At 70.7% G+C, this 55,719-nt stretch carries 54 protein-coding genes and 1 pseudogene (2 of these 55 cut by a window edge); 31 read left to right on the forward strand and 24 right to left on the reverse strand.

The features are described 5' to 3' along the window. From cobBC to JOF40_RS03360, 9 genes and pseudogenes are all read left to right on the forward strand, one after another. A protein-coding gene (gene cobBC / locus JOF40_RS03325; protein ID WP_129180084.1) for a bifunctional hydrogenobyrinic acid a,c-diamide synthase/histidinol phosphate aminotransferase CobBC crosses the window boundary here: on the forward strand, nt 1-2,290 show its 3' portion. It extends 254 nt beyond the left edge of the window; only the last 2,290 of its 2,544 coding nucleotides appear in the window; its start codon lies off the left edge, out of view; the stop codon is at nt 2,288-2,290. After that, a pseudogene (locus tag JOF40_RS19575) lies at nt 2,287-2,490 on the forward strand (NAD(P)-dependent oxidoreductase); the annotation flags it as partial. The gene cobBC and the pseudogene JOF40_RS19575, both read left to right, overlap by 4 nt. Nucleotides 2,491-2,535: 45 nt before the next feature. Further along, on the forward strand, nt 2,536-3,282 hold the full coding sequence (cobA, locus tag JOF40_RS03330) for a uroporphyrinogen-III C-methyltransferase (protein WP_246152804.1): 747 nt from the start codon (nt 2,536-2,538) through the stop codon (nt 3,280-3,282). Beyond that, nucleotides 3,279-3,755 (forward strand): histidine phosphatase family protein, encoded by a 477-nt coding sequence (locus JOF40_RS03335; RefSeq protein ID WP_129180088.1) that lies wholly within the window; start codon nt 3,279-3,281, stop codon nt 3,753-3,755. Before cobA ends, JOF40_RS03335 begins: the two co-directional genes overlap by 4 nt. Before the next feature lie 175 nt (nt 3,756-3,930). Further along, the gene (locus JOF40_RS03340) at nt 3,931-4,140 is read left to right on the forward strand and encodes a CbtB domain-containing protein (RefSeq protein ID WP_129180090.1); all 210 of its coding nucleotides are present in this window, start codon (nt 3,931-3,933) and stop codon (nt 4,138-4,140) included. Nucleotides 4,141-4,210: 70 nt separating this feature from the next. Continuing rightward, nucleotides 4,211-5,005: a CbtA family protein gene (locus JOF40_RS03345; RefSeq protein WP_129180092.1), complete on the forward strand. Its 795-nt coding sequence runs from the start codon at nt 4,211-4,213 to the stop codon at nt 5,003-5,005. Next, nucleotides 5,002-6,030, forward strand: coding sequence for a nicotinate-nucleotide--dimethylbenzimidazole phosphoribosyltransferase (gene cobT, locus JOF40_RS03350; protein WP_129180094.1), 1,029 nt, complete (start codon nt 5,002-5,004; stop codon nt 6,028-6,030). The genes JOF40_RS03345 and cobT overlap by 4 nt, the downstream gene beginning before the upstream one ends. Next, complete coding sequence (locus JOF40_RS03355) at nt 6,030-6,785, forward strand: adenosylcobinamide-GDP ribazoletransferase (RefSeq protein WP_129180096.1); 756 nt, start codon at nt 6,030-6,032, stop codon at nt 6,783-6,785. Before cobT ends, JOF40_RS03355 begins: the two co-directional genes overlap by 1 nt. Continuing rightward, complete coding sequence (locus tag JOF40_RS03360; protein ID WP_129180098.1) at nt 6,782-7,786, forward strand: enoyl-CoA hydratase/isomerase family protein; 1,005 nt, start codon at nt 6,782-6,784, stop codon at nt 7,784-7,786. Before JOF40_RS03355 ends, JOF40_RS03360 begins: the two co-directional genes overlap by 4 nt. Before the next feature lies 1 nt (nt 7,787). Here JOF40_RS03360 and JOF40_RS03365 read toward each other — a convergent pair whose 3' ends face one another. Then, nucleotides 7,788-8,318, reverse strand: coding sequence for a bifunctional adenosylcobinamide kinase/adenosylcobinamide-phosphate guanylyltransferase (locus tag JOF40_RS03365; protein WP_129180100.1), 531 nt, complete (start codon nt 8,316-8,318; stop codon nt 7,788-7,790). A 53-nt stretch (nt 8,319-8,371) separates the two neighbouring features. Between JOF40_RS03365 and JOF40_RS03370 the strand changes: the two genes are divergently transcribed. Beyond that, nucleotides 8,372-9,322: a cobalamin biosynthesis protein gene (locus JOF40_RS03370; protein WP_129180102.1), complete on the forward strand. Its 951-nt coding sequence runs from the start codon at nt 8,372-8,374 to the stop codon at nt 9,320-9,322. On the opposite strand, the gene JOF40_RS03375 is transcribed toward JOF40_RS03370, so the two are convergent. The 6 genes from JOF40_RS03375 to JOF40_RS03400 form a co-directional block, all read right to left on the reverse strand. Next, on the reverse strand, nt 9,270-10,007 hold the full coding sequence (locus tag JOF40_RS03375) for a cobalt-precorrin-6A reductase (RefSeq protein ID WP_129180104.1): 738 nt from the start codon (nt 10,005-10,007) through the stop codon (nt 9,270-9,272). The genes JOF40_RS03370 and JOF40_RS03375 overlap by 53 nt on opposite strands. Further along, complete coding sequence (locus JOF40_RS03380) at nt 10,004-11,500, reverse strand: cobyric acid synthase (protein ID WP_188111656.1); 1,497 nt, start codon at nt 11,498-11,500, stop codon at nt 10,004-10,006. Before JOF40_RS03380 ends, JOF40_RS03375 begins: the two co-directional genes overlap by 4 nt. Beyond that, nucleotides 11,497-12,060, reverse strand: coding sequence for an antibiotic biosynthesis monooxygenase (locus JOF40_RS03385; RefSeq protein WP_129180106.1), 564 nt, complete (start codon nt 12,058-12,060; stop codon nt 11,497-11,499). Before JOF40_RS03385 ends, JOF40_RS03380 begins: the two co-directional genes overlap by 4 nt. 99 nt (nt 12,061-12,159) lie before the next feature. Then, the gene (locus JOF40_RS03390) at nt 12,160-12,363 is read right to left on the reverse strand and encodes a cold-shock protein (protein WP_056208020.1); all 204 of its coding nucleotides are present in this window, start codon (nt 12,361-12,363) and stop codon (nt 12,160-12,162) included. Between the two features lie 207 nt (nt 12,364-12,570). Continuing rightward, nucleotides 12,571-13,050 carry a ribonuclease E activity regulator RraA gene (gene rraA, locus JOF40_RS03395; RefSeq protein ID WP_129180108.1) on the reverse strand — a complete coding sequence of 160 codons (480 nt, stop codon included), beginning with the start codon at nt 13,048-13,050 and terminating at the stop codon, nt 12,571-12,573. A gap of 29 nt (nt 13,051-13,079) precedes the next feature. After that, nucleotides 13,080-14,345, reverse strand: coding sequence for an ATP-binding protein (locus tag JOF40_RS03400; RefSeq protein WP_209674353.1), 1,266 nt, complete (start codon nt 14,343-14,345; stop codon nt 13,080-13,082). A 136-nt stretch (nt 14,346-14,481) separates the two neighbouring features. Here JOF40_RS03400 and JOF40_RS03405 point away from each other — a divergent pair, with 136 nt between their 5' ends. From JOF40_RS03405 to JOF40_RS03420, 4 genes are all read left to right on the forward strand, one after another. Next, on the forward strand, nt 14,482-16,386 hold the full coding sequence (locus tag JOF40_RS03405) for an acyl-CoA dehydrogenase family protein (protein WP_129180109.1): 1,905 nt from the start codon (nt 14,482-14,484) through the stop codon (nt 16,384-16,386). Nucleotides 16,387-16,456: 70 nt separating this feature from the next. Further along, nucleotides 16,457-16,897 carry a hypothetical protein gene (locus JOF40_RS03410; protein ID WP_129180111.1) on the forward strand — a complete coding sequence of 147 codons (441 nt, stop codon included), beginning with the start codon at nt 16,457-16,459 and terminating at the stop codon, nt 16,895-16,897. Nucleotides 16,898-17,076: 179 nt separating this feature from the next. Continuing rightward, entirely contained in the window at nt 17,077-17,784 is a 708-nt protein-coding gene (locus JOF40_RS03415; protein ID WP_129180113.1) for a hypothetical protein, read from the forward strand. Between the two features lie 150 nt (nt 17,785-17,934). Next, nucleotides 17,935-18,699 (forward strand): hypothetical protein, encoded by a 765-nt coding sequence (locus JOF40_RS03420; protein WP_129180115.1) that lies wholly within the window; start codon nt 17,935-17,937, stop codon nt 18,697-18,699. 68 nt (nt 18,700-18,767) lie between these two features. On the opposite strand, the gene JOF40_RS03425 is transcribed toward JOF40_RS03420, so the two are convergent. Further along, on the reverse strand, nt 18,768-19,271 hold the full coding sequence (locus JOF40_RS03425) for a MarR family winged helix-turn-helix transcriptional regulator (protein ID WP_129180117.1): 504 nt from the start codon (nt 19,269-19,271) through the stop codon (nt 18,768-18,770). Nucleotides 19,272-19,368: 97 nt separating this feature from the next. Here JOF40_RS03425 and icmF point away from each other — a divergent pair, with 97 nt between their 5' ends. Continuing rightward, on the forward strand, nt 19,369-22,605 hold the full coding sequence (gene icmF, locus JOF40_RS03430; protein WP_129180119.1) for a fused isobutyryl-CoA mutase/GTPase IcmF: 3,237 nt from the start codon (nt 19,369-19,371) through the stop codon (nt 22,603-22,605). Nucleotides 22,606-22,624: 19 nt separating this feature from the next. Here the strand turns inward: icmF and JOF40_RS03435 are convergent, their stop codons facing one another. After that, nucleotides 22,625-24,727, reverse strand: a complete 2,103-nt coding sequence (locus tag JOF40_RS03435) for a PhoX family protein (RefSeq protein WP_129180121.1) — start codon at nt 24,725-24,727, stop codon at nt 22,625-22,627. 79 nt (nt 24,728-24,806) lie between these two features. On the opposite strand from JOF40_RS03435, the gene JOF40_RS03440 reads away from it, so the two are divergent. Genes JOF40_RS03440 through JOF40_RS03455 form a run of 4 tightly spaced genes read left to right on the forward strand, consistent with a single transcriptional unit; the run spans nt 24,807 to nt 26,961 of the window. Next, nucleotides 24,807-25,283 (forward strand): NUDIX hydrolase, encoded by a 477-nt coding sequence (locus JOF40_RS03440; RefSeq protein WP_129180123.1) that lies wholly within the window; start codon nt 24,807-24,809, stop codon nt 25,281-25,283. Between the two features lie 27 nt (nt 25,284-25,310). Next, a complete protein-coding gene (locus tag JOF40_RS20155; protein ID WP_129180125.1) occupies nt 25,311-25,703 on the forward strand; it encodes a nuclear transport factor 2 family protein in 393 nt (130 codons plus the stop codon). Beyond that, nucleotides 25,700-26,200: a thioesterase family protein gene (locus tag JOF40_RS20160; RefSeq protein WP_209674355.1), complete on the forward strand. Its 501-nt coding sequence runs from the start codon at nt 25,700-25,702 to the stop codon at nt 26,198-26,200. Before JOF40_RS20155 ends, JOF40_RS20160 begins: the two co-directional genes overlap by 4 nt. Then, nucleotides 26,197-26,961 carry a helical backbone metal receptor gene (locus JOF40_RS03455; protein ID WP_129180127.1) on the forward strand — a complete coding sequence of 255 codons (765 nt, stop codon included), beginning with the start codon at nt 26,197-26,199 and terminating at the stop codon, nt 26,959-26,961. The genes JOF40_RS20160 and JOF40_RS03455 overlap by 4 nt, the downstream gene beginning before the upstream one ends. An 83-nt stretch (nt 26,962-27,044) precedes the next feature. On the opposite strand, the gene JOF40_RS03460 is transcribed toward JOF40_RS03455, so the two are convergent. The 10 genes from JOF40_RS03460 to JOF40_RS03505 all read right to left on the reverse strand — a co-directional run bounded on the left by JOF40_RS03460 (nt 27,045) and on the right by JOF40_RS03505 (nt 40,136). Then, the gene (locus JOF40_RS03460; protein WP_188111657.1) at nt 27,045-28,070 is read right to left on the reverse strand and encodes an iron-siderophore ABC transporter substrate-binding protein; all 1,026 of its coding nucleotides are present in this window, start codon (nt 28,068-28,070) and stop codon (nt 27,045-27,047) included. A gap of 55 nt (nt 28,071-28,125) precedes the next feature. Next, the gene (locus tag JOF40_RS03465; protein WP_129180131.1) at nt 28,126-28,878 is read right to left on the reverse strand and encodes an enoyl-CoA hydratase/isomerase family protein; all 753 of its coding nucleotides are present in this window, start codon (nt 28,876-28,878) and stop codon (nt 28,126-28,128) included. 69 nt (nt 28,879-28,947) lie between these two features. Then, entirely contained in the window at nt 28,948-30,336 is a 1,389-nt protein-coding gene (locus JOF40_RS03470) for an NAD(P)/FAD-dependent oxidoreductase (RefSeq protein ID WP_129180133.1), read from the reverse strand. Between the two features lie 74 nt (nt 30,337-30,410). Next, entirely contained in the window at nt 30,411-31,445 is a 1,035-nt protein-coding gene (locus JOF40_RS03475; protein WP_129180135.1) for a hypothetical protein, read from the reverse strand. A gap of 54 nt (nt 31,446-31,499) precedes the next feature. Next, nucleotides 31,500-34,094 carry an ATP-dependent chaperone ClpB gene (clpB, locus tag JOF40_RS03480; RefSeq protein WP_129180137.1) on the reverse strand — a complete coding sequence of 865 codons (2,595 nt, stop codon included), beginning with the start codon at nt 34,092-34,094 and terminating at the stop codon, nt 31,500-31,502. A gap of 139 nt (nt 34,095-34,233) precedes the next feature. Continuing rightward, entirely contained in the window at nt 34,234-35,358 is a 1,125-nt protein-coding gene (locus JOF40_RS03485; protein WP_129180139.1) for an ice-binding family protein, read from the reverse strand. 345 nt (nt 35,359-35,703) lie between these two features. Further along, nucleotides 35,704-37,278: an FAD-dependent oxidoreductase gene (locus tag JOF40_RS03490; protein WP_129180141.1), complete on the reverse strand. Its 1,575-nt coding sequence runs from the start codon at nt 37,276-37,278 to the stop codon at nt 35,704-35,706. Next, nucleotides 37,275-38,132 (reverse strand): FAD:protein FMN transferase, encoded by an 858-nt coding sequence (locus tag JOF40_RS03495; RefSeq protein WP_246152718.1) that lies wholly within the window; start codon nt 38,130-38,132, stop codon nt 37,275-37,277. The genes JOF40_RS03490 and JOF40_RS03495 overlap by 4 nt, the downstream gene beginning before the upstream one ends. 1 nt (nt 38,133) lies before the next feature. Then, the gene (locus JOF40_RS03500) at nt 38,134-38,628 is read right to left on the reverse strand and encodes an FMN-binding protein (protein WP_129180145.1); all 495 of its coding nucleotides are present in this window, start codon (nt 38,626-38,628) and stop codon (nt 38,134-38,136) included. A 107-nt stretch (nt 38,629-38,735) separates the two neighbouring features. Next, nucleotides 38,736-40,136 (reverse strand): phytoene desaturase family protein, encoded by a 1,401-nt coding sequence (locus JOF40_RS03505; protein ID WP_129180147.1) that lies wholly within the window; start codon nt 40,134-40,136, stop codon nt 38,736-38,738. Nucleotides 40,137-40,285: 149 nt separating this feature from the next. Between JOF40_RS03505 and JOF40_RS03510 the strand changes: the two genes are divergently transcribed. Both JOF40_RS03510 and JOF40_RS03515 read left to right on the forward strand, forming a co-directional pair. Further along, nucleotides 40,286-41,653: an FAD-dependent oxidoreductase gene (locus JOF40_RS03510; protein WP_129180149.1), complete on the forward strand. Its 1,368-nt coding sequence runs from the start codon at nt 40,286-40,288 to the stop codon at nt 41,651-41,653. A gap of 147 nt (nt 41,654-41,800) precedes the next feature. Continuing rightward, the gene (locus JOF40_RS03515) at nt 41,801-42,706 is read left to right on the forward strand and encodes a type IV toxin-antitoxin system AbiEi family antitoxin domain-containing protein (RefSeq protein ID WP_129180151.1); all 906 of its coding nucleotides are present in this window, start codon (nt 41,801-41,803) and stop codon (nt 42,704-42,706) included. A gap of 19 nt (nt 42,707-42,725) precedes the next feature. On the opposite strand, the gene JOF40_RS03520 is transcribed toward JOF40_RS03515, so the two are convergent. Next, nucleotides 42,726-43,385, reverse strand: a complete 660-nt coding sequence (locus JOF40_RS03520; protein WP_129180153.1) for a TetR/AcrR family transcriptional regulator — start codon at nt 43,383-43,385, stop codon at nt 42,726-42,728. A gap of 141 nt (nt 43,386-43,526) precedes the next feature. Here JOF40_RS03520 and JOF40_RS03525 point away from each other — a divergent pair, with 141 nt between their 5' ends. After that, on the forward strand, nt 43,527-44,288 hold the full coding sequence (locus JOF40_RS03525; protein WP_188111658.1) for a phosphatase PAP2 family protein: 762 nt from the start codon (nt 43,527-43,529) through the stop codon (nt 44,286-44,288). Next, nucleotides 44,285-44,893, forward strand: a complete 609-nt coding sequence (locus JOF40_RS03530; RefSeq protein WP_129180157.1) for a DedA family protein — start codon at nt 44,285-44,287, stop codon at nt 44,891-44,893. Before JOF40_RS03525 ends, JOF40_RS03530 begins: the two co-directional genes overlap by 4 nt. On the opposite strand, the gene JOF40_RS03535 is transcribed toward JOF40_RS03530, so the two are convergent. After that, nucleotides 44,840-45,499, reverse strand: coding sequence for a TetR family transcriptional regulator (locus JOF40_RS03535; protein ID WP_129180159.1), 660 nt, complete (start codon nt 45,497-45,499; stop codon nt 44,840-44,842). The two genes, JOF40_RS03530 and JOF40_RS03535, sit on opposite strands and share 54 nt — an antisense overlap. Nucleotides 45,500-45,620: 121 nt before the next feature. Here JOF40_RS03535 and JOF40_RS03540 point away from each other — a divergent pair, with 121 nt between their 5' ends. After that, nucleotides 45,621-46,478, forward strand: a complete 858-nt coding sequence (locus tag JOF40_RS03540; protein WP_281286505.1) for a 3-hydroxybutyryl-CoA dehydrogenase — start codon at nt 45,621-45,623, stop codon at nt 46,476-46,478. 7 nt (nt 46,479-46,485) lie between these two features. Then, entirely contained in the window at nt 46,486-47,652 is a 1,167-nt protein-coding gene (locus tag JOF40_RS03545) for an acyl-CoA dehydrogenase family protein (protein WP_129180162.1), read from the forward strand. Nucleotides 47,653-47,659: 7 nt separating this feature from the next. Here the strand turns inward: JOF40_RS03545 and JOF40_RS03550 are convergent, their stop codons facing one another. After that, nucleotides 47,660-48,298, reverse strand: a complete 639-nt coding sequence (locus JOF40_RS03550; RefSeq protein ID WP_209674357.1) for a metal ABC transporter ATP-binding protein — start codon at nt 48,296-48,298, stop codon at nt 47,660-47,662. Between the two features lie 56 nt (nt 48,299-48,354). On the opposite strand from JOF40_RS03550, the gene aztB reads away from it, so the two are divergent. The 4 genes from aztB to aztD are packed head-to-tail and all read left to right on the forward strand — an operon-like array spanning nt 48,355 to nt 52,546. Next, entirely contained in the window at nt 48,355-49,191 is an 837-nt protein-coding gene (gene aztB / locus JOF40_RS03555; protein WP_129180166.1) for a zinc ABC transporter permease AztB, read from the forward strand. Beyond that, complete coding sequence (locus tag JOF40_RS03560) at nt 49,188-50,417, forward strand: ABC transporter (protein WP_129180168.1); 1,230 nt, start codon at nt 49,188-49,190, stop codon at nt 50,415-50,417. Before aztB ends, JOF40_RS03560 begins: the two co-directional genes overlap by 4 nt. Next, complete coding sequence (gene aztC, locus JOF40_RS03565) at nt 50,414-51,319, forward strand: zinc ABC transporter substrate-binding protein AztC (protein WP_129180170.1); 906 nt, start codon at nt 50,414-50,416, stop codon at nt 51,317-51,319. The genes JOF40_RS03560 and aztC overlap by 4 nt, the downstream gene beginning before the upstream one ends. A 42-nt stretch (nt 51,320-51,361) precedes the next feature. After that, nucleotides 51,362-52,546 (forward strand): zinc metallochaperone AztD, encoded by a 1,185-nt coding sequence (gene aztD / locus JOF40_RS03570; protein WP_129180172.1) that lies wholly within the window; start codon nt 51,362-51,364, stop codon nt 52,544-52,546. Here aztD and JOF40_RS03575 read toward each other — a convergent pair. Further along, a complete protein-coding gene (locus JOF40_RS03575; RefSeq protein ID WP_188111659.1) occupies nt 52,530-53,525 on the reverse strand; it encodes an aldose epimerase family protein in 996 nt (331 codons plus the stop codon). The two genes, aztD and JOF40_RS03575, sit on opposite strands and share 17 nt — an antisense overlap. Before the next feature lie 46 nt (nt 53,526-53,571). Here JOF40_RS03575 and JOF40_RS03580 point away from each other — a divergent pair, with 46 nt between their 5' ends. Beyond that, a complete protein-coding gene (locus tag JOF40_RS03580) occupies nt 53,572-54,372 on the forward strand; it encodes a lipoyl protein ligase domain-containing protein (RefSeq protein WP_188111660.1) in 801 nt (266 codons plus the stop codon). Beyond that, entirely contained in the window at nt 54,345-54,833 is a 489-nt protein-coding gene (locus JOF40_RS03585) for a GNAT family N-acetyltransferase (RefSeq protein ID WP_129180178.1), read from the forward strand. The genes JOF40_RS03580 and JOF40_RS03585 overlap by 28 nt, the downstream gene beginning before the upstream one ends. On the opposite strand, the gene JOF40_RS03590 is transcribed toward JOF40_RS03585, so the two are convergent. After that, a protein-coding gene (locus JOF40_RS03590) for an NAD(P)-dependent alcohol dehydrogenase (RefSeq protein WP_129180180.1) crosses the window boundary here: on the reverse strand, nt 54,791-55,719 show its 3' portion. 118 nt of this gene lie beyond the right edge of the window; the window shows 929 of its 1,047 coding nt (coding positions 119-1,047); its start codon lies off the right edge, out of view; its stop codon occupies nt 54,791-54,793. The two genes, JOF40_RS03585 and JOF40_RS03590, sit on opposite strands and share 43 nt — an antisense overlap.

Here is a 55,719-nt window from a genome sequence, read left to right on the forward strand (position 1 = left end):
TGCCGGAGTCGGCAGTGACCGACCCGCCGACGTCGCGATCGTCGAGGGCGTCATGGGGCTGTACGACGGGCAGATCGGCGGCAACGGCTTCTCGTCCACGGCGCACGTCGCGACCGTCACGCAGACCCCCGTCGTCCTCGTCGTCGACATCTCGCACGCCTCTCGCTCGATCGCGGCCGTCGTGCAGGGCATGGTCGCGTTCGACCCGTCGGTGCGCATCGTCGGCGTCATCGTCAACAAGGCGGGCTCGGCGCGTCACGCGGGCGAGGTCGTCAGCGCGCTCGAGTCGACCGGCGTGCCGGTGCTCGGGGTGCTCCAGCGCGACGACGGCATCGTCGCGCCGTCGCGGCACCTGGGGCTCGTGCCCGCCGACGAGCGGGACGACGCGGCGCACGCCCTCGACCGGCTCGCCGACCAGATCGCCGAGCGCATCGACCTCGACCAGCTGCTGGCCCTGGCCCGCACCGCCCCCGACCTCGACGTCGAGCCCTGGGACCCGGCCACGGAGGTCCACCCGCCGGGCGGTGCACTGGCGTCCACTTCGTCCGGCGTTCTGGACGCTGACGCACCGCTCAGCGGGGGCGGTGCGGGAGCGTCCAAGCCCGTCGTCGCGATGGCGGGCGGACGGGCGTTCACGTTCCGCTACGCCGAGACCGAGGAGCTGCTGCGTGCAGCCGGCTGCGACGTCGTGACGTTCGACCCGCTGACCGACGAGACCCTGCCCGAGGGCACCGCGGGCCTCTACCTCGGCGGCGGCTTCCCCGAGGTGCACGCCGCGGGCCTCGCCGCCAATGCTCCCCTGCGCGACGCCCTGCGCGATGCCGTCGAGTCGGGGATGCCGACCGTCGCCGAGTGCGCCGGCCTGCTCTATCTGTGCCGCTCGGTCGACGGCGTCCCCATGGTCGGGGCCATCGACGCCGATGCCGTCATGAGCCCGCGACTCACGCTGTCGTACCGGTCCGTCGTCGTGCCGACCGACCAGCTGATGGGCGTCGCCGGCACCCGGGTGACAGGCCACGAGTTCCACCGCACCAAGCTCGTCGACGCGGTCGAGCAGTCGACGGCGGCGTGGCTGCTGGAGGGGGACGGGCACGGCATCGGCTCCGACACCCTGCACGCGTCGTACCTGCACACCCACTGGGCCGGCCACCCACGGATCGCCCAGCGCTTCGCCGACGCCGTCCACGCCCATAAGCCCACGGCGGCCGCGCCCCGACCCTCCCCCGTCCCCGCTGGGCCTGACGTTCTGACCGACACGCCGTCGGCGAGTCTGCAGAATCGTCAGGCCCAGCGCGAAGGGCTGGCGTTTCATGGGGATGCCGAGCTCGCGGAGGGGCTCCTCGACTTCGCGGTCAACATCCACGACGACCCCCGTCCCACGTGGCTCGACGAGGCCCTGCGCGTCGACGTCGGCTCGTACCCCGACGCCGCAGAGGCCGAGCGGGCGGTCGCCCGACGACACGGACGCGCCGATCACGAGGTGCTGGCCACGGCCGGTGCCGCCGAGGCGTTCATGCTGGTCGCCCGCATGCGGGCCTGGAAGCGCCCGGTCGTCGTGCACCCGCAGTTCACCGAGCCCGATGCGGCACTGCTGGCTGCAGGCCACCCGCCGCACCACGTGGTCTGCGACCCGGCCAACGGCTTCGCGCTCGATCCGACCCTGGTGCCGTCCGACGCCGACCTGGTCGTGATCGGCAATCCCACCAACCCGACCAGCGTCCTGCACCCCGCCCAGACGATCCGGATGCTGCTGCGGCCCGATCGCGTCGTCGTGGTCGACGAGGCGTTCATGGACTCCGTTCCCGGCGAGCAGCACTCCCTGGCCGGCACCCACCTGCCCGGTCTGCTGGTCGTGCGGAGCCTCACGAAGCTGTGGTCGATCCCCGGCGTCCGCGCGGGCTACGTGCTCGGTGCTGCCCACCTGCTCGACGAGCTGCGCACCCAGCAGTCGCCGTGGTCGGTGTCGGCCCAGGCGATCGCCGCGATGACCGCGACGACGTCGGAGCAGGCCCTGGCCGAGGCGGCCCGCCGCACGACCCGCATCGCCCAGCACAGGGCCGTCCTGACCGACGGCCTCGCCGAGCTCGGCATCCCGTTCGTGGCACCGTCGGCGCCGTTCGTGCTGGCACGACCGGGCCGCGGCAGCCACGAGAAGCTGCGGACGGCCGGATACGCCGTGCGGAGGGCCGACACGTTCCCGGGCCTGGACGACTCGTGGGTGCGCATCGCGGTGCGGCGTCCCGACACGACCCGCAAGCTGCTGGCCACGATGAGGGTGGAGCTGTCATGAACCTCGACGTCACCGGCATGCGGGCCGTCGTCGTGGGCGGCGACCTGCGGGCGGCCGGCCAGGTCTCGTCGCTGCTCGACGGCGGGGCGATCGTCACGGTCGTCGCCGGCGAGGTGACCGCCTCGATCGACGACCTCGCCGCCCGCGGTCTCGTGACCTGGATCGCCCGTGACGCAGAGCCGGACGACGTTGCGCAGTTCGACCTCGTGCTGCGGGGCCACGCCCACGCCCCGGCCCCCGAGCGCATCCTCGACATCGGATCGGTGACCCTCGTGGGCGGCGGGCCCGGCGACCCGGGCCTCGTGACGGTCGCCGGACGCGAGGCCATCGAGACCGCCGACGTCATCGTCACCGACCGACTGGCACCCCTCGCCGCACTGGCCTGGGCACGACCCGATGCCGAGATCATCGACGTCGCCAAGATCCCCGGCGGCCGGTCGACCAGCCAGGACGACATCAACCAGCTGCTCGTCGAGCACGCCAAGGCCGGCCGTCACGTCGTCCGGTTCAAGGGCGGCGACAACTTCGTGTTCGGTCGTGGCGGCGAGGAGCTGCTGGCCTGCCACGACGCCGGCATCCCGACCCGAGTCGTGCCGGGCGTGAGCTCGGCGATCGCCGCACCCGCGCTCGCCGGAGTCCCGGTCACGCACCGCGGCCTGACGCAGGGGTTCACGGTCGTCTCGGGCCACGTGCCGCCGGGCCACCCCGACAGCACGCTCGACTACGCCGCGCTCGCCCACTCCGGCACCTCGATCGTCGTGCTGATGGGCGTGCGGACGCTCGAGGCCATCTGCGCGGCCCTCGTCGAGGGCGGACTCGACCCGGCCACGCCCGCGGCGGTCGTCGCCGACGGCAGCCTGCCGAGCCAGCGCGTCGTCCGCGCCACGGTCGCCACGATCGCCGAGGCGGCCGCCGAGCTGCGACCACCTGCCGTCGCGGTCATCGGCGAGGTCGCCGACATCGACGGCCTCACGGAGGTGGCCGGCGCATGATCCTCTGGGTGCGCCACGGACAGTCGACCTGGAACGTCCTCGACCGCATGCAGGGCCACGAGCTCAGCCCGCCCCTGACCGAGCTGGGGCGGGAGCAGGCACAGCACGCCGCCGAGTCGCTCGCGGGCCGCGGCGTCGTGAGACTGCTCAGCTCGCCGGCCACGAGGGCGCTCGAAACCGCCGAGATCATCGGTGCCCACCTGGGCCTCGAGGTCGAGGTCGAGCCGCTGCTGCTCGAGAAGGGCCTCGACGAGAACTACACCAACGTCCTCGTGCGGGTGCAGCAGTTCTTGGATCGGCACAGCGTGGACCGCGACCTGCCCGACCACACCGTCGCCGTCAGCCACGGCGACACGATCGGCCTCGCGGTCGGTCTGCTGAGCGGTCAGCGCCCCGAGCCACCGGCCAACGGATCGATCACGAGCGTCGATCCGGCCACCCGCGAGGTCGACGTCACCGTGCCCCCTCGTTGACCATCGCAACGACTCGTCCCTAGGATGACAGCACCACCCCCGAGGAAGCCGGTGAGAATCCGGCGCAGTCGCGCTACTGTGACGCCTCCTGCAGACCCTGCACCAGGCGAAGCCAGACCCGACGGGGTGGCGACTCATCCATTCACGGGACGCACTCATCCCACAAGGAGATTCCATGTCACAGGCCATCGCCACCCCCGAGGTCGAGATCCCGACCATCCCGGTCGCACAGCTCGCCCCTTGGGCCGCCTTCGTCTTCCTCATCGCCGCCATCGTGCTGTTCTTCATCAGCGCCGACCAGGGCATCGTGTCGATCCCGTCGGGCAACGCCGTCCACGAGTGGGTCCACGACGGACGCCACCTGCTCGGCTTCCCCTGCCACTGACACCTCTCCCCTGACCCGGCGCGCCCCTGAGGCGGCCGGGAATTCGCGCTACCCAGAAACGGGCACCTTCATGACCCCACGCAACTTCCTCGTCCGCGGCCTGCTCGCGGGCTTCCTGGCGGGCATCTTCGCCTTCGCCGTCTCCTACACCGTCGGTGAGCCGCAGGTCGACGCCGCGATCGCCGTCGAGGAGGCCGGCACCGCCGCCGCTCCCGTCGAGGCCGCACCCGCCGACGACGGCCACACCCACTCGCACTCGCACGACGAGGGCGGCACCGTCGTCTCGCGCGACAACCAGTCGACGTGGGGCCTGGCGACCGGCATCTTCGCCGTCAGCACCGCATTCGGCGGCGTCGTCGGACTCATCTCGGCGTTCGCGGTCGGACGTCTCGGACGTCTGCGGCCCAGCCAGTCGACCGCGGTCATCGCGCTGCTGGGCTTCGTCGCGGCGTGGCTCGTGCCGTTCGTCAAGTACCCCGCGACCCCGCCGGCCGTCGGCAACGAGGACACGCTGGCCGACCGCACGCTCTACTACTTCACGATCCAGGCCGTCTCGATCCTCGCGATGATCGGCGTGGTCCTGCTGGCCCGCCGCCTGCTGTCCCAGATCGGGACGTACCGGACGCTCCTGGTCTCGGGCGCGACGTTCCTCGTCATCGTCGTCGTCACGGGGCTGCTGCTCCCGACCGTCAACGAGATCGGCACGTTCCCCGGCGACACGCTCTGGTACTTCCGGCGCGCCTCGCTGATGACCAACCTGACGCTGTGGGCCGCGCTCGGCATCATCCTGGCCGGACTCATCGGCAGGCTGTACGAGCAGGAGACCGCCCGGACGGCGCGTCGCGACCTGGCGGCGAGCCTGTGACCGCCGCCGTCACCGCCCCCTCCGCGACGCTGCGGGCAGAGGCCGAGGCCCGCCTGGCCGATCTCGCGACCCCTCCCGGTGCGCTCGGACGCCTCGGCGACCTGGCCGTCTGGGTCGCCGCGACCCAGGGCCAGGTGCCGCCCGCGCCGATCGACCGTGTCCGCGCGGTCATCTTCGCCGGCGACCACGGGGTGTCCGACCACGGCGTCTCGGCCTTCCCGAAGGCCATCACGCCCGCCATGGTGCGCACGTTCCTGGCCGGCCGGGCCGGCGTCTCGGTGCTCGCCGCCCAGCACGGCGTGTCGGTCCGCGTGCTCGACCTCGGGGTGGACGACGACCTCGACGGCGTCCCGGCCGAGGTCACGGCGTTCAAGGTGCGGCGCGGGTCCGGCGCGATCCACCTCGAGGACGCGCTGACGTCCGACGAGACCCGCCGGGCGATCCTGGCTGGCGAGACCGTCGCGGCCGAGGAGATCGCCGCGGGTGCTCAGCTGCTCGTCAGCGGCGACATGGGCATCGGCAACACCACCCCTGCCGCCGCCCTGATCGCCGCGTCCTTCGGCCTGCCCGCCTCCGAGGTCACCGGCCGCGGGACGGGCATCGACGAGGCCGCGCTGGCCGCCAAGACAGCGCTCGTGCAGCACGCCGTCGACCGTGCCGGCGAGCGCACCGCCGACCCCGTCGACACCCTCACCGCGCTCGGCAGCGCCGATCTCGCCGCCTCGGCCGGCTTCATGGCCGCTGCGGCGCGGGCCGGCGTGCCCGTGCTGCTCGACGGCGTCATCTCGGTCGCGGCGGCCGTCATGGCCGATCGCCTCGCCCCCGGTGCCGCCGCATGGTTCGTCGCGGGCCACCGGTCGACCGAGCCCGCCCAGTCGCTGGCGCTCGACAAGCTGGGGCTCGAGCCCGTGCTCGACCTCGGCATGCGGCTCGGCGAGGGCAGCGGCGCCGTCGCCGCCGTGCCGCTGCTCCGGTCCGCGGCGCTGTTGCTGTCGCAGGTCGCGCTGCTGTCCGACCTGCACTGATGCTCGACGCCTGGCGGCTCTCGGTCGGCACCCTGACGGCGCTGCGGGTCGGGCACCCGTCCCGGGTCGACCGGCGCACGGCCGGCGCGGCGATGCTGCTCGCACCGCTGGCAGTCATCCCCTTGGGGCTGCTGGTCGGTGTGATCGGCTGGGCGGGACGCGAGCTCGACCTGGCACCGGTCGCGGTCGCGGTCGTCGCCGTCGGGGCCCTCGCGACGGGCAGCCGTGCCCTGCACCTGGACGGGCTGTCGGACGTCGCCGACGCGCTCACGGCCTCGTACGACCGCGAGCGGTCGCTCGAGGTCATGAAGGGCGGCACCTCGGGCCCGGCCGGATCCGCGGCACTGGTGCTCGTGCTGGGCCTGCAGGTCGCGGCGCTGGCCTCGGTGCTGTCGACACCGCGCGGACCCGTCGTCGCTGCCGTGCTCGTGTGCGCCTCGCGGGCGATGCTGGTCGTGACCTGCGCGCGCGGCGTCCCGGCGGCGCGCGAGGGCGGCCTCGCGGCGTCCTACGTCGGCACCGTCACGCCGCTCGTCGCCGTGCTGAGCTGGGTCGTCGTCGGCGCGATCGCCGCCGGGGTGCTCGGCTGGGCCGGTTACGAGCCGTGGCGCGGCGTCGTCGTCGCGGCGGCCGGTCTCGTCGTCGGCGCAGCCCTCACCTACCGTTGCGTCCGGCGGTTCGGCGGTGTCACCGGCGACGTCTTCGGCGCGGCCATCGAGGTCTCGCTCGCCACGATGCTCCTGGGGGCCACATGACCACGACCGTCCTCGTCGAGCAGCGCGGACGCCTGGGCGTCCTGACCCTCAACCGTCCGCGCGCCATCAACGCGCTCGATCTCGAGATGGTGCGCCTCGCGCAGCAGGCACTCGACCGCTGGGCGACGGACGACTCGATCGGGGCGGTGCTCGTCACGGGCGCGGGCGACCGGGGCCTGTGCGCCGGGGGCGACCTGCAGGGCATGTACCGGTCGGCCCGCGACGGCACCGACGAGTCCGTCGACTTCTGGCGCGAGGAGTACGTGCTCGACCACACGATCGCGACGTACGCCAAGCCCGTCGTGGCCCTCATGGACGGCATCGTGCTGGGCGGCGGCGTGGGCGTCTCGGCGCACGCCTCCCACCGCGTCGTCACCGAGCGGACGTCGGTCGGCATGCCGGAGACCCGCATCGGCTTCGTGCCCGACGTGGGCGGCCCGTGGCTGCTGTCGCGCGCACCCGGCGAGCTGGGCACGCACCTCGCCCTCACGGCGTCCAACGCCGACGGGGCCGACACGATCGCCCTCGGCATGGCCGACGTGCTGGTGCCGAGCGACCGTCTGCCCGATCTCGAGCGGGCCCTCGAGACCGAGACGCCCGACGACGTCCTGGCCCGTCTCGCGGTCGAGCCTCCCGCATCGGCATTGCTGGGCCGGCAGGCGTGGATCGACGCTGCGTACGCGGGTCACGACGTGCAGGAGATCGTCGCCCGGCTCCGCGCCGCCGGCACCGAGGACGCCACGCAGGCCGCCGACGACATCGAGGCGCGATCACCCACGGCGGTCACGCTGACCCTCGCCGTCGTGCGCCGCGCGGCGACGCTGCCCGATCTGCGCGCCGCCCTCGACCAAGACCTCGCGGTGTCGACCTTCCTGCTGGGCGTGCCGGACATGGTCGAGGGCATCCGCGCGCAGGTCATCGACAAGGACCGGTCTCCCCAGTGGAGCCCAGCGTCCCTGGCCGAGGTCGACCCCGAGGCCTGGGCCCACGTCCTGAGCTGACTCAGAGCCGGAGGGCGCGACCGGCGACGACGAGCAGGACGTCGTCGCACTCCTGGGCGATCCGCTGGTTGACGACGCCGAGCAGGTCGCGGAACACCCGTCCCGACCGGTGCTCCGGCACGACGCTCATGCCGACCTCGTTGGTGACCGCGACGACCGTGCCGCGGTGCTCGGAGATGGCCGCGGCGGTGTCGGCGAGCCGGTCGTGCAGCACGGGCTCCCAGTCGTCGCGCAGCTGGTCCCAGCCGTCGAGCTCGTCGATGACGGACGTCAGCCAGGTGCCGAGACAGTCGATCAGCACCGCGCCGTCTGCACCGCGCACCGCGCCGGCCAGGTCGTGGGTCTCGATCGTGCCCCAGTGGTCGGGCCGGCGGGCCCGGTGGATCGCGACGCGCGCAGCCCACTCCGGATCGGCGTCGACGTCGGCCTCTGGCCCCGGTGCCACGTACGTGACGTGGGGCTCCGCGACCAGGAGCGACTCCGCGTGGAACGACTTGCCCGAGCGCACGCCGCCCGTGACCAGAACCTTCATGGCACCTCGCTAGTGTCGTGCTCACCTTACTCAGACGACCGGGAGCACAGCACATGTCAGCGCGCGCGACGGGGCTCGTCATCGGCTTCGCAGCAGACCGGCTGCTGGGTGACCCGGCCCGTCACCACCCCGTCGCCGGCTTCGGCCGCCTCGCCGGGGCCCTCGAGCAGCGGATGTGGGCGGACGACCGCCTGACCGGTGCGGCCTACACCGCGACCCTCGTCGGTGGGGCCGGCGCAGCGGGGTTGCTCGCCGACCGCATCACCCGGGGCCGTCCCATCGCCCGCAGCCTGCTGACCGCCGCGACCACGTGGGCCGTCCTCGGCGGACGCTCGCTGGGTCGCGAGGCCCAGCGGGTCCACGCCCACCTCGACCGCGACGACCTCCCGGCCGCCCGCGAGCAGCTGACCCACCTCGTGGGCCGCGACCCGTCGCAGCTGGACGCTGCCGAGATCTCGCGCGCGACCGTCGAGTCCGTCGCCGAGAACACCTCGGACGCCGTCGTGGCCCCGTTGCTGGCGGGCGCGGTCGGCGGCATCGGCGGGCTGATGGCCTATCGCGCCGCCAACACCTTGGACGCCATGGTCGGCCACCGCAGCGAACGCTTCGAGCGGTTCGGCTGGGCGTCCGCGCGCCTCGACGACGTCCTCAACCTGGCCCCGGCCCGCCTCTCAGCGCTGCTGGGGGCCGCGCTCGCCCCGCTCGTCGGTGGACGTCCGGCCGACGCGTTCGAGGCGTGGACCCGCGACGCCCGACGGCACCCCAGCCCCAACGCCGGACCCGTCGAGGCCTCGTTCGCGGGGGCCCTGGGCGTGCAGCTGGGAGGCACCAACCTGTACGGCACGCGGGTCGAGCACCGCGCGCTCCTGGGGTCGGGACGTCCCGTCAGCCCCGACGACGTCCCCCGTGCGGTGCGTCTGGCCGACGCCGTCGGCCTCGGTGCCGCCGTCGTCAGCGCGTCGGTCGCAGCGCGACCCACGCGGCGGCGGCCTCGACGTCGTTGACGGTCTCGACGTCCGAGATCGCCGACGACCGCCGCACGACGACGACCGGGATGCCTGTCTCGCCCGCGACCCGCATCTTGGCCCACGTGTGCGATCCGCCCGAGTCCTTGGTCACGAGCACGTCGAGCGTCGCCATGAGCGAGCGCTCGTCGTCGAGCCCGTAGGGCCCGCGACTCAGCAGCAGCGTCCACGGCTCGGGCAGCTCGATGTCGGGCGGGTCGACGACCCTGGCGACCGCCGACACCCCGGCCAGGGGCCCGACGAACCGGTCGAGCGACTGCCGGCCCACGGTCAGGAACGGACGCTCGCCGAGCGTCGCGGTCAGCGCGGCGGCCTCGTCGTGCGTGTCGACCCAGTGCCACCGGTCGGCACCGGGTTCGCCGGCCCAGCCCGGGCGCTCGAGCCGCAGCAGCGGCACGCCCTCGGCCGCGCACGCCTCGGCCGCGTTGGCGCTCATCCCGGCCGCGAACGGATGCGTCGCGTCGACGACCGCCGTGACCCGGTGCTCCCCGAGGTAGGCCCGCAGCCCACGCACGCCGCCGAACCCCCCGATCTGCACCGCGCCGACCGGCAGGCGAGGACGGGCGACCCGTCCGGCCAACGTCGACACGAACCGGACGCCCGCCGCATCGAGCAGCACGGCCAGCGCACGCGCCTCGGCGGTGCCGCCGAGCAGGAGGATCATCCGAGCCCCGGCGGCAGCACCCGGAGGTCGGCCGGCGCACCGTGCTCGGCCAGGGACAGCAGCGCCTCGACGTCGAGCTTCTGCTCGACGAGGTCGCCGAGCAGGTCGAGCCGGGCCTCGCGCCGCTCCGCGAAGCTGACCTCGGACGGCTCGTACCGACGCCCCAACGCGTCCGCGACCTCGGCGAGGAAGGCCCTCCGCAGGCCGTCGGACTCCAGGCTGCCGTGCCACATCGTGCCGAAGACGTGACCGGCCCGCGCCCCGCCGAGGAACTTCTCGTCGTCGCCGTGGCTGATGCGTCCGTGGTGGATCTCGTAGCCCGCCGCGTCGGTGCCCAGCGCCTCGCCGACCGGCAGTCGCAGCACCTTGTCGGCCGCGAACGTCGTCGCGACGTCGAGCAGACCCAGGCCCGTGACCTCGGCACCGGCGTCGCCCTCGACGCCCTCGGGATCGCTGATGACTCCCCCGAGCATCTGGAAGCCACCGCAGATGCCGAGCACGGGACGTCCCGCGGCCGCGTGGTCGAGGATGACCCGGTCGAGCCCACGGGAGCGGAGCCAGCCCAGGTCGGAGATCGTGGCGCGCGTACCAGGCAGGACGACGAGGTCGGCATCGGTCACGTCGCGCGGGTCGCTGGCGAAGACGACGTCGACCCCCGGCTCGAGGCCGAGCGCGTCGACGTCGGTGAAGTTGCTGATGCGCGGCAGCCGGATCACCGCGACCCGCAGCGCCGCGCCCCGGTCGGCGGCCCGCCGGCCGGCGAGGTCGAGGGCGTCCTCGGAGTCGAGCCACAGATCGGAGCTCCAGGGAAGGACCCCGAACACCCGACGCCCGGTCAGCGCCTCGAGCCGTTCGAGGCCGGGGGCCAGCAGCCCCTCGTCGCCCCGGAACTTGTTGACCACGAACCCCGCCACGAGCCGCTGATCGGCCGGCTCCAGCAACGCGACGGTGCCGAACATCGCCGCGAACACCCCACCCCGGTCGATGTCGCCGACCACGAGGGTCGGGATGTCGGCGTGCCGGGCCAGGCCCATGTTGACGTAGTCGCCGGCCCGCAGGTTGATCTCGGCGGGGCTGCCCGCGCCCTCGCAGACCACGACGTCGTAGCGCGCCGAGAGGTCGTCGAAGGCCGCATGCGCCGCCGCCGCGAGGTGCGTTCGTCCGCCGATGAACTCCGCCGACGTGATCTCGCCCGCGGGCTGACCCATCACGACGACGTGGCTGGCCCGGTCGCCTCCGGGCTTGAGCAGCACGGGGTTCATGGCCGCCTCGGGCGTTGCGCGGGCCGCGAGCGCCTGGATCCACTGTGCCCGGCCGATCTCGGCCCCCGACCCGTCGGGTCCGAGGCACACCATCGAGTTGTTCGACATGTTCTGCGCCTTGTAGGGCGCGACCTTGAGGCCGCGGCGCGCGAACGCCCGGCACAGGCCCGTCGTGAGGATGCTCTTGCCGGCGTCGGACGTCGTGCCGGCGACGAGCAGCGCCCCGGTCACGCGCGGACCTTGTGCAGCCACGGACCCAGCAGCCGCGTGACCCACGGGAGCAGCACGTAGGTCATGAGCGGCGTCATGACGCACACCGTGAGCAGCACGCGGGCCGGCAGCCACCAGTCGCCCAGGTAGACGCGGCCCAGCTCGTTGGCCGCGAGGCTGAGCGGGAAGAACACGATGAAGATCGAGCACATCTGCTTCCAGCGGGGCGGAGGCGTCGGCGCCGGCCGCAGATCCTGCACATCGACCCTCGACGGCTCGTCGAACCAGCCCTCGATGCCGGTGCGGTGCTCGCGGGACGCCTCGGCCACGAATCCCTGGGCCGAGTCGAGCCACCAGCGACGCTGCGCCGACAGCTCCCACGCCTCGAGCGCCTGCGGCGACGCGAAGCGGTAGAGCATGTGCCACTCCGCCGAACCCTCCGTCGGGCGGATCCAGCCCGAGCCCAGGAAGCCGTCGAACCGCTCGGACAGCTCGGTGCCGGCCCGGAGCCAGGCCAGCATCTGGTCCTCCTGCGAGGGGTCGACGCGCCGGGTGATGGAGACGGTCACGGGTCCGGTCATGGGTCCACCCTAGGAGAACGACAGCACCCCCGGAGCCGAGGCTCCGGGGGTGCTGTGCTGATCTGAGGGCTGAGTCAGGCTCAGCTCATCACAGAGAGATCAGAGGGGACGAATGTTCGTCGCCTGCAGACCCTTCTGGCCCTGCTCGACGTCGAACTCGACCTTCTGGTTCTCGTCCAGCGAGCGGTAGCCGCTCGTGGCGATGGCGGAGAAGTGCGCGAACACGTCCTCGCTGCCGTCGTCCGGGGCGATGAATCCGAAGCCCTTGTCAGCGTTGAACCACTTGACAGTTCCTGTAGCCATGATGTTTCTCCTTCTTGCGAATTGCCGCTCACGCCTTTCGCGAGCGACCGTCGCGACACACATCCAACCGAGAAGAAATCAACACCAGTGAAGGAACATCATTCGTTCGTACAGCCCAACGTCGTGCAACTGGGATCAACCCTAGCGCGCGCCGGCTCACAAAGCGACCTCCGTCCCATCCGGACGTGTCGCCACTGCCGGAGGAGCTCAGTCGTGGATGGGCGTGGACGACACCACGACGCCCGTCGCGTCGGCGTAGACCCAGTCGCCGGGCTCGACCGTCACACCGGCGATCGTGACGGTCAGGCCGACGTCGCCGAGTCCCTTGCGGTCGGTCTTGAGCGGGATCGCTCCCAGCGCCTTCACGCCGAGGTCGATCGTCCGCAGGATCTCGACGTCGCGCACGGCACCGTGGATGACGAGTCCCGCCCACCCGTTGTCGGCCGCGGTCTGCGCGATGACGTCGCCGAGCAGCGCACGTCCGAGCGACCCCCCGCCGTCGACGACGATGACCCGGCCCTCACCGGGGGTGCCGGCCAGGTCCTTGACCCGCGAGTTGTCCTCGTGGCAGCGGACCGTGACGGCCTGGCCGAAGAAGGCCTCCCGCCCGCCGAACGTCGAGAACTCCGGCGCCAGCACGCGCACCTGCTCGGGATGGTCGTCGCACAGGTCAGGAGTCGTGAACATCGTGGTCCTCTCGGTCGGATTCCTCCACGCTATCGACCTCGCACCACAGCCTGCTCGACCTGGCACCACAGCGTGCTGATGGGCGCGGCGGTCACGCGGTCGCCCAGCGAGAAGGCCCGCGGGCCCGTGTGGAGGACGACTCCCGCGACGAACGCCTCCCCCAGCTCGTCACGCAGCCACTCGAGGTGACGTGCGTCGTGACGTGACGGGGATGCGGTCGCTTTCACCTCGATGCCCACGATCCGCCCGCCTCCCAGCTCGACCAACATGTCGACTTCGCGCCGCGCGTCCTGGTTGCGGAGGTGATACAGGCGAGGGGGCACGTCCATGACTCCGCACTCCGCCCGGATCTGTTGGTAGACGAAGTTGTCGAGCACCCGGCCCAAGATGTCGCCGTCTCGCATGACGTCCTCGGCCGTGAGACCGCCGACGCCCGCGATGAGGGCTGCATCGGAGAGGTATCGCTTGGGCATCTTCACGAGGCGCGAGATCCTGTTGCTGTGCCAGGACGGCACGAGGTCGAGGATGTGGAGGTCGACGAACAGCTGCTCGTAGGACTGAGCCGTCGCGCGATTCAGGCCAGATGCCTGCAGGATGGTGGTCTCGGTGACGACTCCGCCGGCGACGAGTGCCAGCGCCTCGAGGTATCGCCGGAGTCGCACGGTGGATCTGGCTCCTCCGACGTGCGGCGCGTCCCTCGACACGACCTGATCGACGTAGCCGGCCAACCACGTGCGTCGCTCGTCGTCGGAGAGCCGGAGCGCGGGGTAGGGGAATCCGCTGCGGAGTGCACGCTGGACGTACGACCGCAGGTCATCCTCGGACCCGGGCCCGAGAGCTGCAGGATCGTTGGCGGTCACCCTCTGCAGGAAGGGAGAAGAAGCGGACGCGCCTTCGAGCTCGGCGACGGTCAGGCCGCGCATCGCGAGCTGGATCACGCGACCCGTACCCGGCCAGGTCTGCGTGTCGAGCTCGGCCCGCACGCTCCCCGACAGGATGAACCGACCGGGGCGCCCTGAGTCGTCGACAGCTCGCTTGACAGCACCGAGCACTCCGGGCACTTCCTGCCACTCGTCGAGCAAGACGGGTTCGGCCAGGCCGATGAGTGCCGCGTCAGGATCAGCCTCGAAGGCCGCCGCCTCGGCCGCACGATCCAGACGCACCACCGATCCGGCCAACGACCGGGCCGTCGTGGTCTTGCCGACCGCTCGGGGCCCGAGCAGCGCCACAGCCGGGAAGGCAGACAACAGTCGCTGGAGGCGGGCATCGACCAGACGCTCCACGTAGTCGGACACCCACGTACGGTATCACTTCTACACACCGCGAACCATCACTTTCACACGGCCTGAACTATCACTTTCACACACCACGTCTGGGCGCGCGCTCGCCGATGCTCGTGCCGAGCACGGCTCCCGCCGGTACCGTGGCTGCATGACGCTCAGCGACGAACTCCGCATCTCCCTCGACGGCAAGTGGCGCCACGTGCGGGAGCAGTCCCGCAAGGAGCTGGCGACGTTCGACCTGTCGTACGACCACGACCTGACGCTCGACGAGGCCCGCGAGCGCGTGCTCGGGCAGATGAAGAAGCTCGTCGCGACGGGCATCCCCGCGGCCGGCTTCAAGGTCTCGAGCGGCGGCACGGGCGACCCGGGCGCATCCGTCACCGGCATCGAGATGCTGGCGCAGTTCGACCTCTCGCTGATGGTCAAGGCCGGCGTGCAGTGGGGCCTGTTCGGCGGGGCGATCGAGAACCTCGGCACCGAGAAGCACCACGAGCAGTACATCCCGGGCCTGATCAATCTCGACATCCTGGGCTGCTTCGCGATGTCCGAGACGGGCCACGGCAGCGACGTGCAGAGCCTCGAGACGACGGCGACGTACGACCCGGCCACCCAGGAGTTCGTCATCCACTCGCCGACGCCGTCGGCGCGCAAGGACTACATCGGCGGTGCCGCCGCGCACGCCCGCGTCGCGGCGGTGTTCGCCCAGCTGGTCACGAAGGGCGAGTCGTACGGCGTGCACTGCTTCGTCGTACCGATCCGCGATGAGGACGGCAACGACCTGCCGGGCGTCACGACGTCCGACGACAAGCACAAGGGCGGCCTCGGCGCGGTCGACAACGGACGCCTCGTCTTCGACAACGTGCGCGTCCCCCGCGAGAACCTGCTCAACAAGTACGGACAGGTCGACGAGGGCGGCACGTACTCCTCGCCGATCGAGAGCTCCAACGCCCGGTTCTTCACGATGCTCGGCACCCTCATCCGCGGACGCATCAGCGTCGGCGGATCGGCCAGCGCCGCCACCGAGGTGGCCCTCAGCATCGCCGGCCGCTACGCGCTCAAGCGTCGCCAGTTCGGCCCCGACCCCGACCACGAGATCCTGCTGATGGACTACCGGATGCACCAGCGCCGGCTGCTGCCGCTGATCGCGAAGTCGTACGCCATGCGGTTCGCGCAGAACCAGCTCGTGGCCCGCATGGACCGCGTGCAGAGCTCGGAGGAGCCGCCGCCGGCGCACCAGCAGCGAGAGCTCGAGAGCCGCGCCGCCGGACTCAAGGCCGCCCAGACGTGGCACGCCACGAAGGCCATCCAGGAGGCCCGCGAGGCCTGCGGCGGTGCCGGCTACCTGGCCGAGAACCGCCTCACGACGCTCAAGGGCGACACCGACGTCTTCACGACGTTCGAGGGCGACAACCACGTGCTGTTCCAGCTCGTCGCCAAGGAGCTGCTGACGTCGTACGCGCAGGAGGTCGGCGGCCTCGATCCCGTCGGCATGGTCAAGTTCGCCGCCGGCACGGTCGCCGACGTCGTCAAGGAGCGCACCGCCGCCTCGCAGCTGATCCAGCGCCTCATCGACGCGCGTCCGGGCGGAGGCGACGACGACCACGACCTGCTCGACCGCGGCACCCAGCTCAACCTGTTCGAGGACCGCGAGCAGCACGTGCTTGAGACGGCCGCGCGTCGCCTGCGCCGGGCAGGCAGCGACAAGGTCGAGGCGTTCAAGGTCTTCAATGCAGCCCAGGACCACGTCATCCGGGCCGGCCGCGTCCACATCGAGCGCATCGTCCTCGAGGCCTTCACCGCCGGCATCGCCCGCTGCGAGGACCCCGAGGCTCAGGACCTGCTGCGCGACGTCTGCTCGCTCTACGCGCTCACCGCGATCGAGGAGGACCTCGCGTGGTTCATGGGCCACAACCGGCTCTCCGACACGCGGGCCAAGACCGTGACGGCACTGATCAACGACCTGCTCGACAAGCTGCGGCCCCACACGCTGACGCTGATCGAGGGGTTCGGCGTCCCCGAGGAGACCCTCGGCGCGGCGATGCTCGTCGACTGAGCGGCTGTCTTGCGGCGTCGTCGAACTCTGGTTGACTACGGGGACCATCACCATTCTCCAGGGGGACACCATGAAGAACCTTTTCCGCGCGGCAGCCATCGGCATCGCCTCCACGGCTCTCGTCGCCGGAGGCGCCTCGGTCGCGACCGCCGCACCGTCCGCGCCTGCTGTCGCCTCGACCGCCGTCACGACGTCCGGCGACGTCTCGATCGCCGTCGCTCCGTACCCGATCGACTACAAGTCGAAGATCCGCATCCAGAAGCGCGGCTCCAAGCTCACGTTCCGGCTCACCGCCCGCTACCGCGACGACGCCGGCACGCCGGTCGGCATCCGCCGGGCGACGATCCAGGTGCTCAAGGGCAGCAAGTGGAAGACGCTCAAGAACGTCAAGCTGAACGGCAACGGCGGCGGAACCTACAAGACCCGCAGCAGCAAGAAGCGCAAGTACCGCATGCTCATCAAGCCGACGGCTCTGTACCAGGGCGGCAACACGCGCAGCGTCAAGATCTGATCTGCTGGCACGCCTCGGCGTGCCCCGTCCGAAGGCCCCCACCGAGCCGTGGGGGCCTTCGTGCATCCTGAGGGCATTCACAGAAGAACCTGACCGTTTCCTGAGACGAACTGTCTTGCCACCCCGGCGCGTCTGGTTGAATACGACCACCACATCAACCTTCCAGGGGGAACCACCAGATGAAGACCTTGCTCCGCGCAGCGGCCATCGCCGTCGCATCCACCGCTCTCGTCGCAGGCGCGACGACCTCGGCCACCGCTGCCGCCGGCGACGGCGCTGCCGCCAGCGTCGCGCCCCAGAACGCCTACACGAGCGGCTTCCGCGCGTCGACGACGTCGCTGGTCCCGACCGCCATCACGCCGACCGTGCCGGGCATCGAGATCTCGAGCCTGCGCGCCACGGTTCTCGTCAACGGCGCACCCGTCGCCAACGACGTGTTCGTGTCGCCCCAGTCGGGCTTCACCTACCAGCGCGCCTGGGGCATCGGCGTCGTGTCGCTGACGAACATCGTCGCGCAGGGCTACGACAGCCGCACCGGCACGCGCACCTTCTTCTCGGGCAAGCCGATCGCCCCGTCCGCCGGTGCCCAGATCCGCTACGGCATCGAGTTCCGCTCGGGCCTCGAGGTCAAGAAGCGCGGCAAGAAGCTGACCTTCAAGGTCAAGGCCCGCTACGTCGACAATGCGGGCCGCAACGTCGGCATCCGCAAGGCGACGATCCAGGTCAAGAAGGGCAGCAAGTGGCGCACGCTCAAGAAGCTGACCCTGAAGAAGAACGGCACCAAGACGTACACGCGTCGTGACGGCAAGAAGCGCAACTACCGTCTGGTGATCACGGAGACCTCGGTCTACCAGGGCGGTCAGACCAAGCCCCTCCGCAAGCTCTGACCCGCACGCTCTGACACATCCTCGTACGGCCCTCGCCCTCACCGGGCGGGGGCCGTTCGTCGTCCGTGACGCTCTCGTGCAGGCCGCCTGCGCTGTGCGAGACTGAGACCGATCGCGAACATCACCAACTCTCCGGGGGGACCTTTCTTCATGCGTACATCCACCATCACCCGCGCCGGGGCCGTGCTGACGGCGTCGGCTCTCGCCTTCAGCCTCGGGGCTGGCCCCGTCTCGGCAGCCGAGACCGACACCCAGTCGGCCGGCGTCGTCGGCGGCACCTCCGTGCCCGTCAGCCGTCTGGGCAGCTCGTCGGGCGTCAGCGCCGCGGGCACCATCACCGCCCTGCGCCTCGGCTCGGGCGTCATCACCTCGCGGCCCACGACCCAGTTCCTCGGCAACGTCGCGGGCAGCGCGCCCGACAACAACGTCCAGACCGACGTCCGCATCAACGGACGCCCCAAGGGCCGCGTCATGCTCTACCCCGGTGCCGGCAACGGCGGCGTCGAGATCCCTCGCCAGTGGGGCTCGGGCAAGGTCCAGCTGGGCCCGACGTACTTCTCCGACGGCACGGTCTCGCCGGTCGTCAGCAACACGTTCTACGCCCGCAAGCAGGTCACCACGACCCGCAGCAACGGCATCGCCCTGAAGATCAACCGCCGCAACAGCAAGGTGACGTTCCGGGCGCTGTCGATCAAGGTCATCAACCCGTCGTCGGGCCAGTTCCAGTCGGTCAAGCGGGTCAAGCTGCAGCGGCTCAAGGGCAGCAAGTGGAAGACCGTGAAGACGATCAAGCTCAACTCCAAGGGCAGCGGCAGCTACAAGGCCACGATCAAGTCCAAGTACCGCTACCGCCTCTACACGACGCGCACCGCGACGCAGGAGAAGTTCGAGACGATCAAGACCGGTCGCATCTGATCAGGTCCGCCTGAGCACCGGCAGTCACCACGAGGCCCCGTCCCACGAGGACGGGGCCTCGTGGCGTCTCAGGCGAAGTCGCCCGCAGCCGACCTGAGGTGGCGCAGGAGGTCGTAGGCCTGGTCCTGCTGCTCGGTCGTCATGCCCGGCACCGCGAAGTCGATCGCGGTGATCGCAGTGGTCGCCTTCGCCAGCACCTGCTGGCCCTCGTCGGTCAGCTCGGCGAACGTTCGGCGACGGTCCTTCTCGTCGGCGACCCGACGCACGAGCCCCTGCGACTCGAGCCGGTCCATCGCATTGGTCACCGAGGTCGGGTGCACCATGAGCCGCTCGCCGATCTTGCTGAGCGGCAGCCGTCCCGTCGCGCTGAACGACAGCAGCACCAGCACCTCGTAGCGGGCGAACGTGATGCCGAGCGGCTTGAGCACCGCGTCGAGCTCGGCGCTGATGAGCTGCTGCACGCGCATGATCGACGTCGCCAGCCGCATCGAGGTCGGGTCACCGATGTGCCGCGACCAGATCTCCCCGGCCCGTTCGATGGGATCGAAATCGAGCCTGTGCGCGTCTGACATGGGCCTATCGTAGGGCGCGAACGACGCCACTAGTAATTAGTTGGACATGCGACTATTTTAATTCCTAGTATTGCTGCCCGCCACGACCGAGGTGTCCATGAGCGCGAACGACCTGCACGTCCCCACCCACCCCGTGCGTCTCGTCACGGCCTCCGCGCTGTTCGACGGCCATGACGCCTCGATCAACATCATGCGGCGCATCTTCCAGTCTCAGGGCGCGGAGGTCATCCACCTCGGGCACAACCGCTCGGTCAAGGAGGTCGTCGACGCCGCGATCGAGGAGGACGTGCAGGGCATCGCCGTGTCGTCGTACCAGGGCGGTCACGTCGAGTACTTCGAGTACCTCGTGGAGTCGCTGCGGGAGCAGGGCGCAGGGCACATCCACGTCGTGGGCGGCGGTGGCGGTGTCATCGTGCCCGAGGAGATCGCGCGCCTGCGGCAGAGCGGGGTCACGATCTTCTCGCCCGAGGACGGGCAGCGTCTCGGCCTGGTCGGCATGATCAACTCCGTCGTCGCCGACTGCGACGTCGACCTCAAGGCCGTGGGCGAGCTCGACATCGAGGCGGTGATCGCCGGCGACCGCGCCGCGATCGCGCGCGCCATCACGTTCGCCGAGCAGGGCGCGCTCAGCGACGACCACCGCGAGCGCATCCGCGCGGCTGCCGCGGCCCACACCTCCCCCGTGCTCGGCATCACCGGCACCGGCGGCTCCGGCAAGTCGTCGCTGACCGACGAGCTCGTGCGCCGCTTCCGCGTCGACCAGCAGGACAAGCTGCGCGTCGCGGTCATCGCGGTCGACCCCACCCGACGCCGCGGTGGCGGTGCGCTGCTGGGCGACCGCATCCGCATGAACTCGCTCGACGGCGAGCGGGCGTACTTCCGCTCATTGGCCACGCGCGGCTCGCACGAGCTGCCCGAGTCGCTGTCCGACGTCATCGACGTCGTCAAGGCGGCGGGCTTCGACCTCGTGATCGTCGAGACCCCCGGCATCGGCCAGGGCGATGCCGCGATCGTGCCATATGTCGACATGTCGATGTACGTCATGACGCCGGAGTTCGGTGCTGCGTCGCAGCTCGAGAAGATCGACATGCTCGACTTCGCCGACACCGTCGCGATCAACAAGTTCGAACGCCGCGGGGCCAAGGACGCCCTGCGCGACGTCGGGCGCCAGATGGTCCGCAACCGCGAGGCGTTCGGCAAGAAGCCCGAGGACATGCCGATCTTCGGCACGTCGGCCGCGACATTCAACGACGACGGTGTCACCGCGCTTTACCAGCACCTGCGCGACAGCCTCGCGGAGCGCGGTCTGCCCGTCGGCGAGGGCGTCCTGCCGGCGGTCGACGTCCGCTTCTCCAGCGGCATCCGCCAGGTCGTCCCGTCCGACCGCGTGCGCTACCTCGCCGAGATCACCGAGACGATCCGTGGCTTCCACGCCGACACCGAGAAGCTGGCCGCGGCTGCGAGCCGAGCCCAGCGGCTGGAGGCCGTGGCGGACGAAGCGACCCTTTCGACAGGCTCAAGGGACGAGTTGGGCGAGCTCGTGGCCGAGGCGCGCAAGGCCGTCCCCGCCGAGATCACCGACCGCATCGACGCGTGGCCGTCGGTCGTGGAGTCGTACTCCGGCGACGAGATGGTCGTGACGGTGCGCGACAAGGAGATCCGCACGCAGCTGACCCGCGAGTCGCTGTCGGGCAACAAGGTGCCGCGCGTCTCGCTGCCCCGCTACACCGACCATGGCGACCTCGTGCGGTTCTGGCGCAAGGAGAACCTGCCCGGCTACTTCCCGTTCACGGCCGGCGTGTTCCCGTTCAAGCGCGACGGCGAGGACCCCGCCCGCATGTTCGCGGGCGAGGGTGACCCCTTCCGTACCAACCGCCGCTTCAAGCTGCTGTCGTCCGACGGCGACGCGACCCGCCTCTCGACGGCCTTCGACTCCGTGACGCTCTACGGTCGCGACCCCGACCCGCGCCCCGACGTGTACGGCAAGGTCGGCACGTCCGGCGTCTCGATCGCGACCTTGGACGACATGAAGGCGCTTTACGACGGCTTCGACCTGGTGGCACCCTCGACGTCGGTGTCGATGACGATCAACGGGCCGGCCCCGACCGTGCTGGCGTTCTTCCTCAACACCGTCATCGACCAGCAGGTCGACGTCTTCCGCGAGCGCGAGGGCCGCGAGCCCTCCGAGGCCGAGCACGCCGAGCTGCGGTCGTACGCGCTCAAGAACGTCCGCGGCACGGTGCAGGCCGACATCCTCAAGGAGGACCAGGGACAGAACACGTGCCTGTTCTCGACCGAGTTCAGCCTGCGCATGATGGGCGACATCCAGCAGTACTTCATCGACGAGGGCGTGCGGAACTTCTACTCCGTCAGCATCTCGGGCTATCACATCGCCGAGGCCGGGGCGAACCCCATCAGCCAGCTCGCCTTCACCCTGTCGAACGGCTTCACGTACGTCGAGTCGTACCTCGCGCGCGGCATGGACATCGACGACTTCGCGCCCAACCTGTCGTTCTTCTTCTCCAACGGCATGGACCCCGAGTACTCGGTGCTCGGTCGCGTGGCGCGCCGCATCTGGGCGATCGCCATGAAGGAGAAGTACGGCGCCAACGAGCGCTCGCAGAAGATGAAGTACCACGTGCAGACGTCCGGCCGGTCGCTGCACGCGCAGGAGATGGACTTCAACGACATCCGCACGACCCTGCAGGCGCTCATCGCGATCTACGACAACGCCAGCAGCCTGCACACCAACGCGTACGACGAGGCCGTCACCACCCCGTCGGAGGAGTCGGTGCGCCGCGCGCTCGCGATCCAGATGATCATCAACAAGGAGTGGGGCCTCGCGATGAACGAGAACCCCACCCAGGGGGCGTTCATCACCGACGAGCTGACCGATCTGGTCGAGAAGGCCGTGCTGGCCGAGTTCGACGCGATCAACGAGCGCGGCGGCGTGCTCGGCGCGATGGAGACCGGCTACCAGCGCGGACGCATCCAGGACGAGTCGATGCTCTACGAGCACCGCAAGCACGACGGCTCGCTGCCGATCATCGGCGTCAACACGTTCCGCAAGCCGCACGTCGAGGGCGAGGAGCCGCCGACCGTCGAGCTCGCGCGCGCGACGGAGGCCGAGAAGGAGTCGCAGCTCGCGCGCGTGCGTGGATGGCAGGATTCGCACAGCCAGGAGGCTGCCGAAGCGCTGGAGCGGCTGCGGCTCGCCGCGATCAACGACGAGAACGTCTTCGCCGTGCTGATGGACGCCGCCCGGGTGTGCTCGCTGCAGCAGGTCACCGAGGCATTCTTCGAGGTGGGCGGCCAGTACCGCCGCAACGTCTGAGCCGCCGACATCTCGGTCGTCACATGCCGATGCTGCGGCCGTTCCTCTGCCACACCGCGACGACCGAGGGCCTCGGCACACGGCCGGGGCCGTCGGGCCACGTCGACGCCGGGGCGGTCGCCGTGGCACCGTCCTTCTCGCCGGGGTGCTGGACCGCCACGAGCACCCGGTCGCGCTCGATGACCGGCCCGCACGTCTCGGCACCTGTCGGAACGGTCAGGAACTGTCGCGTGGCTCCTCGCTCCGGGCCCTCGAGCGCGAGGCCGAACAGGCCGTCGTGCGAGCCCAGCGCGTTGCCGTCCGTCGAGATCCACAGGTTGCCGTAGCGGTCGAACGCCAGGTTGTCGGGGCACGAGATCGGCGAGACGTCGCGCGACGGATAGCCGCCGAAGTACGTCTTGGGATCGGCCGGATCTCCGCACAGCAGGAGGATGTTCCAGGCGAAGCGGGTCGCGCCGGAGTCGGCCCGGTGCTCGACGAGCTCGATGACGTGGCCGTTCTTGTTGGACGTGCGGGGGTTGGCCTCGTCCGCCGGCGCGGCACCCGTTGCTCCGCGGTTGGAGTTGTTGGTCAGGGCGATGTAGACCGCGCCGGTGCGCGGGCTCGGCTCGACGTCCTCGGGCCGGTCCATCTTGGTCGCGCCCACGGCGTCGGCCGCGAGCCGCGTGAACAGCAGCACCTCCTCGGCCGTCATGCCGGGCACGAACGATCGGCGACCGCTGACGAGCTTGATCCACTCCCCGGCCCCGTCGAAACGGCCGTCGGCGGGCAACGTGCCGGCTCCGTCGATCTCGATCGCCGGGGAGTCGCCCGTGAACCTGGCGACGTAGAGCGTGCCCTCGTCGAGCAGGTCGGCGTTGTGCCGGCGCGCGGATGCCGACGTGCCCTTGCGGACCGTCCCCGCCGACACGAACTTGTAGAAGTAGTCGAACCGCTCGTCATCGCCCATGTAGACCGCGACGTGACCGTCGTCGGTGATGCGAGGCTGTGCGGCCTCGTGCTTGAAGCGGCCGAGAGCCGTGCGCTTGCGCGGCGTCGAGGTGGGGTCGTACGGATCGATCTCGACGATCCAGCCGAAGCGGTTCGCCTCGTTGGGCTCCTTGGCGATGTCGAAGCGGTCGTCGAACCGTTCCCACTTGCGCTCGGTCGCGGTGCCCGCGATGCCGTAGCGGGCCAGCCGCTTGGCCTGCACCGGATCGGTGACGGTCGCCGCGTTCGCGAAGTACTGGTTGATGTTCTCCTCGGCCGTCAGCCACGTGCCCCACGGCGTCAGACCGCCCGAGCAGTTGTTGAGCGTGCCGAGCGCCGTGCGCCCGCGCGGATCGGCCTTCGTGCGGACCAGCGGGTGGCCAGCGACGGGGCCGGTCAGCTCGAACTCGCTGGTCGTGTGGAATCGGCGGTTGAGCCGGTGTCCCACGACCGGACGCAGCGCGCCGGTGCGGCGGTCCTCCTTGACGGCGACGACGCTCAGACCGTGGGCCGCCCACGCCGTCTCGACCTGCTCGCGGGTGGGATTGGCGGCCGAGTAGCCGGGGAACATCAGCGTCTCGCTGGTGTACTCGTGATTGACGACCATGAGCCGCGTGCTGCCGGCCAGCGGCAGGAGTCCGACGAAGTCGTTGTTGAAGCCGAACTGGCGCCGCTGTCGGTCAGCCGATTGACGGTGGACGTCGAAGGCGGGGACGCCCTTGAAGAGCGGGTCACCCCAGCTGATGACGACCTGCTGGTCGTATCCGGTCGGCGTGACCACGGCGTCCTGGAGGTTGGGTGCCACGGGCGAGAAGCGCAGCCCCTTGGGCCGACGCGGGTCGTGACCGTGGTGGCCCCCCGGCGGACGTCGCCGTTCCCCGACAGCGGCGGCCGCGGGGCTGGCCGACAGCCCGGTCCCCACGACGGCCACGGCACCGACGACGGCACCCGCTCGCAGGACGCTGCGCCGTGACAGTGCGGACTCCATCACGTCGGCGAAGGTCTCGTTCGTTGTCGTGTTGGGTGCCTCGTGCGCGCAGGCGTCGCCGCAGCGGTAGCGGCACGTGAGCGCGGCGCGGCCGGTCGAGCACGGCGACGACGGTGCCCTCAGGTCGATGACGGGCAGCAGGTCTCGGTCAGGTGCGATGCTCATGCACGGGACGCTAGGTCGGCTCCACGAACGTCGGGTGTCTCGCAGGTGAACGACGCGGCTCGCCACTACCGTGAACCGCATGGCGACCCCACAGTTCATCCTCGACCTGCGCGAGAAGATCGGCACGGTGCCGCTCTGGCTGTGCGGGGTCACCGCCGTCGTGGTGCGCGGCGACGACGTGCTGCTGGTGCGGCGGGCCGACACCGGCGAGTGGTCGCCCGTGTGCGGCATCATCGACCCCGGCGAGGACCCGTCCGACGCGGCGACCCGCGAGGTGCTGGAGGAGGCCGACGTGGTCGCGACCGCCGAGCACCTCTCCTGGGTGCACGTCACCGACATGTACACGTACGACAACGGCGACCGCACGCAGTACGTCGACATCGTCTTCCGGCTGCAGTGGGTCTCCGGCGAGCCCTTCCCGGCCGACGGCGAGAACACCGAGGCCGGCTGGTTCGTCCGCACGGCCCTGCCGGAGATGTCGACCGACATGCGACGCCGGGTCGACACGGCGCTCGACGGCACGGTGGCGGCACGGTTCGGTCCTCTCGACGACTGACGTCCATGCCGTCGGTAGGGTCGGCTCGTGAACCCCACCGACCCCATCGCCCGGTGGCACGACATCGTCCGTGCCAAGGATCCCGACCTCCTCGACGACTGGCTCGACGAGCACGCAGTGTTCCGCTCGCCGGCCGTCCACACGCCCCAGGAGGGCCGCGCCGTCACCAAGACGTACCTCGCTGCCGCGCTCGTCGTCCTCGGCCCGGGGCTCGTCTACCACCACGAGTGGCGACGTGGCGGTTCGGCGGTGCTGGAGTTCACCACCACGATCGACGGCATCGACGTGCACGGGGTCGACATGATCGAGTGGAACGACGAGCTGCAGGTCACCGGGTTCACCGTCATGGTGCGGCCGGTCAAGGGCCTGCATGCGCTGATGGAGCGCATGGGTGCCGAGCTCATGAGAGAAGCATCGTGAACGTCCCCACGTACGAGCAGGTCGTCGACCTGCCGAGCCACCTCGACGTCACCGTGCCGGCTGACTTCATCGACGTGAACGGCCACATGAACATCGGCCGGTACATGGAGCTCGGCGGCACGGCCCTGTGGCAGCGCTGTCGCCATGAGCTCGGCATGTCGGACGACTACATCGAGCTGCGCGGGTTCTCGACGTTCACCGCCGAGCACCACCTGACGTATCACGCAGAGCTGCTCGAAGGGGACGACGTGTCGGTGCGCGTGCGCCTCGTGGCCCGCTCGGACAAGGTGATGCACGTGGTGTGCCTGATCGTCGACGAGACCCACCGCCGTCTCGCGTGCACGATGGAGACGACCGCCGTGCACGTCGACATGACCACACGCCGACCGACACCGTTCCCCGACGACGTCACGGCGTTGATCGACGCGGCCATCGCGGCCGACGACCGGCCCTGGCCAGCGCCCCTGAGCGGTGCGATGGGAGTTCGTCGCCGGTGAACGACGACCTCGGACATCTCGTCGAACGGGCCGGGCCCGCTCGCCGGATCGTCTCGCTGGTGCCGTCGCTCACCGAGGCCATCGCGGTGACGCGTCCTGAGGCGCTGGTCGGCGCGACCGACTGGTGCACGCACCCCGTCGATCTCGACGTCGCGCGCGTGCGGGGCACCAAGAACCCCGACCGCAGGGCCGTCGAGGCCCTGGCACCCGACGTCGTGATCGCCAACCGCGAGGAGAACCGCGAGCTCGACATCGCCCGCCTCCGGGCCGCCGGCATCACCGTGTGGGTCACGGTCATCGAGACCGTCGACCAGGCGTTCTCGTCGATGCGCCGGATGTTCGTCGACGGCCTGGGCTGGGACGTCCCGAACTGGCTCGTCGAGGCCGAGCGGGTGTGGGCGGTCGAGCCCGATCGGGACGGCCCGCGCGTGGCCATCCCGATCTGGCGCGATCCGTGGATGGTCGTCGGCTCACGGACGTTCACGGGTGACCTCGTGGCCCGACTGGGTGCGGTCAACGTGTTCGCCGACTCGCCCGACCGCTACCCGCACGTCGACGTCGCCAGCATCGACGCCGACTTGGTGCTGCTGCCGGACGAGCCCTACGTGTTCACCGCCGACGACGGCCCCGAGGCCTTCGGGACGACGCCGACCGCCCTCGTCTCAGGCCGAGCCCTCACCTGGTACGGCCCCTCCATGCTGAAAGCCAGGAAGGACCTAGAGGATCTCCTGGGCTCGCCCGACTCCTGGTCCCACCCATGAGCCGAGCGAGCGAAGGCAGTGACCCGGGCGAAGCCCGGCAGCGGCGACGAAGGAGCCGCTGGAGCGGCGAGGTACGAGCCGCGTCACCCCACCTTCTGCGGTGACTCACCCTTGACCGCACGCTCGAGCTGCGGCGTGAGCTTGTCGAGGGCGTACATCAGGCTGGCCGGCGTGATGAAGTAGAGCGCACCGGCGACGGTCCCCTCGGTGTAGACGGCGCGGTTCTGCTGGACCGCCTTGAGCGTGTCGAACGTCGGCATCGCCTTGAGGTTGTCGAGGTTCTTGGCCTCCTCGGTCGCGAAGACGATGACGTCGGCGTCGATGACGTCGAGCTTCTCCTCCGGGATCGCGGCCTGGATGCCCGGCCCCTCGCTGTACTTCTCGAGGCCGGGGGTGATCGTGAACCCGAGGTAGGTCAGGAACTCGGTGCTCAGCCCGTCCTGGTAGACGTACAGCAGACCGTCGTACGACAGGCCCTGCGAGAAGGTGGCGGTCTTGCCCTTGAACTCGGGGTGCTCGGCAGCCACCTTGGCGTACGCCGCCTTGGTGTCGGCGACGAGCTGGCGCCCCTCCTTCTCCTTGCCGAGGGCCTTGGCCGTCTGGATGGCCTGCTCGTCCCACGGTGAGAAGTACTGCGTGCCGCCCTTGGGCTGCGCGACGGTGGGCGCGATCTTGGCGAGCTTGTCGTACATCTGCTTGTCCAGTCCGGCGTTGACGGCGATGATCAGATCGGGTCGGAGGCTGGCGATCTTCTCGTACTCGGGACCGTCGGTCTGCTTCAGGACGGTCGGCTTGGCGTCGCCGAGCATGCCCTGGGCCCAGGGCCAGACGGCATAGGGCTGCTCTCCGTACCACTCGGTCGTCGCGATGGGCGTGAAGCCGAGCTGCAGGACGGTGTCCTGCTCGGTGAGGCCGGCGACCACGATCCGCTTGGGCTCCGCCTTGACGGTGGTGGAGCCGAACTCGTGATCGACCGTCACGGGGAACGCCCCGTCGGACGTCTTCGTCGTCGTCTCGGTCTCGTCGTCGGACGCGCCTCCGCACCCGGTCAGCGCGATCATCGCGGCGACCGCGGCCACACCGGCACGCCAGGTCAATCTCTTCGTCACAGCCATCTTGCCTTTCGCTAAGGGAAGCCTCACCTTAGCGCAAGCCGTGACCGGCTCACCGGCTCGTGAAGGCCTTCACGAGGCGCTGCGCCTCGTCACCCGTCACGGCTGCCGCGATGGTCGCCGACTCGTCGGCTCCTTGGTCGACCCCGCTGTTCTCCCACGAGCTGCGGAGCAGCCGACGCGCCTGGCCCAGCGCCGCCGGAGCAGTGTCGGCCCACGTGCGCGCGATCGTGGCGACAGTGGCCTCGACGTCTTCGTCGTCGACGACTGACGTGACCAGCCCCCAGTCGAGCGCCTCGTCGGCACTGAGCACCCGTCCCGTGAGTGCGAGGTCGAGAGCACGCTGCTGGCCGATCGCCCGCGGCAGGAGGTAGGAGACTCCGCAGTCGGGGGTGAGCCCGATGCCCGGGTAGGCCATCACGAACTTGGTCGACCGTGACGCCACGATGACGTCGGCGCTCAGCATCACGGCGAGCCCTGCACCGGCGACTGCGCCTCGGACGCCGGCGACGACGGGCGTCGCGAGGCCGGCCAGTGCACGCAGTGCACCCTCTAGGACGTTGGCGAGGTCGAGCAGGTAGGCCGCCGGATCGTCCGATGCCAGGAAGGACGTGACGTCGCCGCCAGCGCAGAACCGCTTGCCCTCCGCCGTCAGCGCGATGGCGCGGACCTCGTCGACGGACAGCGAGTCGACTGCCTGCGCCATGTCGCGGGCTGCCGGCAGGTCGAAGGAGTTCGACTGATCTGGACGGCGCAGCACCAGCTGCCCGATGCCGTCGACGATCTCGTGGGTCACTGCGGCCATCGTGCTGCCTCGCTCATGGTCTGGGGGTGGGACCAACCCACCCTAGGGCCCCGAGCCGGCGCTCTCGAGCTACTGGTCCACGGAGCTGGACGCGGGAGCCTTCTTGGCCGGCGCCTTCTTGGCCGGCACCTTCTTGGCCGGGGCCTTGACGGTCGAGCGGGCCTCGACCATGACGGGCTTGAGCGCCACGATCGGCGGGGTCTCGCCGACGATCGCGTTGTGCGTGCCGCCGAGCAGGTACTTGGCCGTCAGGTTGATCAGCGTCGCGAAGCGGTTGCGGTTGCCCAGCAGCGTCGCGATGTGCAGCGCGACCCAGATGATCCACGCCGGGAAGCCCTTGAGGCGGGGCAGGAACTTGATCTCGGCGATCGCCGAGTTGCGGCCGATCGTGGCCATCGTGCCCTTGTCCTTGTACTTGAAGGGCTTGGGCAGCGCCTTGCCCTTGACGCCCGCTGCGATGACCTTGGCCACGTGCTTGCCGCCCTGGATCGCGGGCTGCGCGAGCTGCGGCAGCGGCTCCTCGGGGCTGACCGAGACGTCACCGATCGCGTAGACGTCGTCGACGCCCTTGACGCGCAGGTGCTCGTCGGTCTCGATGCGTCCGCCGCGGCCCTGGGGCACGCCCCACTCCTGCACCGTGCCGTGCGCCGTGACACCCGAGGCCCACACGACCATCGACGACTCGAGGAACTCCTGCTCACCGTTGTGCTCGACGAGCACGCCGTCAGCACGGACCTCCTTGACAGCGGTCTCAAGGCGCAGCTCGACGTCGCGCTTCTCGAGCGACTTCTTGGCGTAGTCACGCAGCTTGGGGTGGAACGGCCCGAGCACGTGCGGCAGCATCTCGACGAGCGTGATGTGGATGCGCTTGGTGTCGAGCTCGGGGTAGGTCGTCGGCATGTCGTTGTTGCGCAGCTCGGCGAAGGCTCCGGCGGTCTCGACGCCCGTGGCACCGCCGCCCACCACGATGATGCGCAGGTCGCGGTCCTGGCCGTTGATCGCGGCGTCCTCGAGGTTGGCGAACATGCGGTCGCGGACGGCGAGGGCCTGCGAACGTCGGTAGAGCGGCATCGAGTGCTCGGGCGCACCGGGGATGCCGAAGAAGTTGGCCGTGACGCCCACGGCGATGACGAGGCTGTCGTACTTGACGTCGAGGCCGCCGTCGAGGTGCAGCGTCTTGCTCGCGTGGTCCATCGACTCGACGGTGCCCTTGAGGAAGCGGACGTTGCTCTGCTTGGCGCGGATCGCGCGCAGGAACCAGGTGATGTCGCCGGGGTTGAGGCTCGCGGTCGCGACCTGGTAGAGCAGCGGGTTGAAGGTGTTGTAGTTGTGCCGGTCGATCAGCGTGACGTCGACATCGGCGCGCTTGAGCTTGCGGACTGCGGCGATGCCGCCGAAGCCACCTCCGACGACGACGACGTGGGGGCGCTTCTGGACGGACGCGGTGGTCTCGGACATGTCTCCAGTCTAGTCCTCATGCCCAGGCCGATGCACATCGTGGATGCCACGATTGTCCTGACAAAGATGTGCCCCTATGTCTTGACAAACCAAGCGCGTGCAGCACGCGTGCGGAGCTGCACCAGCACCACGATCGTGGCGGCCGTCCAGGGCAGCCCGATGGGGAATCCGACGACCGTGACGATCAGCGCCGAGACCGTCATGACGAACAGCGGCACACTGCCAGACCGCCGCGTGACCAGCACCCGGATGGCCGCCAGGAGACCCCCGATGCCGATCACGACGGCGATCCCAGCGAGCACCGTGACGAATCGCATGGCGACGTCGAACTCCTCCTCGGAGCCGATCATGCCGGTGCCCGGGCCGCCCTGCTCCATGACGGCGTCGTAGTCGAAGCCGAGCGACACGACCAGCAGCCACAGGGCACTGGCCCCGATCGCGAGGGCGGACCCACCCAGGGCCGTCCACACCGCGATCGCGACCGGCTTGGGCAGCGGCTCGCGGCGGGACGGGTCATGGGGAGGCCACTGCTGCTGTACCGGCCACGCCTGCTGCGGGGGCCACGGCTGCTCCGCCGGGAGCCGCTCGGGAGCGGCCGCAGGGACGGGAGTCGCGACGTCGACCGGGGTGGCGACCTCGACCTTCGGCGGCGGGGGCGGGTGGCCCGCCAGCGTCCGGAAGTAGGTGCGGATCTCGCCGGTCCACAGCCTGATCGTGAAGACGACGGCCAGCGCGCCGAGCATCGCCAGGAAGAACGTGGCCCCGAGGGCACCGACGAACGTCGCGAACCCCGCGATGCCGACCGTCACGGTCATGCCGACGCGGCTCGCGCGGTCGCCCCTGGCCGTGAACACCGCGAAGACCGCTCCGGCGGCGGCCAGCACCGCTATCACCGTGACGAGCACCTTGTAGGCCGACTCGGCGGCATCGGCCCCCATGCCGGCGTCACGCAGCACCCGCAGGGCGCCCGAGACGTCGGCAGCACGATTCTCGGCGTTCCACGACGACACGACCGTGACGGCTCGGGTGGAGATCACCGCGGCGAGCAGACCGAGGTAGAGGCACGCACCCGTCAGGATCGGCGGTCGCTTCACGGCGGCGTCACTCATGGGCCCTATCGAACCATGGACCGACAACCGTCACCGCCGCCCGGCCGCCGGTCGTCAGGCCGGCCGCACCGTCAGCTCGTCGCCGTCGCGGTCGACCACGACGGTGTCGCCGTCACGCACCTCACCGGCCAGCAGCGACCGCGCGAGGCGGTCGCCGATGGCCTGCTGCACGAGCCGGCGCAGCGGACGGGCACCGTAGGCGGGGTCCCATCCCGTCAGCGCCAGCCACTCGCGAGCCGCTGCCGTGACGTCGAGGGTGATGCGCCGGACCTGGAGCCGCTTGGCGACGGCGTCGACCTGCAGGTCGACGATGTGCGCCAGCTCGTCGGTGCCGAGTGCGTCGAACGTGACGATCTCGTCGAGCCGGTTGAGGAACTCCGGCTTGAACGACGACCGCACGACATCCATGACGGCCGCCCGCTTGGCGTCCTCGTCGAGCAGCGGATCGATCAGAAACCTCGACCCGAGGTTCGACGTCAGGATCAGGATGACGTTGCGGAAGTCGACCGTGCGGCCCTGGCCGTCGGTCAGACGTCCGTCGTCGAGCACCTGCAGCAGGATGTCGAACACCTCGGGGTGGGCCTTCTCGACCTCGTCGAGCAGCACGACCGAGTAGGGACGCCGGCGCACCGCCTCGGTGAGCTGGCCGCCCTCGTCGTAGCCGACGTATCCGGGGGGCGCGCCGACGAGACGGCTGACCGAGTGCTTCTCGGAGTACTCGCTCATGTCGATGCGGATGATGGCCCGCTCGTCGTCGAACAGGAACTCCGCGAGGGTCTTGGCCAGCTCGGTCTTGCCGACGCCGGTCGGGCCGAGGAACAGGAACGATCCGGTCGGACGATCGGGGTCGGCGATGCCGGCGCGCGAGCGGCGCACGGCGTCGGAGACGGCCGCGACGGCGGCGCGCTGACCGATCAGGCGCTTGCCCAGCTCGTCCTCCATGCGCAGCAGCTTGCCGGTCTCGCCCTCGAGCAGGCGTCCGGTCGGGATGCCCGTCCAGGCCGCGACGACCTCGGCGATGTCGTCAGCGCCGACCTCCTCGTGCACCATCCGCCCCTCGCCGGTCGAGCTCGCCGAGGCTGCCTCGGCGGCCTGCGCCTCGGCGAGCTGACGCTCCAGGCCCGGGATCTCGCTGTAGAGCAGACGGCTGGACGTCTCGAGGTCGCCCTCGCGCTGAGCCTTCTCGGCCGCGCTGCGCACCTCGTCGATGCGCTTGGTGATCTCGCCGACGGCGTTGAGCGACTGCTTCTCGCGCTCCCACCGCTGCTCGAGACCGCGCAGGGCCTCCTGCTTGTCGGCGAGCTCGACGCGCAGCTTGTCGAGCCGCTCGCGACTGGCGTCGTCGGACTCCTTGTCGAGGTGCAGCTCCTCCATGCGCAGCCGGTCGACCGAACGGCGCAGCTCGTCGATCTCGATGGGGCTCGAGTCGATCTCCATGCGCAGCCGACTGCCGGCCTCGTCGATCAGGTCGATCGCCTTGTCGGGCAGCTGACGTCCGGGGATGTAGCGGTCGGACAGCGTCGCGGCCGCGACCAGGGCGGCGTCGGAGATGCGGACGCCGTGGTGCGCGGAGTAGCGCTCCTTGAGGCCGCGCAGGATCGCGATGGTGTCCTCGGGCGTGGGCTCGTCGACCAGCACCTGCTGGAAGCGGCGCTCCAGGGCCGGGTCCTTCTCGATGCGCTCGCGGTACTCGTCGAGCGTCGTCGCGCCGATCATCCGCAGCTCGCCGCGGGCCAGCATGGGCTTGAGCATGTTGCCGGCGTCCATCGCGCTGTCGCCGCCCGCACCAGCGCCGACGACGGTGTGCAGCTCGTCGATGAACGTGATGACCTGGCCCTCGGACTCCTTGATCTCGGTGAGGACGGCCTTGAGCCGCTCCTCGAACTCGCCGCGGTACTTCGCACCGGCGACCATCGCGGCGAGGTCGAGGGAGATGAGACGACGGCCACGCAGCGACTCCGGCACGTCGCCGGCCACGATGCGTTGCGCCAGCCCCTCGACGACCGCCGTCTTGCCGACGCCGGGCTCGCCGATCAGCACCGGATTGTTCTTGGTGCGGCGGCTCAGCACCTGCACGACGCGACGGATCTCGCTGTCACGCCCGATGACGGGGTCGAGCTTGCCCTCGCGGGCGACGGCTGTGAGGTCGACGCCGTACTTCTCGAGCGACTGGTAGGTGTCCTCGGCGTCGGGGCTCGTGACGCGCGACGTGCCCCGCACCGCGGCGAAGGCGGCCTGCAGGGCGTCGGGGGTCGCGCCGGCGTCGACGAGGAGCGACTGAGCGGGCGAGGCGACGGTGGCGATGCCCACCGTCAGATGCTCGGTCGACACGAAGTCGTCGCCCAGCTGGTCGGCGAGGTCGTGGGCGCGCTGCAGCACCTCGTGGCTGGAGCGGCTCAGACCGGGGTTCTGCACGCTGGCGCCCGAGGCGCTCGGCAGTCGGTCGAGGGCGGCCTTGAGACCCGCGGCGACGGCCTGGACCTCGACGCCTGCGGCCTGGACGAGGGGTGCCGCGGTGCCGCCGTCCTGCGTCAGCAGCGCGTGCAGGAGGTGGGCGGGCTCGACCGCCGGGTTGCCCGCCGCGGCGGCGGACGAGATCGCGCTGCTCAGCGCCTGCTGGCTGCGCGTCGTGAACTTCGCAAGATCCATGGGTGTTCTCCTGACGTGTGATCGGTGTCGCCAGGTACAACACCTACAAAGTTGAGTCCATTCCTGTCAACTTCATCCAAGCTCTGTCTGCGCAGGACGGTTCGCCGCGGGGTCGACCCACGGCGAACCGCCACCGACGTCAGGCGCGGTGGGTGCCGCGGACGCGTCGCCGTGCTGCGAGGACGAGCCCGGCACCGGTCAGCAGAGTGAGGGCGCCGACCGGGGCGAGGTACAGCGGCGGGCCACCGGCGTCGGGGAGGCCGGAGGTGGTCGAGGAACCGCCATCGGTGCCGCCGTCGGTATCGGTGCCAGCACCCGAGGTGCCGTCAGATCCGTCGCTGCCGCTGCCGCCATCAGATCCGTCCGAGCCGTCGGAGTCGGAGTCGCCACCCGACGAGCCGCGGTCACTGTCCTTGCTGGGCTTCTTGTTGGCCTTGGGCGTCGGCTTGGTCGTCGGCACCGGAGTCGTGGCCACAGGGGCCGGAGTCGTGACCACGGGGGCGGGCGTCGTCGCAGCGGCGCACGTCGGGCTGGTGAACGTGTTGGAGTCGAGCGTGATCGCGCCGACGTTCGACAGCAGACGCCCCTGGAAAGTGGCACCGTTCTTGGCGACGATGTCGTTGCCGGCGAGGATCGTGCCCTTGAAGGCGGTGTTGACGCCGATGACCGCGTCGTTGCCGATCTGCCAGTACAGGTGGCACGCCTGCGCGCCACGCGTGAACACCACCTGCGAGCTGCCCGCGACGTCGAAGTCCTGGCCGACCTGGATGATGAAGACCGAGTTCGGGTCGTTCTCGCCGTCCAGCGTCAGGGTGCTGGTGAAGCCCAGCGACTGTGCGGCGGTGTAGGTGCCGCCCGTGAGCGTCTGGCCGCCGATCTCGCCCAGGAGCAGGGGATTCGGGACGGTCGGGGCGGTGGCTGCTTCGCCGTACCCCTGCAGGAGGTCGGCCTTGGCATCCGAGGTGACGCTCGAGCCCTCCGCGAGCACGTTGCCGGCGGGCGTGATGCTGCTGCCGCCGGTCACGGTGGTCTGGATGCCTGCCGAGCCCAGCAGGCCCGCGATCGTCGTCGGACCGGTGTTGGCGACACCTTCGCCGGCGAGGACGGAGAAGGCCGCGGAACCGCCGAGGTCTGGGTCGGGTGGGCCGGCCGCGTGGGCGGTGTCGGCAAAGGACACGGCGGCCACGGCAAGGACGGCGGTCAGTCCGGTTGCGGCGGCGGCGAGGGTCAGTCGGGGATGGGAGAGCGGTGATGATGTGGTCATTGATCGGTCTTTTCGACGTCCGGCGCGTGCCGGAAGGGGTGGTATCCACCCGTGATGCCGGCACTGGGTCGCAGCAAGGAGCAGGATGTGACGTCCTCGACGCAGAGGTCAGCGGGCCGGTTCCAGAGGTCCGAGGGTGCTGATGCGTGTGGTGGACGCGCCCCACGATGAGACGCACGGTGACGAGATCGTCTCTCTCCCGTGACGATCCCGACTCGCTCGGTGCCGCCTGGGCAGCACCGCCGACTGTCGACGCCGGGACGGCAGACAGCCTGCCGGAGCCCCGCGTCCTTCGACGGTAGCGGCGCTATGAGACAGGTGCACGCCGAACGCGAGTACTACTGATCAGTAACCCGAGAAGTAGTCGGTCTTGAGCCCTGCGGCCCGTTTGCGCAGGCCCGGACGCACCGCGTTGACCATGGCGGGCGGGCCCGAGACGTAGGCGCGACGCGACGCCAGGTCGGGCACCGTGTCAGCGACGATCTCGGCCGACAGGAACGGTGCGTCGACGTGAGTCCACCCCTCCGGCAGGGCGCCGGGACGTCCGGGGCACACCAGCACGACGCGCACGCCCGCGAGCTCCTCGGCGAACGGCACCTCGTCGGGGGAGGCGGCACCGTAGACCAGCACGGCGTCGCGCGAGCCCTCGTGCCGCAGCTGGCTGAGGAACGGCGTGATGCCGATGCCACCCGCGACCAGCAGCAGCGGGGTCGCCGGGTCCGAGGGCCAGACGAAGTCGCCGCCGATGCCCGTGCCGCGCACCCGCGCACCCGGCTCGAGCCCGAGCAGCGCCCTCTTGAAGCTCGACGACTTCTCGGGCACCCGGAGGGTCACCGCGACTCGTCCGGGCTCCGGTGGCGAGCTGATGCTGAACGTGCGGCGCGCGCCGCGGCGGTCCATGCCGGAGTGCGGCAGCGACAGCTCGAGGTACTGGCCCGGGACGAACGAGACGGCGCGCCTGGACCGGAACGTCAGCTCGTGCGTGTCGCCACCGAGCCGGCGGCTGCCCTCGAGCTCGAGGTCGAGACCGGAGCGCCGCGCGAACGCGAAGGCCACGAGGTTGCCGAGCAGCAGGGCGATCTCCGGCGAGATCGCGAAGATGCCGAGATCGGGGGGCGTGTCGGTGAACAGGAAGATCCACGTCGGGTAGGCGAAGACCACGGCGGTCACGGCAGCGACGAGGAGCTGCTGACGTCGGCGGGGCGGGAGCGTCAGCGGCTCGCTCAGCATGAAGCCCGCCAGGAAGACGATGGGGTACGAGTACGCCGTGAGCTTGAGGACGTCGACGAACGACTGGTCGGGCGAGGCGAGGTCGAGCAGACGAACCAAGATCAGCGCCGTCGCGATCGCGACGAACAGCAGGCCGACGTCGAGCCGGCGCGTGCGCCACAGCACCACGAGCGCCCCCACGACCACGAACGGGAAGAGCTTCTCGGTGGCGGCGGTCTGCCAGATCGCGTTGATGCGGTCCTCACGACCGACGAGCTCCTGCGCCACGACGACCAGGAAGGCACCCGCCGCGGCCGGGTTGAAGATGTGCCGTCCACGCCACGCGAGCACGTACTTGGAGGCCTGCGCGAGCACCGCCGCGATCGCCAGCCAGACGAGGTCGGAGGTCTCGACGGGGACGATCGGCACGAACAGGAAGAACAGCAGCAGCGCCGTGATGACGGCCGACTCGGCGTGCGGGCGCACCCTGAACGCGAGACCCAGCAGCCGGCTGCTGCCGTAGGACGCGACGAGGAGCACCGCGAGGGACAGCAGGTTGTCGCCCGTCGACAGCCCTTCGATGACTCCCGTCGCGGTGAAGATCGCGTAGACCACGACGAGCAGTGACAGGACGATCGTGACGAGCCGGTACATCGTGACCTTGCCGAGCTGGCGGTCGAGGACGTCCCTGACGGGGGCGAGTGCGGTCATGTGAAGATCTCTCCGGGAAAGTCGGGCGACCACTGGACGCGGCCGTCGGCGTGCATGCGCACGAACTGGTGCTGGAACCGCTCCATGAGGGCGACAGGGTCGGTGAAGAAGTGGGCCGTGGCCAGGCCGTCGGCACGCATGCACGACTGCGGCACGACGACCCAGGTGGCGATGACGTCGTCGGTGGGACGACCGGTGCGGGCGTCGACGACGTGGTGGAGCCCGTCGCCCCAGGCCCGCCGGTTGGTGGCCGAGGCGCACAGGGCGTCCTCGGGGTCGATCTCGGCGATACCGATCGCCCGGGTCGGGTCGAGCGGGTGCTCCAGCGCGATGCGCAGCGGTGTGGCGCCCCCGTGGTAGAGGTCGCCGCTGGCGTCGACCGTGAACTGGTGGGTCTCGCGACCCACGATGCCGGCGACCAGGTCGACCAGCAGGCCCTTGCCGGCCGCACCGACGTCGAGCAGGACGGGACGCGTCGTCGTCAGGACGCCCTCTGACAGCTCGATGCTCGACCAGGGCGGGACCCCTGCGGGCTCGACCGAGGCCACGAGTGAGTAGTCGGCGTCGTAACCCAGATCGGACAGCGTCCGACCGATCAGGGGGTTCACGGCACCGTCGGAGACGTCGTGGAGCTCGGCGTAGAAGCCGAGCAGCTGGGAGGCCTCGTCGGGGAGGGTCCACGTGCCGGCCCGCTCGGACATCTGCGTCACGAGGGAGTCGGGCCGGAAGCGCGACCACGCGCGGTCGAACTCCTCGATGCGGTCGAGCACCGCCGTCCGGACGTCCGGGGCGACCGGCTCACGCGTGTCGATCTGCCACGCGGTGCCGATCGCCTCGAACCCCCAGGCGTGCACGTCAGGAGCTCGCTTCGGCCTTGATCTGGTCGATCGCGTCATTGAAGCCCGTGGCGGTCAGCGAGGAACCGGCCACCTTGGAGACGTCGAGGTCGTCGAGGCTCTTGCCCACGACCTCGTCGGCGATGCCGCCGGCGAACTGCGTCTGGTACTGCTTCGAGGTGCCGTTGGTGGCCTCGGGCGTGACGTCGACCTTCGAGATCGTGCCGTCGGAGATCGTGAGCGCGACCTTGACGGTCGACTCGCCGCCGGGGTTGCTGTAGCTGCCCTCGGCCTCGTAGTCGCCGTCGGCGTAGCCGGCCTCCTCGGCGCCGACATCGGGCGTCGCAGGGTCTTCGGCGGCATCCGAGGAGGGTGCCGGTGCGGCGGACGTGGGGGCGGCGGAGGTGGGCGTCTCGGCGTCCGATCCCTCGCTGGTGCCGCAGGCGGCGGTGATCAGCAGGACGGAGGCGGCCGCCGCGGCGGACAGCATCTTCTTGTGGGCTGGCAGGTTCATCGGTCGGGCTCCTGAGCTCGGCGTGATGGATGAAGGTTCAACAGGACGAACGGGTCGCACCCGCGTTAGGTTCCCCTGACCCCAGCCTCACAGGTTCTGTACAGGAACTACAACGCGGCGAGGGCGCGCGTCGCGGCGTGGAAACCGCCCATGCCGTGCACGCCCCCGCCCGGAGGCGTCGAGGCGGAGCAGATGTAGAGGCCCTTGACCCCGAGCGAGTAGGGATTGGGCGACATGCGAGGACGCATGATGAGCTGCCACGGGTCGTTGGACCCGCCCGCGATGTCGCCGCCGATGTAGTTGGCGTTGTGCGCCTCGAGCTGCGCCGGACCCGACACGGTCTGCGCCACGATGCGCTCGCGGAAGCCCGGGGCGAAGCGCTCGATCTGGGCGGTGATCGCCTCGGTGGCGTCTCCCGTGTAGCCCGTCGGCACGTGCGCGTACGACCAGACGGGATGCACGTCGCCGGCCGAGCGTCCGGGATCGGAGAGGTACTGCTGGCACACCAGCACGAAGGGCCTCCCGGGCATGCGGCCACGATGCACCTCGTTCTCGGCGGCGTTGACCTCCTCGAGCGTGCCGCCGACATGCACCGTGCCGGCCTTGCGGGCCCACTCATTGGTCCAGGGCACGCCACCCTCGACGGCGAAGTCGACCTTGAAGATGCCCGGACCGACCCGCCACTTCGACAGGGGGCGACGCACGCGCCGGGGCAGTCGGTCGCCCGCGACCCGGAGGACGGTCTGCGGCGACGTGTCGAAGATGACGATGTCGGCCTGCGGCATCTCCGTGACGCGATGGCCGGTCTCGATGCGTCCGCCGTGCTCGACCAGGTCGGCCGCCAGCGCCGCGGCGATCGCCTGCGAGCCACCCTTCGCCACGGGCCATCCGTACGCGTGGCTCGTCATGCCGAACATCAGGCCGAGCCCGCCGGTCGTCGGCCGCTGGAGCGGGTGGATCGCGTGCGCCGCCATGCCCGCGAACAGCGCCCGCGCCTCGTCGGTGCTCCAGCGGCGGGCGATGACGGCGGCCGGCAGCAGCGACCGCAATCCGAACTTCGCCAGCAGTACGGGGTGTCGCGGAACGTGGATGATCGGACCGAAGATCTCGCCGATCAGCTCGTCGCTGTGCTCGGCCAGCGGGGCGTAGAGACGACGCCATGAGTCCCCGTCGACACCGAGGCCCTCGGCGGTGCGGTCGAGGTCGCGGAACAGGACGCCCGCGCGTCCGCCGTCGAGCGGGTGCACCGCGTCGACCTCGGGCCACAGCCACTCCAGGCCGTGGCGCTCGAGGCCCAGCGAGGCGAAGAACGGCGACGCGACGCCGGTGGGGTGGGTCGCCGAGCAGATGTCGTGCAGCACGCCCGGGACGTTGAGCTCGGCCGAGCGGGTGCCGCCGCCGATCTCCTCCTCGGCCTCCAGCACCGTCACGTCGACACCGGCCCGCGCCAGGACGACGGCGGCGGACAGTCCGTTGGGGCCGGAGCCCACGACGACGGCGGAGGTCATGGCTCCAACGTAGTGGCGGCCACCTGTCCCCGCCGGGGCGTGACCCACGCCACACCTCGGGCGTTCGCATCGCAAGACGGATTATGGGCTGTTGGACCGGGCTTTTAGGCTGGCCTAACGAAGTGGTCCCACTCCCCCAGGAGCAGTGCATGAGCAGGCAGTTGCGCATCGCCGTCGTCGGCGCCGGTCCGGCCGGCATCTACGCCGCCGACATCCTCACCAAGTCGGAGTTCCCGGAGGGCATCGGTGGCGTCACGATCGACATCCTCGATCGCGATCCGACGCCGTTCGGCCTGATCCGGTATGGCGTCGCACCCGATCACCCGCGCATCAAGGAGATCGTCAAGGCGCTCAAGCGCGTCCTGTCGAACGACGACATCCGCTTCTTCGGCAACGTCAACTACGGGGCCGATCTCAAGCTCGACCACCTCCAGCAGTTCTACGACGCCGTGGTCTTCGCCACCGGCGCCCGCGCCGACCGCGACCTCGACATCCCCGGCATCGACCTCAAGGGCTCGTTCGGCGCGGCCGACTTCGTCTACTGGTACGACGGCCACCCCGACGCCCCCCGCGAGTGGGACTTCCAGCCCCACGCCGAGTCGGTCGCCGTCCTCGGCGTCGGCAACGTCGGCCTCGACGTCGCCCGCATGCTGGCCAAGACCGCCGACGAACAGCTCGTCACCGAGATCCCGCAGAACGTCTACGACGGGCTGAAGGCCAATGCCGCCAAGGACGTCCACGTGTTCGCCCGGCGCGGCCCCGCGCAGGTCAAGTTCACACCGATGGAGCTGCGCGAGCTGTCGCACTCGCCCAACGTCGACGTCATCGTCCACCCCGAGGGCTTCGAGCTCGACGAGGGGTCGATGGACTCGATCCGCGCGTCCAAGAGCGTCAAGCTCGTCGTCGACGTGCTGCAGAACTACCTGGCCAAGGAGCCCACGGGGGCCGACCACCGCATCCACATCCACTTCTGCCAGAGCCCCGTCGAGGTGCTCGGCGAGGACGGGCAGGTCGTGGGCCTGCGCACCGAGGTCACCGAGCTCGACGGCACCGGCAACGTCCGCGGCACGGGCGAGTTCATCGACTGGCCCGTGCAGGCGGTCTACCGCGCCGTCGGCTACCGCTCCGACAACCTCGCGGGCATCCCGTTCGACAACAACACCGCCACGGTGCCCAACGACGGCGGCCGCGTCATCGACATCGACGGCGAGCCGCTGCCCGGCGCGTACGTGACCGGCTGGATCAAGCGCGGCCCCGTCGGCCTGATCGGACACACCAAGTCCGACGCCGCCGAGACGGTCCGCCTGCTGCTCGAGGACGTCGACCAGCTCGCCACGCCGGCCAACCCGGGTCGCGACGACGTCGACGCCTACCTAGCCGGCCGCGGCATCGAGTTCACGACCTGGGAGGGCTGGGAGAAGCTCGACCAGCACGAGATCGACCTCGGCGAGGCTGCCGGACGCACCCGCATCAAGGTCGTCCCCCGCGACGAGATGGTCTCGATCTCCCGCTCCTGAGCCGACGCAAGAATCGGGTCCTGTCAGCACCGTCGCTGACAGGACCCGATTTCTCTGTCCGTCCACAGGCGACCCTCCCACCCACCTCCACCCACAAGTCACCGGCGCGGCTCCCACCCCGATCGTGCTGACCGGCACGGTCGGGAGATGGTCCCGCTACCCGATCTGGTCGGCAACACGCTCGTCTCGACCCAGCACGGCGTCGTGACGCGGCGCCAGGCCCTGGCGCTCGTCAGCCGGCACACCCTGTACCGGCTCGTGGACACCGGCAGATGGTCAAGCCCCGCACGCGGCGTGTTCGTGACCCACAACGGCCCGCTCACGCCCACCCAGCGCGACTGGGTGACCCTGCTCGCCGCCCCTCCCGGTTCCGTGCTCGGCGGCCTGACCGCGCTGGCGCATGACGGCTTCGACGTCTTCCGACACGTCGATGATCCTCCCGTCGTGGTGGCACCGATGGGCGCGTCCCGCAACCAGCACGATGACGTCGACCTCCACTGGTCGACGTACCTCGACGAGCGCGACGTCCACCCGCTGCGCACACCCCTGCGCACGCGCCCGGCACGCAGCGTCGTCGATGCCGCGTCGTGGGAACCCGACGAGCGACGCGCCCGGGCCATCGTCCTGGCGGCGGCCCAGCGGGGCGTCGTCGCCGCGCGCACACTGCGCGAAGCGCTGACCCGGCGAGGTGCATGCCGCCATCGCGCCCTCATCGTCGAGTCGTACCTCGATGCCGCCGGAGGCATCCAGTCCGTGCCCGAGCGCGACTTCGACCGCATCCGCGTGAAGGTCGGCCTGCCCGCACCCGATCGCCAGTCACCGGTCAAGCGGCCCGACGGGCGTTACTACCTCGATGTGTGGTGGCAGCGGCTGAACCTCGCGGTCGAGGTGCACGGCATCCCACACATGCGCGTCGAGGGCTGGGACCGCGACCTGCTGCGGCTCAACGAGATCTCCATCCGCGGGCCGCGCACGTTGGTCTTCAGCTCCTACGCGATCAGACGACTGTCCGGGACGGTCGAGGACCAGCTCCGCCGCATGACCGCCGGCTGACGCAAGGATCGCCCCACCGTCAGTCGCGACCGCGCAGGCTGCACATGAGGGCGTCCATCGCATCGTCCTCGGGCGCGGCGAGCGGCAAGGGGGCCTGGTCGGGCCGCGCACGGAGGCCGTCGACGAACAGCGCGAAGTAACGCCGCCAGAGCTCGGGGTGGCCCGGAGTGGTCATCGAGCTGATGACCATCACGTTGATGCCGATGTCGGTGGTCGACACGTCGCCGCGCAGCGTCCCGTCGCGCTGCGCCCGCACGACCAGGCCCTCGATCGCGGGACGGAACCGTTCGCGTCCCATCGCCCGGTGCTCCTCTTCGGAGATCGAGCGCACGAGCACCTCCTTGAGCCCACGGTCGGCCACCTGGCGCTCGATCGCCCGCTCGAGGAACCAGACGAGCCCGTCCCACGAGTCCGGACGCTCCGCAGCCTGCTCCGCCAGGTCGATGACCTCGGCGATCTGCGACTCGAACAGCGCCTGGATCAGCCCGGCACGCTCGGGGAACCGGCGGTAGACCGTACCGACGCCGATGCCTGCGCGGCGGGCGATCTCGTCGTAGCCGGCCTCGAGACCCTGCTCGGCGAAGACCTGGGCCGCGGTGCAGAGGATCAGCTCGCGGTTGCGGACGGCGTCGGCGCGCAGGGGGCGGGCCAGCTCGCAGGGGTCCACGTCGGTCGACATGCCGCCACGGTACAGGAACGGAGAGCACTCTCCGGTTTGTGCGGCACATCACAGGCGATCCGGAGCTCGCTCTCCAGTTGCGGGTCTATGGTGAAACGGAGCACTTTCTCCACTTCGCCGTCGACCGAGGGACATCCGCACGTGACCACGTACAACGGACGGTTGACGCGTCCGGCCGCCACGATCGTCGCGGTGGCACCCGGCCTGCGCGAGATCGCGACCCTGACGGTCCTGTGGTTCACGTACGCCTTCAGCCGGGTCGCCGCCAACGACGACCTGGCCGCCGCCCGCGATCGCGCCGGCGACGTGCTGGGCGTCGAGCGCTTCCTGCACATCGACATCGAGTCGTGGCTCAACCACGCGGTGACGCCGATCTCGCAGATCGCCGTGCCGATGTCGTTCTGGTACGCCTCGCTGCACTACCTCGTGACGCCGGCGGTGCTGGTGTTCCTGTTCGTGCGGCACCGCGCCGACTACTCCCGAGCACGCAATGCGATCGTCATCGGCTCGGCGATCGGGCTGGCCTGCTACGTGCTGTGGCCGGCCGCTCCGCCGCGCCTCATGCCGGGCGGGGCGTACCTCGACACGCTCGTCACCACGTCGGACATCGGCTGGTGGAGCGGGCAGACCTCGCTGCCGGGCGGCCTCGGGCAGATGGCCAACGAGCTGGCGGCGATGCCGTCGCTGCACGTCGGCTGGACCGTCTGGGTCGCCTGGGCCCTGTGGCGCCACGTGGGCATGACGGGCCGGGCCCTCAGCGTGCTCTACGCGCTCGGCACCACCGCGGTCGTCGTGGGCACCGGCAACCACTGGGTGCTGGACGCCGTCGCAGGAGCCGCCGTCATCGCCGCCGGCATCGCGATCTCCGGACGCATCGACCAGCGAGCACGGCCCGGGTCGTGATTGCCCTGCTGCTGGGCTTCGCCTTCGCGCTCGCCGAGTCGGGCCTCGGACTGGGTGCCGTCGTGCCCGGCGAGGTCGCCATCTCGGGGCTGGCGGCGAGCGTCCACGGGCTGGTACCCACGCTCGCGCTCGGGCTAGCGGTCATGCTCGGAGCGGTCGCCGGCGACCACGTGGGACTCATGATCGGCCGACTCGGCGGCGGACGGTTGCGCGAGTCGCGCCTCACCGCCCGTGCCGGCGTCGACCGGTGGGACCGGGCCGCCGACCTCGTGCAACGCCACGGCTTCTGGGCCGTCCTGGCCAGCCGCATGCTGCCCTTCGTTCGCACCGTCATGCCGGTCGTGGCCGGTGCCGCCGGGCTGCGGTACCGCTCGTTCGTGGCGGCGTCCCTGATCGGCGGGGCCGCCTGGTCCGCGCTCTGGGTCGGTGCCGGGGCCGGCATCGGTGCCAGCGGCGCTCTCGGCCACCCGTGGCTGCTGGGGGCCATCGCGGTCATGGCACTGCTGACCGTGACCGTCCGAACGATCGTGCGTCGTCGCCGGGCCAGGGCGTCACTGCCCCCGGAGCGCGCGCTGCACGGCGGCGGCCACCTGGTCGGGTGCTGAGCCCGTCCGCACGATAACGACGGTCGTCTCACCCGCGTCCTGGGGCACCCGCTCCAGCACGACCGACATCGCGTGCCCGAAGGCGTCCTCGGGGTCGTCGACCTCGCCGCGCAGCCAGCGCCGCAGCACGTGGTTGTGGGCAGTCACGACCGCCGATGCCAGCAGCTCCGCGCGCAGCACCGCGTCGGGGTCGCCGTCTGCCCAGCCGGACAGGGCCCGCGCGAACAGGCTCTGGTACTGACGGATGCTGGCGATCTCGCGCGTCTTGAGCACCGGCACCGACGAGATCAGCCGGTAGCGGATGCGGGCCCGGTCGCCCTCGCCCACGTAGTAGCGCAGCACCAGACGCGCGGCCTCCGTGACGGCGGCGTCGCGGGAGTCGGCGTCTCCGGCATCGAGGCGCGCGGCGATGCGGGCCAACAAGTCGTCATGCTCGGGAAAGATCACCGACTCCTTCGAGCCGAAGTGCCGGAAGAACGTCGTCCGACCCACACCAGCCGCGCGGGCGATGTCGTCGACCGTCGTCTCGTCGAAACCGCGGACGTCGAACAGGTCGAAGGCTGCAGCCACCAGTCGGTCGCGCGCGGACGCCGGGACGGTGGACATGCGCCGAGGCTACTTGTTGGTATCCAGTGTGGCGAGTACGGTACTGAGTACCAATACTTTGACGTCCAACGAATATGGCGTCGGCACCAGTGGCACGGATGAGGGAGCGGACATGAGCGGCATCGAGCAGGTCGGAGTCATCGGCGGAGGGCTGATGGGCTCGGGCATCATCGAGGTCGCCGCGCGCGCCGGCCTCGACGTCATCGGCATCGAGATCAGCGACGACGCGGCCAAGGCGGCGCAGCAGCGGGTCGAGGGCTCGCTGCGCAAGGCGGAGTCACGCGGCAAGATCGAGTCGTCCGAGGTCGACGCCGTGCTGGGACGCATCCGGTTCGAGACCGACCTCGAGACCCTGGCCGACCGCGACCTCGTCGTCGAGGCCGCCAGCGAGGACGAGCAGATCAAGCTCGAGCTGTTCCGCACCCTCGGACAGATCCTGAGCAAGGACGACGCGATCCTCGCGTCCAACACCTCGTCCATCCCGATCGTCAAGCTCGGTGCCGTCTCTGGCCGCGCCAACCACGTCATGGGCGTGCACTTCTTCAACCCCGCACCGGTCATGCAGCTCGTCGAGCTCATCCCGTCGCTGACGACGTCGGCCGAGACGCTCGACCGCATGCGCGGCTGGGTCACCGACACCCTGGGCAAGAAGCCCATCGACGCGACCGACCGCGCAGGGTTCGTCGTCAACAGCCTGCTCGTGCCCTACCTGCTCAGCGCGATCCGCATGTACGAGGCCGGCTACGCCTCGGCCGCCGACATCGACCGCGGCATGGTGCTGGGCTGCGGCCACCCCATGGGTCCGCTCGCGCTGTCCGACCTGATCGGCCTCGACACCATCAAGGCGATCGGCACCTCGATGTACGACGAGTTCAAGGAGCCCCTCTACTCGCCCCCGCCGCTGCTCGACCGCATGGTCGACGCGGGCCTCTTGGGCAAGAAGTCCGGCCAGGGCTTCTACGGATACGACGGAAAGTGACCCGCTGATGAGTGAAGACATGTTCGTGCTCTCCGAGGAGCACCAGGCCATCCGCGAGGCCGTCAGGGCCGTCGCCGAGAACAAGATCGCGCCCTACGCGGCCGAGGTCGACGCGCAGGCACGGTTCCCGCAGGAAGCGGCCGATGCGCTGTTGGCCTCGGACTTCCACGCGCCGCACGTCCCGGAGCAGTACGGCGGTGCCGGTGCCGACGCGCTCGCGACCGTCTTGGTCATCGAGGAGGTCGCCCGTGTGGACGTCTCCGCGTCGCTGATCCCGGCCGTCAACAAGCTCGGCTCGCTGCCCGTCCAGATCGGCGGCAACGAGGAGATCAAGGCCAAGTACCTCGGCAAGCTGGCCCGCGGCGAGGGCGGCTTCTCGTACTGCCTCTCGGAGCCCGACGCCGGTTCGGACGCCGCCAACCAGAAGACACGCGCCGTGCGCGACGGAGACGACTGGGTGCTCAACGGCGTCAAGCGCTGGATCACCAACGCCGGCGTCTCGGAGTACTACACCGTGCTCGCGCAGACCGATCCCGAGAAGCGCTCGAAGGGCATCACGGCGTTCGTCGTCGAGAAGTCGGACGAGGGCGTCTCGTTCGGTGCCCCCGAGAAGAAGCTCGGCATCAAGGGATCGCCGACGCGCGAGGTGTACCTCGACAACGTCCGCATCCCCGGCGACCGCATCATCGGCGAGGTCGGCGAGGGCTTCTCGATCGCGATGAAGACCCTCGACCACACGCGCGTCACGATCGCGGCCCAGGCCGTCGGCGTGGCGCAGGGTGCGCTCGACTACGCGCTCGGCTACATCCAGGAGCGCAAGCAGTTCGGCCACGCGATCAGCGACTTCCAGGGCCTGCAGTTCATGGTCGCCGACATGGGCATGAAGATCGAGGCCGCCCGCCAGCTGACGTACGCCGCCGCCGGACGCTCCGAGCGCGGCGACAAGGACCTTACCTTCTTCGGTGCCGCGGCCAAGGCCTTCGCGTCCGACACCGCGATGCAGGTGACGACCGATGCCGTCCAGCTGCTCGGCGGCTACGGATTCACGTCCGACTACCCGCTCGAGCGGATGATGCGCGACGCCAAGATCACGCAGATCTACGAGGGCACCAACCAGGTGCAGCGGGTCGTGATGGCACGGCAGCTGCTGGCCGGCATCCAGTCGAACCTGTAGGGCTGCCTCAGCCCACACGACGGCCGCCGTCGAGCCTGATGACCAGGTCGGCGGCGGCGATCGAGACCTCGTCGTGGGTCACGCAGGCGACCGCCGCGCCATCGCTCGCAGCGGTGGCCAGCAGGAGTCGGGTCTGCTCCCTGCTGGCCGCGTCGAGCCCCGCGGCGGGCTCGTCGAGCAGGAACACGCGAGCCTGCCGGACGATCCCCTGCGCGAGCAGGACGCGCTGGCGCTGACCTCCCGAGAGCCGTGCGAACGGTCTCGACGCCAGATCGGCCAGACCGACCCGGTCGAGCGCCTCCTCGACCCGCGACTGCCTCGCCGCCCGTCCGGGGCGATCACGACGGGAGACTCGGGTGCTCCAGGTGCCCATCGTCACGACGTCGCGGACCGTCACCGGCAGCGAGTCGGGCACGGCGGGTCGCTGGACGACGAGCGCGACGTCCTCGCCGCAGTCGACCGTGCCGCCCTGCAGCGTCAGGACGCCCGCGAGCAGCTCGACCAGCGTCGACTTGCCGGCACCGTTGGGGCCAGCGATGGCGGTGACGGCTCCCCAGGGCAGGTCGAGGTCGACGTCGTGCAGCACGGCGGTGTCGCCGAACGAGAAGTGCAGGCCTCGGGCGCGCAGCGCCGCATGTCGGGTCATGGCGGCCACGCTACCCGATTTGATAATGATTCCCGATTTCATATACGTTCCTCGGCGTGCACTGGCTCACCGATCCCTTCTCCGCCGACTTCGTGCTGCGCGCACTGCTCGGCGGCGGCCTCGCGGCCGTCATCTGCGGCGTCGTCGGCACGTGGGTCGTCATCCGCGGCATGGCCTTCCTGGGCGAGGCGATCGGACACGGGATGCTGCCGGGAGTCGCTCTCGCCACCGTCGTCGGGGCACCCGTGATGCTCGGCGGAGCCGTCAGCGCCATCGCGATGAGCGCGCTGGTCGGCGTGCTGCAGCGGCGTGGCCGGTTGTCGTACGACACCAGCATCGGGCTGCTGTTCGTCGCGATGCTGTCGCTCGGCGTGATCATCGTGTCGCACTCGCGCAGCTACGCGACCGACGCGACCGCGATCCTGTTCGGCGACGTCCTCGCGATCGACCGGGCCGACCTCGCGGCGCTGCTGGTGGCCGCCCTCGTCGCTGTCGTCGTGACCGCCGCACTGCACCGGTCGTTCGTCGCAGCGGCGTTCGACACCCGCATCGCCACGACGCTCGGCCTCCGACCGCGGCTCGCCCAGCTCGCGCTGGTCGCCCTCGTGACCCTGGCCGTCGTCGCCTCGTACCAGGCCGTGGGGTCGCTGCTGGTCGTCGGACTGCTGCTCGCGCCGTCGGTCGCTGCTGGGCCCTGGACGACCAGCATCCCCGCCCGCATGGCCGTCGCGGTCGGCTTCGGCTGGCTCGCCGTGCTGATCGGGCTGCTGTGCTCGTGGCACGCCGACACCGCCGCGGGAGCATCCATCGCCGCAGCCGCGATCGCTCTGGCCGGCCTCTCCTCCCTCGCCGCGCAAGCCCTGTCCACCGCCACCCCCGGAAGGCGCTCATGAAGCCCCGATCCCGCCACCCCCGCACCGTCGGTCTGTTGCTGCCCACGGCGCTCGTCCTGCTGGCAGCCTGCTCCAACGCCCCCGCATCGGACCAGCGGTCCCGTGACGCCGGCGCTGACGACCACGGCGCGATCACGGGTGCCGCCGAGGTCGCCGAGCCGCAGCTGCACCTCGTGTCGGTCGACGAGACTGGCGCGACCTCGATGCTCGACCTGCTGACCGACGAGGCGACCGACCTCGACGCCGTCCGGCCGGCTGAGTCCGTCACCAGCGACGGACGCTACGTGTTCTCGGCCGACGAGACCGGCGTCGATGTCGTCGACAGCGGGGTCTGGACGTGGGACCACACCGATCACTTCCACTACTACCGGGCCCAGCCGAGCACCGTCGGACGGATCGCGGGCCGCGGCACCGCCACGGTCTCGACCGGCATGCTGTCGACCGCCGGCAGCACCGGGGTCTTCTTCCCGGGCTCGGGCGAGGCGGTGCTGCTCGACAACGCCGCGCTGAGCCGCGGACGGGCGAAGGAGACGTTCAGGCTCGACGTCGGCCCGCACGAGGGACTCGTCGCCCCGCTCGGCGACGGGGCCGTCGTGAGCGAGCCCGGCGGTCGCCTGCGCGTCGTCGACGCACAGGGCGAACAGATCGGCGGCACCGAGTGCATCGCAGCGTCCGGCACCATCACGACCCGCGTGGGTCTCGTGGTCGGCTGCGCCGACGGGGCCGAGCTGCTGACGCTCGACGGCGACGAGCCCGTGATCGAGCGCATCCCCTATCCGGACGGCGCCGCCGCACCTGCCACGTCGTTCTCCGCACGCAAGGGACGTCCGACGGTCGCCGGCCTGGGCGACGGCTCGGGCATCTGGCTCCTCGACACCCGTGAGCGCTCGTGGCAGTGGATCCAGACGGACACTCCGGTCGTCGCCGCGTCCGCCGTGGACGACGCCGACACGCACGTCGTCGCGCTGGGCGAGGACGGCACGGTGCAGGTCTACGACGGGACGTCGGGCGAGCAGCTGTCCAGCACCGACTCAGTCCTGGCGTCCACGCTGGCCGACCCGGACCTCGCGCCCGGCGTGACCCTGACGGTCGATGCGCAGCGGGCGTACGTCAACGCCGCGGCGGACGGCGTGGTCCACGAGATCGACTACGCCGACGGGGCGCGGGTCGCACGATCGCTGCGCACGCCGACCCGGCCGGTCCACGTCGCGGAGACCGGACGATGAGGCGCGCCGCCCTGGCAGCCATCGCCATGGCCTTGACGCTCGGAGCGTGCTCGGCGACGAGCGGCTCCGACCGCCCGCTCGTCGTGGTGACGACCAACATCCTCGGTGACGTCGTCGAGCAGGTGCTGGGCGACCAAGCCGACGTCACGGTGCTGATGCCGCCCGACTCCGACCCCCACTCGTCGGAGATCTCGGCCAAGCAGGCCGCCATGATGGGCGACGCCGACCTCATCGTCTCCAACGGCCTCGGGCTCGAAGAGGGGCTGCAGCAGCACCTCGACCGCGCCGAAGAGGCCGGCGCGCCGGTGCTGGTGGCCGGCGACCACGTCGACGTCGTCCCCTACGCGGCGGGCGACGCCGAAGGCGCGGACGATCCGCACTTCTGGACCGATCCGGCCACGATGGTCGACGTCGTCGACGCACTCGAGGAGAGGGCCGCCGAGGTCGACGGCATCGACGCCGCCCGCCTGGAGCGCGACGCCACCGCCTACCGCGCCGAGCTCACCGCGCTCGACACCCAGATGACCGCAGCCTTCGCCGCGATCCCGCCCGAGCGTCGCGCGCTGGTGACCAACCACCACGTCTTCGGCTACCTCGCGCACCGCTACGACTTCCGCGTCGTGGGGGCCGTCATCCCCGGCGGCACGACCTTGGCGGCCCCCAGCGCTGCCGACCTGCGCGACCTCAGCGAGGCCGTCTCGACAGCAGGCGTGTCGACGATCTTCGCCGAGTCCTCGCAACCCGACCGGCTCGTCCAGGTGCTGGCCGACGAGGCCCGCATCGACGTCGACGTCGTCGAGCTCTTCACCGAGTCGCTGACCGAGAAGGACGGCGGCGCCGAGACGTACCTGCAGATGATGCGCGCCAACACCCAGCGCATCGCCGCCGGCCTCACCCGCTGAACCACGCACCGCCACAGAACACCCACCAGAAAGAGGTCACCCATGATCCGACACACCCACCGACGCAGGGGGCTCACCGCCGCCACGGCACTGACGGGCATCGCCCTCGTCCTCACCGGCTGCTCCTCCGGACCTGACGAGAAGTCGGCGAAGAAGCAGGACGGGCCCGCCAGTGCCACTGGACGCCTCGCCGTCTCGACGCCCGGCGGCATCAGCGTCCTCGATGCCGAGACCCTCAAGGTCGTCGACCAGTTCACGACCGAGCAGTTCACGCGCCTCAATGCGGCCGGCGACGGCCAGCACGTCTTCGTCACGACGTCGAAGGGCTTCCAGCTGCTCGACACCGCGACACCGAAGCTCACCGACACCGTCGTCCCCGCCACGACGGCTGGACACGTCGTCCGTCACGCCGACAAGACCGTGCTGTTCGACGACGGCACCGGCACGACCTCGATCTTCGACACGGCCGACCTGACCGAGCCCACCAGCACCTACACCGCCCCGGCAGCCCACCACGGCGTGTCGATCGTCCTGGAGGACGGCACGCTCCTGACGACCGTCGGCGACGAGACCTCGCGTTCGGGAGCCACGGCGATGACCAAGAGCGGCGACGACTGGACCGAGACCACGTCCACCGACCAGTGCCCCGGCATCCACGGCGAGGGCACCGCCAAGGACGAGGCCGTCGTCTTCGGCTGCGAGGACGGTGCCCTGCTCTACTCAGGCGGCGCGTTCGAGAAGCTCGACGCACCCGACGAGTTCGGCCGCATGGGCAACGCCTACGTCTCCGAGACCAGCCCGATCGTCGTCGGCGACTACAAGACCGACCCCGACGCCGAGGGCTACCTCCTCAACGCCGTGACGCTGATCGACACGGCGAACAAGACGCTCGAGGTCGTCGACCTGCCGGACGACGTCCAGTACACGTTCCGCGACGTGGCCCGCGGTCCCGGCGACCGCGCGTACATCCTGTCGACCGACGGCAACATCCACGTCCTCGAGCCGACGACCGGCGAGCTCGTCGACGAGATCCCCGTGGTCGAGCCCTGGGAGGGTCCCGTGGAGTGGCAGGACGCCCACCCGGCGATCACGGTCGACGGCGACGTCGCCTATGTCACCGAGCCCGCCACGAGGTCGGTGCACGCCGTCGACCTGACGACGGGCACGATCACCGCCACGACCACGCTCGACGCCGCACCCAACGAGATCGCTATCGCGTTGGGCTGACCGTCCACCGCAGGTGGGACCTGTAGGTCTGCCCCGGTCGGAGCACCGCCGACGGCCACTCGGGATGGTTCGGCGAGTCGGGGAACAGCTGCGGCTCGAGGGCCACGCCGTCGCCCTGTCGCAGCAGGACGCCCGAGGTCGAGCGGTGCCGGCCGTCGAGGGAGTTGGCGGTGTAGACCTGCAGCCCCGGCTGGTCGGTCGCCAGGTCGAGGCGCGTCGCGGTTGCGGCGCACTCGAGCTGCGCGACCGACCGCATGCCCTCGCCGCCGAGCACGAAGTTGTGGTCGATGCCCGCCGCCGCCTCGATCTGCGGGTGGGACGCTCTCACAACGGCGCCGAGCCTGGCGGGCGATCGCAGGTCGAACGGCGTGCCGTCGACCGGGGCATGCGCCCCGAGCGGGATGCCGGTGTCGTCGACCGGGGTGTACTCCTGCGCCGCGACCGTCAGCTCGTGGTCGTCGACGACACCCGACCCCTCGCCGGCGAGGTTGAAGTAGGCGTGGTTCGTCATGTTGACGACGGTGGGCGCGGAGGTCGTGGCCGTCATGACGACGTCGACCGCGTCGTCGCGCACCGTGAACGTCACCGATGCGCGCACCTCGCCCGGGAAGCCTTGGTCGCCCGCGGGGCTGGTCAGCGTCATCTCGACCAACATCTCGTCGTGCCGCGCGATCGTCCAGGTGCGGCGGTCGAAGCCGTCCGGTCCGCCGTGCAGGTGGTTGCCGCGGTCGTGCGTGCCCACCGTCACGGGATCGCCGTCGAGCTCGAAGCGTCCGGCGGCGATGCGGTTGGCGTAGCGCCCGATCGTGCCGCCGAGGTAGGCCGTGGACGCGAGGTACTCCTCGGGCGTCGGGTGCCCCAGGACGATGTTGCGTCGCACCCCGTCACCGCCCGTCACGAGCAGTCGGTGCACCGTGGCACCCAGGTCGAGGAGCTGCAGCTCGATGCCGGGTGCGCGGCCGATGGTCAGGACGGTCATGGGTGCGAGTCTCCCCCATGCGCTGCACGCCGGGCAGACTGGTCGGGTGCCCCGCGACGACGCCCCGCTGCTGGTGACCGGCCCCGACCACGACAGACGGTCCGCGGCGGCCGACCTGGCCCTCCCCGCGGTCCTGCTGCGCGCCGCTAGCAGCACGTGGTCGGAGCTGGTGCACGTCCAGGTCGCCGGTGGGCCCACCGTCGCGTTCACCCGACGCGACCTGCGGTCGCCCGGCATCGCGCGAGCCACGGCGGTCGCACGGGCCGCGGGCTTCGAGACCGTCGTCCGCTCGCCGGGTGGCCGCATGGTCGCCTACGACGACGGTGCCGTCGTCGTCGACCATCTCACGCGCACGGCCGACCGCCACGGCACCTTCGAGCGCAATGCCGAGCAGCACGCCGCCGTGCTGCGCTCGCTGGGCGACGTCGACGCGCGAGTCGGCGAGGTGCCCGGTGAGTACTGTCCCGGCGAGTTCAGCGTCAACGTGGGCGGACGGGTCAAGGTCGTCGGCTCGGCCCAGCGCATCACCGGCACGGGGGCGCTGTTCAGCACCGTCGTGCAGGTCGTCGTCGACGACCACGTGCGCGAGGTGATCAGGGACGTCTCGGCGGCCCTCGGCTACGAGCTGCGCGAGTCGACGATCGCGGGGCTCGCCGACGTCGCGCCCGGCGTCACGCCGCAGCAGGTCGCCACCGCCCTGGCCGACGACTACCGGCGACGGCTCGATGGGGTCGACACCGAGCACGACCCGGCCGCCCTGGCCCATGCAGCCGCCGCGGCCTCCGAGCCCGTCACCGACCTGCCCCTCGACGTCGACGCGTGGGCCCGCGCGCATCCACTCGCCTAGGCTCGACCCGTGACGACGTCGCCCTCTGGCTGGGCGGGTCGACCGACCACGACGACTTCAGGCAGCGGTTCACCGATCCGGGCGACGGCCTGACCCTGCTGGCGGTGCTGCGCGGCGGCGATCTCGTGGGCGACCTGATGCTCCGCGTCGAGGACGCCTGGGGACAGCACGGAGTCACCGACCTGGCCAGGGCGACGGTCGGCGTGCTGGGCTGGGTCATGCATCCCGACGCCACGGGCCGAGGCCTCGCCACGGAGGCCGTGGGCGAGCTCCTGCGCCACGCGTTCGAGGATCGCGGACTGCGCCGCGTCATCGCCGAGTGCTTCGCCGACAACCAGCCGTCGTGGCGGCTGATGGAATGGCTCGGCTGGCAGGACGAGTACGTCTACGCCCTGCTCGCCGAGGAGTGGCGCGACCGTCAGGCAGCGCCGAACGTCGACGCGTCGATCACGAAGCGGTAGCGCACGTCGGAGGCGAGCACGCGCTCGTACGCCTCGTTGATCTGCTCGGCACCGATGACCTCGACCTCGGAGCCGATGCCGTGCTCGCCGCAGAAGTCGAGCATCTCCTGCGTCTCGGCGATGCCGCCGATCATCGACCCGGCGACCGACTTGCGTCCCTGGATCAGCGACATCGCGTTGATCTTGATGGGCTTGGGCGGGGCACCGACGTTGACGAGCGTGCCGCCGACCGCGAGCAGGCCGAGGTAGTCGTTGAAGTCGACCGAGGCGCTGACGGTGTTGACGATGAGGTCGAAGCGCGACGCGAGCTGCTCGAACGTGTCGGGGTCGCTCGTCGCGAAGTAGCTGTCGGCACCGAGCCGCAGACCGTCCTCCTGCTTCTTCAGCGACTGCGACAGCACCGTGACCTCGGCACCCAGGGCGTGGGCGATCTTGACCGCCATGTGGCCGAGTCCGCCGAGACCGACGACCGCGACCTTCTTGCCCGGTCCGGCACCCCAGTGCTGCAGCGGCGAGTAGGTCGTGATGCCGGCGCAGAGCAGGGGCGCGGCGGCGGCCGGGTCGATGCCATCGGGCACCGACAGCACGTAGTCGGCGTCGACGACGACGTGCGTCGAGTAGCCACCCTGCGTGACGGTGCCGTCGCGGTCGGTCGCGCCGTACGTGCCGACCATGCCCTTGACGCAGAACTGCTCGTCGCCGCCGGTGCAGCTGGCGCACTCGCCGCACGAGTTGACCATGCAGCCGACGCCGACGAGGTCGCCGACGGCGTGACGGGTGACGTCCGAGCCGATCTCGGTGACGGTGCCGACGATCTCGTGTCCGGGGGCCAGCGGGTACTGCTGCGGGCCCCAGTCGCCCTGCACGGTGTGGATGTCGGAGTGGC

It is taken from the genome of Aeromicrobium fastidiosum (assembly GCF_017876595.1).
In the GTDB taxonomy this organism is placed as follows: domain Bacteria; phylum Actinomycetota; class Actinomycetes; order Propionibacteriales; family Nocardioidaceae; genus Aeromicrobium; species Aeromicrobium fastidiosum.

What these genes read in the sequence shown, in the direction of transcription:
- JOF40_RS03490 (WP_129180141.1), bottom strand. Translation starts at nt 37,278, where the DNA reads ATGACCGCACTCGCCCCCGTCAGGGACGTCCTCGACCGCCAGCTCGGC.
- icmF (WP_129180119.1), top strand. Translation starts at nt 19,369, where the DNA reads ATGAGCGCGAACGACCTGCACGTCCCCACCCACCCCGTGCGTCTCGTC.
- JOF40_RS03550 (WP_209674357.1), bottom strand. Translation starts at nt 48,298, where the DNA reads ATGACCCGACATGCGGCGCTGCGCGCCCGAGGCCTGCACTTCTCGTTC.
- JOF40_RS03365 (WP_129180100.1), bottom strand. Translation starts at nt 8,318, where the DNA reads ATGAAGGTTCTGGTCACGGGCGGCGTGCGCTCGGGCAAGTCGTTCCAC.
- JOF40_RS03520 (WP_129180153.1), bottom strand. Translation starts at nt 43,385, where the DNA reads ATGTCGACCGACGTGGACCCCTGCGAGCTGGCCCGCCCCCTGCGCGCC.
- JOF40_RS03575 (WP_188111659.1), bottom strand. Translation starts at nt 53,525, where the DNA reads ATGACCGTCCTGACCATCGGCCGCGCACCCGGCATCGAGCTGCAGCTC.
- JOF40_RS03405 (WP_129180109.1), top strand. Translation starts at nt 14,482, where the DNA reads ATGACGCTCAGCGACGAACTCCGCATCTCCCTCGACGGCAAGTGGCGC.
- JOF40_RS03485 (WP_129180139.1), bottom strand. Translation starts at nt 35,358, where the DNA reads ATGACCACATCATCACCGCTCTCCCATCCCCGACTGACCCTCGCCGCC.
- JOF40_RS03510 (WP_129180149.1), top strand. Translation starts at nt 40,286, where the DNA reads ATGAGCAGGCAGTTGCGCATCGCCGTCGTCGGCGCCGGTCCGGCCGGC.
- JOF40_RS03475 (WP_129180135.1), bottom strand. Translation starts at nt 31,445, where the DNA reads ATGAGTGACGCCGCCGTGAAGCGACCGCCGATCCTGACGGGTGCGTGC.
- JOF40_RS03375 (WP_129180104.1), bottom strand. Translation starts at nt 10,007, where the DNA reads ATGATCCTCCTGCTCGGCGGCACCGCCGAGGCGCGTGCGCTGGCCGTG.
- JOF40_RS03560 (WP_129180168.1), top strand. Translation starts at nt 49,188, where the DNA reads ATGAAGCCCCGATCCCGCCACCCCCGCACCGTCGGTCTGTTGCTGCCC.
- JOF40_RS03355 (WP_129180096.1), top strand. Translation starts at nt 6,030, where the DNA reads ATGCTCGACGCCTGGCGGCTCTCGGTCGGCACCCTGACGGCGCTGCGG.
- JOF40_RS03465 (WP_129180131.1), bottom strand. Translation starts at nt 28,878, where the DNA reads ATGGCCGCAGTGACCCACGAGATCGTCGACGGCATCGGGCAGCTGGTG.
- clpB (WP_129180137.1), bottom strand. Translation starts at nt 34,094, where the DNA reads ATGGATCTTGCGAAGTTCACGACGCGCAGCCAGCAGGCGCTGAGCAGC.
- JOF40_RS03415 (WP_129180113.1), top strand. Translation starts at nt 17,077, where the DNA reads ATGAAGACCTTGCTCCGCGCAGCGGCCATCGCCGTCGCATCCACCGCT.
- JOF40_RS03360 (WP_129180098.1), top strand. Translation starts at nt 6,782, where the DNA reads ATGACCACGACCGTCCTCGTCGAGCAGCGCGGACGCCTGGGCGTCCTG.
- JOF40_RS03535 (WP_129180159.1), bottom strand. Translation starts at nt 45,499, where the DNA reads ATGTCCACCGTCCCGGCGTCCGCGCGCGACCGACTGGTGGCTGCAGCC.
- JOF40_RS03435 (WP_129180121.1), bottom strand. Translation starts at nt 24,727, where the DNA reads ATGAGCATCGCACCTGACCGAGACCTGCTGCCCGTCATCGACCTGAGG.
- aztD (WP_129180172.1), top strand. Translation starts at nt 51,362, where the DNA reads ATGATCCGACACACCCACCGACGCAGGGGGCTCACCGCCGCCACGGCA.
- JOF40_RS03335 (WP_129180088.1), top strand. Translation starts at nt 3,279, where the DNA reads ATGATCCTCTGGGTGCGCCACGGACAGTCGACCTGGAACGTCCTCGAC.
- JOF40_RS03505 (WP_129180147.1), bottom strand. Translation starts at nt 40,136, where the DNA reads ATGACCTCCGCCGTCGTCGTGGGCTCCGGCCCCAACGGACTGTCCGCC.
- aztC (WP_129180170.1), top strand. Translation starts at nt 50,414, where the DNA reads ATGAGGCGCGCCGCCCTGGCAGCCATCGCCATGGCCTTGACGCTCGGA.
- JOF40_RS03410 (WP_129180111.1), top strand. Translation starts at nt 16,457, where the DNA reads ATGAAGAACCTTTTCCGCGCGGCAGCCATCGGCATCGCCTCCACGGCT.
- JOF40_RS03345 (WP_129180092.1), top strand. Translation starts at nt 4,211, where the DNA reads ATGACCCCACGCAACTTCCTCGTCCGCGGCCTGCTCGCGGGCTTCCTG.
- JOF40_RS03385 (WP_129180106.1), bottom strand. Translation starts at nt 12,060, where the DNA reads ATGACCGGACCCGTGACCGTCTCCATCACCCGGCGCGTCGACCCCTCG.
- JOF40_RS03545 (WP_129180162.1), top strand. Translation starts at nt 46,486, where the DNA reads ATGAGTGAAGACATGTTCGTGCTCTCCGAGGAGCACCAGGCCATCCGC.
- JOF40_RS03340 (WP_129180090.1), top strand. Translation starts at nt 3,931, where the DNA reads ATGTCACAGGCCATCGCCACCCCCGAGGTCGAGATCCCGACCATCCCG.
- JOF40_RS03515 (WP_129180151.1), top strand. Translation starts at nt 41,801, where the DNA reads ATGGTCCCGCTACCCGATCTGGTCGGCAACACGCTCGTCTCGACCCAG.
- JOF40_RS03370 (WP_129180102.1), top strand. Translation starts at nt 8,372, where the DNA reads ATGTCAGCGCGCGCGACGGGGCTCGTCATCGGCTTCGCAGCAGACCGG.
- rraA (WP_129180108.1), bottom strand. Translation starts at nt 13,050, where the DNA reads ATGTTCACGACTCCTGACCTGTGCGACGACCATCCCGAGCAGGTGCGC.
- JOF40_RS03425 (WP_129180117.1), bottom strand. Translation starts at nt 19,271, where the DNA reads ATGTCAGACGCGCACAGGCTCGATTTCGATCCCATCGAACGGGCCGGG.
- JOF40_RS03390 (WP_056208020.1), bottom strand. Translation starts at nt 12,363, where the DNA reads ATGGCTACAGGAACTGTCAAGTGGTTCAACGCTGACAAGGGCTTCGGA.
- JOF40_RS03420 (WP_129180115.1), top strand. Translation starts at nt 17,935, where the DNA reads ATGCGTACATCCACCATCACCCGCGCCGGGGCCGTGCTGACGGCGTCG.
- JOF40_RS03440 (WP_129180123.1), top strand. Translation starts at nt 24,807, where the DNA reads ATGGCGACCCCACAGTTCATCCTCGACCTGCGCGAGAAGATCGGCACG.
- JOF40_RS03470 (WP_129180133.1), bottom strand. Translation starts at nt 30,336, where the DNA reads ATGTCCGAGACCACCGCGTCCGTCCAGAAGCGCCCCCACGTCGTCGTC.
- JOF40_RS03500 (WP_129180145.1), bottom strand. Translation starts at nt 38,628, where the DNA reads ATGAACCTGCCAGCCCACAAGAAGATGCTGTCCGCCGCGGCGGCCGCC.